This is a genomic window from Aeromonas sp. s5 (assembly GCF_040907865.1).
GTDB lineage: Bacteria > Pseudomonadota > Gammaproteobacteria > Enterobacterales > Aeromonadaceae > Aeromonas > Aeromonas dhakensis.
Map to the genome: position 1 here is coordinate 1 of NZ_JBFOCO010000004.1, position 55200 is coordinate 55200.

Consider the following 55200-nt stretch of genomic DNA (forward strand, 5'->3'; position numbering starts at 1 on the left):
ACGATGGTGGCATCGGTCAGCACGGTAGAGAAGAAGTGCTCCTGCTTGCCCTCGACGGAGGTGCGGTACCACTTCAGGGTCACTTTCGGCAGCATTTCGCCGGAGGCCAGGGAGTTGTACATCAGCGGTACGGCCTTGTTCAGGGCCACGGTGAACTTGAACGGCTTGTGGACACGCTGACCAGCAGGCTGACCGGATTGCGGATCGGTCGGTACTGTCACGACGTGTTGGAACTCTTGTACCAGCATCTCGTCTTCGTGGCCCTGCACGAAGATGTTGCCGACGGAATCGGAAGTGAAGGCACCGGCGGTGATATTGCCCTGGGTTTTACCTTCGATGCTGATATAACATGGAGTTGGCATGAGTTTGCTCCTGATTGGTTGAACGGTAATGACACTCGACCTAACCAGTTAGCAGCGACCATGCCACTCTTTTTTATCCATATTTTTCAAAGCATTAACTAACAATCAAGCAAGCCGGCCTGATGCGTGGCGCAAAAAGTTGCAACCAACAGGTTATTGCACCATAAATTCTTGCACATGCAGTGGAACATCTTGCCATCTACGCAACGAGTTGCTTGCCACAAACAGAATCACTGCTCCTCATCCACATTGGCCACCAGCGCCATCTCCACGTTCAGCCTGACCATCCCCTGTTTCAATGCCCATGAGATGGCCTGGCTCTTGCTGCTGGCCCCCAGCTTGTTGACCACATTGTTCAGATGAAACGTCACGGTACGGGGCGTGATCCCCAGGATCTGGGCAATATCGCTCACCTGCTTGCCCTCCGCCGCCCAGCGACACACCTCCAGCTCCCGCAAACTCAGCGCATCGTGCGGTGACTGCCCCGCCAGACAGACCCGGGCCACCGCCTCAAAGATATGCATGGAGAGCCAGCTGATAAAGGGCACCGCAGAGAGCCATTGCTGGCTGGTACGAGGCGTACTGGTAATAAAGGAGAGCAGGCCGACATGGCCGTTGGCACCGTGCCAGGGCAGGGTGATACCGTCGCGAATGCCGTACTCGCTGGCCAGCTGCATCACCTCCCGGCCCTGTTCATTACAACGCTCATCATCGTTCACCACATCGGCCCACAGAATGGGCGTGCTTCTGGTCATGGCGCACTTGACGATGGGGTCGATGGCAAAGAAGCCGCTGCCGGTGTAGGTATCCACCCAGGCCTGTGGGCAACCGTTGAAGATGATGACGTCCGGACGCTGGATGGTGCTGGGAAAGATCAGGGCCAAGCGAAAATAGTCGAATCCCATGCGGCCGCTCAGTTCGCGCAGCAGGGTCACGATGGCGCGCTCGTCAGCCGCCGTCTCGAACTGACCGATAAGCTCCAACGCGTGCAGGGTATTCATTTCCGGGGTATGAGGATCATGCACAAGATAAGGTGGCCAAACATGGAAACATACTGAATGTTAACAAGCGTCAATAGATGACACACCCCGGCACATAGGAAAATCAGAACTGCCCCACACTTTATGCTATCGAACCGTAATTTTTGTAATGAAATGCTACAGAAGAACAAGATCGTTCCACCAGCGACCAGTCATGACTCCTACGGATGTTAATCATTGCAACATTCGTCATGGCTGACCTCTCACCGGCGGACCAGCAGTCCTCCACGCTGCCTGCATTACGCAACAAAAGGAGTCTAAGTTGTGGCGGATGAGCCAGCGAGACGGGATCCCCACCGAACTGTGCGAATATCAGGGCCAACGGAGACGATCAAGACGCTGGTTGCCCGGTGATAGTCTCGCAATGAACGCGATCAAACAGGCAGGAAAATCGCAAGCGTCAGCCTTGGCCAACTGTCTGAAAAACGTGGATAAAGATGGCTTGCACAATCAGAGGCAGAATGACAGCGGGGATTTGAATAGCAAAAAGGCCATCCTTTCGGATGGCCTTTTTGGCTGAATAAATGGCGGAGGAGGTGGGATTTGAACCCACGGATGGTCGCCCATCGCCGGTTTTCAAGACCGGTGCATTCAGCCGCTCTGCCACCCCTCCGCGACAGTGCGGCGAATATTACCCATGGCGATCGCCCTTGTAAATCCCCTCACCGCTCGTTTGCCGATTTATTGGGCTAAATGACGTACAAAGCCGTCAATTTGAGCATAACCAGCGCTTTTTCAACCAGATAACTTGACTTGAAAACAGACTCACCCACTATAGTCAGCATCCCGAAATCCCCAGCAAGATGGACTTATGAAAATCAAACATGCCCTGCTTTGTGCCCTGACGGGTGCCACCCTGCTTGCGGCGCCGGTTCAGGCGAGCGAACTGACCAAGAGCGACGTGGAACAGATAGTGCGCGACTATCTGGTCAAGAACCCGGAGATCCTGGTCGAGATGTCCAACGCCCTGCGCGCCAAGCAGGAGAGCCAGCAGGCCGAGAGCGACAAGACCTTGATCAAGGCTCACGCCAAGCAGCTCTATAGCAACCAGGACCCGGAAACCGGCAATCCCAAGGGCAGCCTGACCGTGGTCGAATTCTTCGACTACAACTGCGGCTACTGCAAACGCGCCCACCCGCTGATCAAGCAGCTGCTGGCGGAAGACAAGGACATTCGCTACATCTACAAGCAGTTCCCGATCCTGAGCGAGACCTCCTACTTCGCCGCTCGCGCCGCCCTGGCGGTACAGCTGGGTCAGCCCGACAAGTACCAGGCCTTCCACGAGAAGCTCTACGCCCATCAGGACCCGCTGGCCGACGAGGCACAGGTGAAGCAGCTGGCAGAAGCAGTCGGCGTCAATTGGAGCAAGGTTGAAGCCAAGATCAAGGATGGCAGCATCGATCAGAATCTCGGTACCAACCGGGCGCTGGCCGAAGCCATGAGCATCTCGGGCACCCCGGCCTTCATCATCGGCGATCAGATCCTGCGCGGCGCACCGCGTGATCTCGCCAGCCTGAAAGGCTTCATCAAGGATGTGCGTGCCGGCAAGAGCATTCAGTAATCCCGCTCCGGCACATAAAAAACGCCCCGGCATGCCGGGGCGTTTTGCTATTCATGCTGCAAACTATCAGATCTGATGGGCCGTCGCGAGAAGCTGTCAGCAAGGTGAAGAGCAGCGCAGGGACCCGAGTTTATATGAATAAATGAGGTTCCCGAGCAGCGCATGACCCTTGATCACGGCTTCGCAGCAGGGCTATAACCGTTCGGGTTCTGGCTTTGCCAGCGCCAGGTATCCACCATCATCCGCTCCAGACCGCGCTCGGCCTGCCAGCCCAGCTCGGCACGGGCCTTGTGCGGCTCGGCCCAGCACTCGGCGATGTCGCCGGGACGACGGGGCTTGATCTGGTAGGGAATGGTGCGACCGCTGGCCGCCTCGAACGCCTTGATCATCTCCAGCACCGAATAACCCTGACCGGTACCCAGGTTGTAGGTAAAGACGCCGGTATCCGACGCGATGCGCGCCAGCGCTTTCAGGTGACCGATGGCGAGATCCACCACGTGGATGTAATCGCGCACCCCGGTACCGTCCGGTGTCGGGTAGTCGTTGCCAAACACCCCCAGCTCCTTGAGCTTGCCCACCCCCACCTGACTGATATAGGGCAGCAGGTTGTTGGGAATACCGTTGGGATCTTCCCCGATAAGGCCGCTCTCGTGGGCGCCGACCGGGTTGAAGTAGCGCAACAGCACGATGGCCCAGCGGGGATCGGATTTGGCGAGATCCCGCAGGATCTCCTCCACCATCAGCTTGGAGCGGCCATAAGGGTTGGTGGCGCTGGTGGGAAAATCTTCCCGCAGCGGTACCGAGGCCGGATCGCCGTAGACGGTGGCCGAGGAGCTGAATACCAGCCGGAACACGCCGGCTTTTGCCATCTCTTCACACAGCACCAGGGTGCCGGTGATGTTGTTCTGGTAATAGGTGAGCGGGATCTCGCTCGACTCGCCAACCGCCTTGAGCCCGGCGAAATGGATCACCGACTCGATCTGGTGATCGGCAAACAGCTGTTGCAGGCAAGTCCGATCCAGCACATCCCCTTCGACGAAGATGACCGGCTTACCGGTGATCCGCTCGACCCGCTTGAGAGACTCGGGGGAGGAGTTGGAGAGGTTGTCCAGCACCACGACCTGTTGCCCGGCGTTCAATAACTCAACCAGGGTGTGGGAGCCGATATAGCCGGCGCCCCCTGTGACCAGAATTGTCATTTTTTATCCCGCGTTCGACTGAAACTGGGATTGAGTCTACCCGCCTTGCTTCGTAGCGAAAAGAGCAGGGTGCCCATTACCTTTCCTCAATAGTCGACGCAAACATCCCCCCTGGCGGTGCAGGAGCAGGCCAGTGCCACTCCACTCTCCAGATCCTGCGGGCTGAGAGTCATCACGCTCTGGCGCTCGATCTCGCCCTCCGTGGTGCAGCGACAGGCGCCGCACACCCCGGCGCGGCAGGCTGCCATCATGGTCTCCCCCGCCCCCTCCAGCGCCGCCAGCAGGGTCTGCCCCGGCAGTATCTTCACCTTCTTGCCGCTCTTTTTGAGGGTCAGCCAGAAGTGGTCGCTGCCGGCTGCAACTGGCGCCGTGCTCGATGTAGCTGCAGGCAGGCCGAACGACTCCTGGTGCAACTGCGCTGCCGGCAGGCCGAGCCCGGCCAGCATTTCGCTCACTGCCTCCATGTAAGGGGCTGGGCCGCACAGATAGACGTGGCGACTCAATAGATCCGGTGCCAATTCCTTCAACATCTCCGGCGTGAGCCGGCCGACCCAGGGATAAACCGCCGGCGCCTCTTCCCCAACTTTCTCCAGCACTAACGCGTGGCGCACACCGGCATGGGTTTCAGCCAGCGCAGCCAAGTCGTCTGCGAAGATCACATCCTCTGGCGAGCGGGCGCTGTGAATGAAGCGGATGTCGGCGTCCGGCCGTTTGGCCAGCTCGTCCCACAGCATGGCCCACATGGGGGTGATGCCGGAGCCGGCGCTCAAGAGCAGCGGCCGCTCGCAGGGCAAGGCCGTCAGATTGAAGTCGCCGAACGGGCCATCCACCCGGATCTCGTCCCCCACCTGCAGGGTCTGGTGCAGATGGTGGGAGACCAGTCCGACATCCTTGATGGTGACCTGCCAGAAAGGGTCCTGCGGGCTGGAGGAGAGGGTATAGGCACGGCAGTGGGGCTTGCCGTCAATCTCGGTGTGTAGGGTCACGCACTGGCCGGCCAGCACGGCGGGCAGGCTGCCCGTCTGCGGCACAAACTGCCAGCTCGCCACGTCGTGGGTATCCGCCCGGCGGCCGATGCACCTGAGGGTGAGGGAGGTGGAGGTCATCGCAAGGCTCCTCTTGTTGAAAAATGTTGGAAAGGGGTCGCTAAAAAAAGGCGAGCCATCAGGCTCGCCAAAGGCTTACAACATGCTGAGCGTGTAAGGCTGTCTCTTTGCTCAGGCCGCCAGGATCTCGGCGAGATCGGCTTCGGCCGTGGTGGTACCTTTCAGACCGAACTGCTCCTCCAGCACCTTGAGCAGGGCCGGGGTGAGGAAGGCCGGGGCGGTCGGGCCGGTGCGGATGTCCTTCACGCCCAGCGCCAGCAGGGTGAGCAGAATGACGATGGCTTTTTGCTCGAACCAGGAGAGCACCAGGGTCAGCGGCAGATCGTTGACGCCGCACTCGAACGCTTCGGAGAGCGCCAGCGCCAGCTGGATGGCGGAGTAGGCATCATTGCACTGACCCACGTCCAGCAGACGGGGAATGCCGCCGATGTCGCCGAAATCAAGCTTGTTGAACTTGTACTTGCCGCAGCCCAGGGTCAGCAGCAGGCTGTCCTGCGGGATCGCCTTGGCAAACTCGGTGTAGTAGGCGCGCTCGGCACGGTCACCGTCACAGCCACCGACCAGGAAGAAGTGGCTGATTTCGCCGGCCTTGACCTTGTCGATCACCGCAGGGGCAGCCTGCATCAGGGCGTTGCGGGCAAAACCGATGGTGATGAAGTGCTCCAGCTCAACGTGCTTGAAGCCTTCCAGCGCTTGCGCCTTGGCAACGACGGCGGAGAAATCTTCCCCTTCCAGGTGGGTCACGCCCGGCCAGCCGACGATGGAGCGAGTGAAGATGCGATCCGAGTAGTTGCCCACGCTCGGGTCGATGATGCAGTTGGAGGTCATAACCACGGCGCCCGGGAAGTTGGCAAACTCCTTCTGCTGGTTCTGCCAGGCGGAACCGTAGTTACCCACCAGATGCGGATACTGCTTGAAGAAGGGATAGGCCAGCGCCGGCAGCATCTCGCCATGGGTGTAGACCTTGATGTCGGTCCCCTTGGTCTGCTCCAGGATGAGCTTGAGATCCACCATGTCGTGACCGGAGACCAGGATGCACTTGCCCGGTACCGGAGTAACGCGTACCTGAGTCGGCTCGGGGTGGCCGAAAGCGGTGGTTTCACCGAGATCCAGCATCTCCATGATCTTGAAGTTGAGCAGGCCAATGTCCATGGCGCACTTGAACAGCGGATCCAGATCGCTCGGATCCGTACCGAGCCAGCTCATGATGCGGTGGAATTCGGCGGCTACCTCGCTGTCTTGCTGATCCAGCACCCGGGCGTGCTCCATGTAGGCGGCAGCGCCCTTGAGGCCGTAGAGGCAGAGCAGGCGCAGCCCCATGATGTCTTCGTTGACCTCGTTCTTGCCGCGGTTGACCGCGGTCTGCGGTGCCTGGGCCAGCTGTTCCAGCAGCTCGCTACCCGGCTCGAAACGGGCGGCAGCAGGCAGTGTGTCGGCCTGCACCGCCAGCAGTGCCAGCTTGGCAGCCAGCTGCTGGCGATAGGCCAGCGCCTGATTGACATAGGCCACGATACGGGCGGAATCGAAGTTGACGTTGGTGAGGGTGGCGAAGAAGGCCTTGGGCACGAAGGCGTCGATCTCGCTGTCGACGATGCCGTGCTCGCGGGCGGCCAGCGCCCAGGCGCTCAGCCCCTGCAGGGTATAGATCAGCACATCCTGCAGATCCGAGGTTTCTGCCGTCTTGCCACACATACCTTGTGCATAGGCGCAGCCGTTGCCTGCCGGGGTACGAATTGTCTGTTCACATTGCACACAAAACATCATGCCTCTCCTAATTGGACATTTCAGTTGTTTGTTTTGTGGCGATTCTATTCCCCTCATGGGAAACTTAATAGGCATTCAATTTGCCAATTCAATATTCATTGATGCAGATCAAAAACAAAAAAAGCCGCCCAAACAGGGCGGCAAGCGGGTGGATAAAAGGAGAGACAACTCAGGTTTGCAACAGAACACGGTAAGGGAACGGGTCGGGCTGGCGTCTGGTCAGGTAGCACCAGCCCTTGACTTCATCAAGCCGGCATACTTCGTATGCATCCGGCTTGGTTAACTATCAGGCTAAATAAGCGCGCAGCATCCAGACCAGTTTCTCCTGCTGCTGCACATAGTCGGAGAGAATGGACGCAGTCCCTTCATCACCGGCATCGGCGGCCTGCCCCAAGATGCGGCGCTGGGCCACCAGCAGTTCGCGGAAACTCTCCAGCAGGGATTCGACGCAGGCACGACCGTCGTGCAGCCCCTTCTGCTCGGCAATGGCGGAAACGTTCAGGTAGTCGCTGAAGCTGTGCAGCGGCACGCCATCCAGGGTCAGGATGCGCTCGGCCAGAGCATCGACCTTCAGCAACAGGTCGTTGTAAATCTCTTCAAACTTCAGGTGCAGCTCGAAGAACTGGTTGCCGCGAATGTTCCAGTGGAAGCCGCGGACGTTCATGTAAAGGATCTGGTAGCTGGCCAGCAACTTGTTCAGTTCGGCAGCCAGCGCTTGTGATTGAACGGTATCAAGACCAATCGGACTCTTCATGTTTCACCTCCAGATTTGACGACCTGGTCATCTTAGAACCCATCAGACTCGAAAGGTAATCGTTAAGACCTAACTGATTGATAGCGAGTGACTATCGTCCACGTTACCGACCGGGCGAGGCGAACTCATTCAGGCTGCCGCTCGATATAGAGGATCACCTCCCCCAGCTGGATGCCGAACTTGCTGATGGCGGCCCGGTTGATCAAACGATCCTGGTCGATCAGGTACATCCAGTCATCGAAACTCACCCGCACCACGCTGCCGTCGGGCAGCGCCAGATCGAGTTGATAGCGCCAGTTGAGGGCAAAGCCGGCCGTCTTGCCTACCGCCTCCCCCACCACGTCGGCGGCCGTGCCGCGCCAATGGCCATCCGCCCCCTTGCTCAAAAACCAGGTGCGGGTCTGCTGGCGCCCGTCGTCAAAGTAGAACTGCTCGAACAGCTCCCCCTTGTCTCCCTGCCAGTGCCCGCGCATCTCCACCCTAAAACGGCTGGTCACCTCGCCGCTGCGATCGGTCACCAGACCGTGCGCTGTCAGCTTGCCATCGAAGAAGCGGGCGAGATCCCACTCGGGACCCCGACCGCGATACTCCTCCAGACTGCTGCCACAGCCGGCCAGCAGCAGAAGAGGCAACAACAGCAGGTAGCGCCAGATGCAGATGTATTTCATGAATCCCTTTTGCATCAGAACTCTCCTCGCAGGCTGCGGGTAAGCGCCGGATCACGGCTCCCTTCTGTCAGCCAGATAGCGAGGAAGGCCGCCGAAAATTGCGGATCGGCGAGGGTGCCGAGCGGCTTGTCCCGCCACCAGAAATGGCCCGCGCCCCCCTTGTCGACATAGAAGGTGAGCCGATCACCCGCCTGGACATCGGGCCAGAATGTGGCGAGCCGGCCAAGCCACTCCTGGCGCTGCTGCTCGCTGCCAAGCCCCAGTCGCTGCCACTCGGCGGCGGTGGCGCTCAAGAGATCTTGCCGTTCGATGGCTCTGGCGTAGGTGAGGCTGAGCGCCTGAGGATAGTGACCCGGCCGATAGCGGCCGTTCTCGCTGTAGAGGGTGGCGTCATAGAGCTTGAACCAGAGCCAGCTCATCTCGCCGCGCCCGACCGGGTGCAGCTGCTGCCAGGGGGTGATCGGGGCTTGCCCGGTCTGGGCGAAAGGGGTCAGCGGTAGGCTCAAGCCTGCCAGCAGCAGGCTAATTCCACCCCATGTGCCAATGGGCGGGATCTTCGAGTTCATGCCAGTCCATCTCCTGTTCCAGCAGCGTGTTGATGTCCTGCATCACCACCTGCTGCAGCTGCCCCTGCGCATCGCGCTGACAGGCCACCACCAGATAGAAACGCTCGGTCAGCTCGTGCTGGCTCTCTTTGGTCCACTTGGAAAACAACAAGGTGTCGGTCGAAAAGGTGTTCATCTCGCTTCACCCTCCAGCTTGACCGTTACCCACAGGAGTACGGGTAACCACCACATCCAGATCACCGCCAGCAGTGCCGCACTGATCCCGATGCCCCAGGGTAAGTGTACTGCCCCCATGGCGGCGCCTGCCACATAGGAGGAGCTGCCGCCGACCATGCCGAACAGCCCCTGCTGCCAGCACGGCAAGGGCCGCAGCCAGCGCAGACCGTGAGAGAGAGTCAGGGCAAAGCCGCACCAGAGCAGCACCAGCCAGAGCGGAAAACCGGCGTTGAAATCAAACAGCCCGAGCTGCCAGAGCAGGGCATCGAGCAGGCTGCCGGCCAGGGCAACCGGGACGAGCCGCCAGTCGTGCCAGCGGCGCGGAGAGCAGAGAAAATGAAGCAGTAGCAGTGCCAGCAGCGGGCCCGGCTGCTGCCACTTCACTGCCAGCAGCCAGTAGAGGTTGAACCCCAGCAGATGGGCCCACTGCCACATGGTCAGCGACCGCCGACGGGCAGATCTCCACTCCAGCCGAGTAGGCCCGGTTTGGCCGCTTCCAGCTGCACCAGGCTGATGGTGCGCTCCCAGAATCCCCCTTCGCAGTAGGCAAAATAGAAGTGCCACAAGCGAATGAAGTCCTGGCTGTAACCCAGGGCTGGCAGCTCGGGGGCCAGCGCCAGGAAGCGCTCGCACCAATCAGCCAGCGTGCGAGCGTAGTGGTGGCCGTGATCGTGCAGCCGCACCAGCTGCATGTCGGTCTCGCGCGCCAGCAGCCCCGCCATCTGGGAGACGCTCGGCAGGCAGCCACCGGGGAAGATGTAACGCTGGATGAAATCAACCCCGCGCAGGTACTGGGCATGGCGCTGATCGGCGATGGTGATGGACTGAATGAGCAGGCGGCCACCGGGTTTGAGCAGCCGCGACAGCTGGCGGAAATAATCGGGCAGGAAGGCGTGCCCCACCGCCTCGATCATCTCGATGGAGACCAGCTTGTCGTAAGTACCCTCCAGCTTGCGGTAATCCTCCAGCAGCAAGGTGATGCGATCCCCCAGCCTCTCCCGCGCGATCCACTCCTTGGCATAGTCGTGCTGGGCCCGGGAGATGGTAGTGGTGGTCACCCGGCAGCCGTAGTGGCGGGCCGCATAGACGGCGAGGCCGCCCCAGCCGGTGCCGATCTCCAGCAGATGATCGTCTGGCCCCAGTGCCAGTCGCTCGCAGATAGTGCGCAGCTTGGCCTGCTGCCCCTCCTCCAGGCTGGCATCGGCATGGGGATAGATGGCGCTCGAGTACTGCATATGGCTATCGAGAAAGCCCTGATAGAGGCTGTTGCCAAGATCATAGTGGGCGGCGATGTTGGAGCGCGACCCGGTCAGGGTATTGCGGTTAAGCCAGTGACGCACCTTGTTGAACGGGAAGCTGAGCCAGCCGAGGCGCCGCTCAAGGGAGTCGAGCAGCGCCAAGTTGCGGGCCAGCAGCCGCACCAGTGCCACCGGATCCGGGCTGGTCCAGAGCCCCTCCACCCAGGTTTCCCCGGCGGCGATGCTGCCCCCCAGCAGCAGGCGGCGATAGAAGGCCGGATCCTGCACCACCAGCTCGGCGTGCAGGTCGGTGCCCGCCACGCCAAAACTGTGACGCTCGCCGCCATCCCACAGCAGCAGCTGGCCGTGTTCGAGGCGCCCCAGCAGATTGAGCAGCAGTTGCCTGGCCCCCTTGTCGATGAAAGAGGCAGAGAGGGTTGATTGCACAAGTTCCATTAGCGGCTCTCCGGATGGGTGAAAATGGGAGTTCGTTTGATAAAAAGACGCAGGGCCTGCCAGTAGATCCCGAGCAGCACCTTCATGGTCATCCAGGGCCAGCGGGCCAGCAGGGCCGCCAGCCCCTTGCGCGACAGCGGCGCCCGGCGCAGCGCCAGGGTGGCGTCAAACAGCTTGGCTTCACCGGATACGGGGTGGCTCTCGATGTGGATCAGTGTCTCCTGCGCGGGCGGGCGAATGCGCCAGTGGTAGCGCATCGCCAGCCCCATGAAGGGGGAAACGTGAAAATCCTTGTCGTGGGGGGCCAGCGCCGCCAGATCCAGCAGGTAGTAGTGACGTTCGTTCCAGGGGGTGTTCGACACCTCCGCCAACAGATAGCGCGCCTCTCCCTGCCGATAGCAGAAGTAGAAGTTGACCGGGCTGAAGTAGAAACCGAGGCAACGCACGTTGCCAAGCAGCAGCACCCGCCCCTCGGGTTCGGCATCGCCACCCAGTTCGCTCACCCTTTCCCACACCGCCTGCTTGAGAGGCCCATCGCTGCCGCGCAGGTAGTCGTCACGGCGAAACGAGAGCAACCCTGCTCGCTCCACCCCGAACCAGCGCCCGCGATCGAGTTGTGGCAGCTCGTCGAGATCCAGTCCCAGCATGAAGAGGTTGTAGGAGAAGGCATGGGCGCGCGGTGCGAAGCGACGATGGCGCACCGACCCCTGCCAGATGGCGCTGAGGGTGCCGGTCATGGCCTCGGCACTCGCCTCCTGGCCTGCCAGAACTGCACCCTTCATAGCTCGGCCCCGAACCGTCTGGCTACGTCCAGGGCGCTGCGCACCCCGTCTTCGTGAAAGCCGTTGTACCAGTAGGCGCCGCAGAAGTGGGTGTGTTGCTGGCCGCAGATCTCGGCCCGCCGCTGCTGGGCTGCGATGGAGGCCTGATTGAACACCGGATGGTGATAGACGAAGCGGCGCAGCACCTTGCTCTCGTCTACCTTGCCTTGCGGATTGAGGCTGACACAGAAGGGCTCTGGCGAGCTCACCCCCTGCAAGATGTTCATGTTGTAGCTCACCAGCGGCCGCGCCCCGTCATCCTCCCCCAGCTGATAGTTCCAGCTGGCCCATGCCTTGCGCCGCACCGGCAGGCAGGAGGCATCGGTGTGCAACCAGACATCGTTGGCCTGATAGGGCATGGCGCCGAGAATGGCCTGCTCCCGCTCGCCCGGGTCCGCCAGCAATGCCAGCGCCTGATCGCTGTGACAGGCGAGGATCACCTCGTCAAACCGCTCCTCGCCATGGCGGCTCTGGATCAGCACCCCGTCCGCCTGACGCCGGATCCCCTGCACCGGGCAGGCCAGGCGTATGTGTGCCTGCCAACCCGCCGTCAGCGGGCCTATGTATTCCCGCGAGCCACCCGGGATCACATACCACTGGGGGCGGTTGGCCACCTCAAGCAGGCCGTGGTTGGCAAAAAAGCGCAGAAAGAAGCTCAAGGGGAAGGCGCGCATATCGGCCAGGGTCGATGACCAGATGGCGGCCCCCATCGGCAAGATGTAGTGGCGGGCGAAGTAGTCGCTGAACTCCCCCACCTGCAGAAAATCCCCCAGGGTCAGCTCGAGGCCGGCCCCCTGCTGTTGCCCATCCGCCAGCCAGGCCCGCGCCTCCCGGTTGAAGCGCAGGATCTCGGCGACGAAGCCGTAAAAGCGCGGGCTCAACAGGTTGCTGCGCTGGGCAAACAGGGTATCCAGGTTGTGGCCGTTATACTCCAGCCCCTGTGGGCTTTTCACCGAGAAGCTCATCTCGGCCGGCTGGCGCGCTACCCCGATCCGTTCAAGCAGTCTCAGGAAGTTGGGGTAGGTGCGATCGTTGAAGACGATGAAGCCGGTATCGATGGCATAGCGGCGCCCCGCCTGCTCCACATCGACCGTGGCGGTGTGGCCACCCAGGGTCGGCGCCGCCTCGAACAGGGTAATGTCGTGCAGCTTGTGGAGCAGGAAACCGGCGGTCAGGCCTGAAATGCCGGAGCCGACGATGGCGATCTTTTTCTTCATGAAGGGCGTCCTTTCGATACGAGTGCGCGGCCAAGGCGCAGCCAGAGCCCCGTCGGCAGCACGCCGAGCAGGCGCAGCAGCCAGATGAAGCGGCGGGGAAAGTGGATCTGGTGGCGACCGGCGGCGAGCCCGTCCATGATGGCGCGAGAAGCCTCTTCCACCAGCACCAGGCAGGGCATGGGAAAATCATTTTTGGCGGTGAGCGGGGTCTGGACAAAGCCGGGGCGGATCAGGGTCACCCCAACCCCTTTGCCGGCCAAATCGAGGCGCAGGGTATCCGCCAGATAGTCGAGGGCCGCCTTGGAGGCGCCATAGGCCTCGGCCCTGGGCAGCGGCAGCCAGCTTACCGAGGAGCTGACGATGGCAAGGCGTCCGCCCACCCCGAGCAGCGGCAAGAAAGCGGCCAGGGCATGACCGGTGGCAATGAGGTTGGTCTCGATGACCCGGGCAAACAGGGCGCCGTCAAACCCCTCGTCCACCGCCATGTACTCGCAGTTGCCGGCATTGAGGATCACCAGATCGACCCGTGGCAAGCCGGCCGCCGCCTCGCTCACGGCGTTTGCATCGCGCCCGTCAAACTGCAGCGGCGTGATACCGTGGCGCCCCAGAGCAAGCAGCCGCTCGCCATCGCGCCCACAACCCCACACCTGCCAGCCGGCGCGCCGATAATCAAGCGCCAGCTGATAGCCGATGCCGGAGGTGGCGCCGGTGATCAGCACCCGGCCGCTCATGCGCCCAGCCTCATCTTGATGGTGCGCACCACGGACCCAAGCAGCGGCAACTGCTCGTAGAGCATGGCGCCCATATCGAAGTAGTCGCGATGCAGGCACACCTTGCCCGTCTCGTCGAACTCGAGGCGAGTGGCCCCCTCCACCGTCACCGGGGCGCCGCCGCGCAGCCTGGGATGGGAGAAGGTCATGGTCCAGCCGAGCCAGGCCTGGCGCCCCTGTTGCAGCTGGCTGGTGATGACGAAACGGCAGTAGGCCAGGCGCTGATAGAGGGCGGCAAAATAGTCGGTGAGCGCCGCCAACCCCTCGATGCGGTGAGCAGGGTCGGTAAAGACCACCTCGTTTGCGTAGACCTCGGGCAAACGGTGCAACTCATCTCGGTTTAGCTGCTGATAGAGGGCCACAAAGCGGGCCAGCGACTCATCCATGCTATTTCTCCAGGGCGCGAAACATCTCGATGGCTCTCACCCGGGCAACGGCGTGGTCCACCATGGGGGCCGGATAATCGCGCCGCCCCTTGAGCCGCAACCAGTCGTGGGGCTGGTGCAGATAGGCGGCAGGCAGATCAGCCAGCTCAGAGACCCAAATACGAATGAACTCTCCTTGCGGATCAAACCGTTGCCCTTGGGTGGTGGGGTTGAACACCCGGAAATAGGGCGCCGCATCGGCGCCGGTGCCCGCCGCCCACTGCCAGCCGCCGTTGTTGGCCGCCAGGTCGCCGTCGATGAGCCGGCTCATGAAGTAATCCTCCCCGAGCCGCCAGTGGATGTGCAGATCCTTGGTGAGAAAGCTCGCCACTATCATCCGCAGCCGGTTGTGCATCCAGCCGGTGGCGTTGAGGCAGCGCATCGCCGCATCGACGATGGGGTAGCCGGTTCGTCCCTCACACCAGGCGGCGAAGGCATCCGGATCCCAGCTCCACGGCAGGGCCGATGTCTCCGGTTTGAAGGGCCGATTCATGGAAAGGGTCGGGATCAGCACCAGCAGGTGGCGATAGAACTCGCGCCAGATGAGCTCATTGAGCCAGACAAAGCCGGGCTGGGCCTTGGACTGGGGCCGGTAGCCAAGCCGCTGCTGGAGCGCCGCCACGCACTGGCGCGGGCTGATGATGCCGGCCGCCAGATAGGGGGAGAGCACGGAGGTACCCGCGATGGCAGGGAAATCGCGGGTCTCGCCATAGTCGAGCACCGCCTGCTCCAGAAAGTCATTCAGACGGCGGCTGGCCTCGGCCTCCCCCACCGGCCAACGGGGATCTGCCGCCAGCTCGCCAAGGACGGCATCGACGAAGTCCCGCTCGGCCAACGCCTGCCACGGCAGCGGCTCGCCGCGCGGCGCCGGCGCGCGATGAATGACGAAGCCATCCTCGTCGAGCGCCTTGAGCCAGGCGCGGCTAAAGGGGGTGAAAACCTTGAACATCTCGCCAGAGCCGGTCAGCACCCGCCCCGGCGGCAGCACGCAGCAGCCGTTGAACCAGTGACAACCAATCCCCTGTTCTGCCAGCGCGGTTGTGACGGCCTGATCCCGGCGCAGCTCGTCGATCTCGATGGCCTGATTGGCGTAGAGCTGGGTTACCCCCAGCTCGCGGCAAAGATCTGCCAGCGCCGCCGGCACCTCGGCAAAAGTCTCCACTCGCAGTAGATGCAGCGGGATGCCGAGCGCCGCCAGCTCGCGGCCCAGCGCATCGACCTGGGCCAGCAGAAAGCGCTGACGGACGGGGGCCAGCTTGTGCTGCCGCCACTGGGTGGGAGAGATGATAAAGAGCGCGGCCACCGGTTCATCATTGGCGCAACCGTGACGCAAGGCCGGGTTGTCGGCCAGGCGCAGATCATTGCGAAACCAGACCAGCTTCATGATTTTTTCCTCCCACGTCCGTTGGCGCCAGCCGCCGCAGGCCTGCCCGCCATCACCTCGGCAAGGCCCGCCTGCCAGCCATGGGCTTGCAGCCACTCGCCATCGTAGAGGCGCCCCAGCTCGCCAAAGAAGCGGGTACCGGCGGGCCAGCCGGCAGCCAGATCCGGCTTGCCAAGGCCAGCCCCCAGCAGCACCAACCAGGGGGTAACGGCACGCCCCTCCAGCAGGCTGGCATGGCGCGGCTCTACCGCCCCCAGCAGTTGCACCTCATAACCTTGACCGATCAGCTCGTAGGCGGCCCAGACCAGATCGAGCGGGCCCACCTGTCCCCAGCTCGCCAGGGTGACCGGCACGCCCTTCTCCTGCTCGATCAGGTGGCGGGCAAAGCGGGTATGCAGCCAGCCCAGCCACACCTGTTGCAGCAGTTCGCCATCGGGCCGCTCGCGCCACAGCCCGAGCAGCCGCTCCACCAAGGGTTGCAGTACCCGGCTGCGTACCAGCTCGAACGGGTAGCTCGCCAGCAGGTCGTTGAGCTCTGCCTCCGCCTTGCGCTGGTTGAAGGCGAGCAGCGCCTGACTGAACTGCTCCAGGGTCTGCTGCCAGTGATCGCTCACCGGCTGGGCCTGGGGTTCACTCAGGAGTCCCTTCACCTGCCCGATACTCACCCCCCGCTCCAGCCAGCTCAGGATCTCGCCGATCTGGCGAATGTCCTGCTCGCTGTAGAGACGGTGGCCCTTGTCGGTGCGGGCCGGCTGCACCAGGCCGTAGCGGCGCTGCCAGGCGCGCAGGGTCACGGCATTGACGCCGGTGAGGCGAGAGACCTCGCGAATGGGGTAGATCCCCTCCTCCGGCGAAGGAGAAGCGGCGTGTGGCAAATCAGACATAACGGCATCCAGCAAAGGTTGAGGAAGAGGCCCCGGCCATCAGCCGGGACCTGCACAGGTTATTCAGAGCCCGTAGCGCAGCTTCAGCGTGTCGGGATGGGGATTGAGGTACACCTGCTCGGCGAGATAGGGGTTGGGGTACTCGCGCAGGTAGTGGCGGATCAGGGTGAGCGGCACCAGCAGCGGAAAGACGCCGGTACGGTACTTGTCGATGGTGTCGCACAGCTCCTGCTTCTGGGCCGGGGTCAGCACCCGCTTGAAGTAGCCCTGCAGGTGCATCAGCACATTGGTGTGGCTGCGCCGGTTGGCCCGCAGGGTCAGCGCCGCCATCAGCCCCTTGATGTAGCTGTCGGCCACCTGCTGCAGGTCGGCCCTGGCCAGGTTGCCGAGCAGCTTGCCGAGCGCACGGTAGTAGGTGGTGGCGTGGGAGAGCACCAGGTACTTGTAGCGGGAGTGGAAGCGGATCAGCGCAGAGGCGGTGATGCCGCGCGCGCAGAGCTGCTGCCAGTCGTGGTAAGCGAAGACCCGCAGCACGAAGTTTTCCCGCAGGATGGGATCGCACAGGCGGCCATCCTCTTCGACCGGCAGCAGGGGATTGGCCTCCATCAGCGCCTTGGCAAACAGGCCGACCCCCTCCTTGGCACTCCCCTCGTTGTTGGCGCCATAGATCCGCACCCGCTCCATGCCACAGCTGGGGGATTTGGCGCAGAGGATATAGCCGGAGATGAAGTCGAGCTGGCGCGCCTTCTGCTCGCTGAAGGCGATGAGCTGGTCGGTGACATCGAAGCTGCCGTTGCTCGCCTCGGCGCGGATCTCGCCGTGGCGCTTCACCAACCGGATGGCGGCGCGGGGCGCGCCGAGGCCAATGGCCATCTCGGGACAGACGGGGTGATAGTCAAAGTGGGCACCGAGATCCCGCTCGCAGAAGCTGGAACGCTTGTGGCCCCCGTCGAACCGTACCTCATGCCCCAGCAGGCAGGCGCTGATACCAACCTTGATCTTGTACATGCCATCACTCCTTGTATAAGTCTGAATCAGTTATAGCAGTTATACAAAAAAATGGAAGTTGTATAACTATTGCGGACTGATACGGCGCAAGGGTGAAGGGTGGATCAACCGGAAATGAAAAAACCCATGACCGAAGTCATGGGTAAAAATGAAGACACTACAGGAAGGATGATTAGAAGCTGTACTTCACACCCAGGCTGGTGATGGAACCCTGTTGCAGATCCCACTTGCGATAGGTGTAGTCGGCGGTGAGGGCCAGGTTCTGGCTCACCTTGTAGGCAGCGCCCACTTTGAAATCGTGCATGTCGTCGGTCATGTTGGCGTAGCGGTAGGCGGTGGAGAGTTCGACGGCGCCGATGTCGTAGCGCAGGCCGGCCTCACCGTACATGCTGCCGCTGTTCTTGCGGGTGATGACGTCCCAGCCGCTGTCTTTGACGTTGGCAGCCACCTGACGCTCCATGGTGTAGCCCATCAGGCCCGCTTCCCCATACAGGTTCAGACCGGTGCTGAGCGGGGTGTAGACACCCAGACCCAGGCTGGAGATGCCCATGCTGTCGTTGCCATCGTTACGGGAGGTGTACTCGCTGCCCAGACGACCGTAGAAGTTGGAACCGAAGCTCTTGGAGAGGTCCAGGTTCAGACCGCCGAAGTCGCGGTTGTTGCTATCTTTGCCGCCAATGTAGTCGGACTTGGTGTGCGCCCAGGTCAGACCGCCTTTGGCGTAGCTGAAGGCATCCTCAGCCAGAGCGGAAGTAGAAGCGAAACCGGCCAGAACCAGAACAGAAAGTGCAACTTTTTTCATTTTGATGACTCCATCGTTGAGCTAGTTGAGACCTAGCTGGAATGGGGTCATTGTGCAGAGGACGGGGAGAAATGCCGAGCGGCAAGCTGTTGCCAAACCATGTCAGATGTAAGCAACTGTTGCTGGCGGTTACCGGGTTAACAATCAAGACAGGCTCCACGAAGGAGCCTGTTGCATGAGGGATCAGCGGAACTCCACTTCCTCAATCTCGACCCGCACCAGGGGCTTGCCGGTGAGACCGGCCGGGCACGGCACCTCCAGCACCATGGAGGGGCGCTGCTGCCCCTTGCGCAGATAGGACTCCGGCAGACGGTTCTCGCCGACCCAGAAGCGGGCCTCCTGCTTGACCAGCTGGGCCCCCTGCTCGCTGAACAGGGTGATGCTGCCGCGCACCCGCACCACGTTGCGGGTGCCTGTGTTGCTCACCATGAATTGCAGTTGCAGGGGATCCGAGCCTTCCAGCTTGGCGAGCTTGACGCCGATCCCGTCCTTGACGGCCTGGGCCAGCAGCTCGGGGTTGTTCATCGCCTGCTCGGTCAGCACCGGCACGGCCACCGTGCCCTGCACCGCGCTGCCGTCGGCGGCGGGCTTGAGCAGCAGGTATTCCCAGGTGAAGTCATCGTTGAGCTGCACCTGGCGACCATCCGGCAGGGTCACCTGGGTGAGCGGGGCGGCCTGTGCCAGCAGGGGCGACAAGCAGAGGGCAACCAGCAGACGGGACAAGGGTTTCATAGGGTGGTGACTCGCGTCGATGGAAAAGGGCGTCAGTATAAAGAGTCCGCCGCACCTTGCCTATGACCGCTCTCACGTTCCTGCCCTCGGCTGCCTAGACCACCAGCTCCTGCCGCTCCTCCGCCGGCATCATGTCCAGGGTCACCAGATCGAACGCCGTGCTCTTGAGGGCGGTGAGGATATCCGGCTGCAGATCGAACGCCCGGGCCCGCAACCGGGCCGGCAGCCGTACCCGGGCCAGGGTGGTGGCCCGATCGCCCAGGGTATGGAAAAACACCTGCGCCTCCTCCAGCCCCATGTCGGCCAGCATCTGCTCCGCCATGTCCACCATCCGCAGATGACGGCGATCCACCAGCTCGGGATCGGAGAAGCGGTGGCTCAGGCAGCCGTGGGCGCTCTTGCCCCAGCGTCCCAGCTGACGTTTGTTGAAGCCGTAGCGAAAGTCCCTGTGGGTCATGCCCTGTTTGGCGAACAGCCAGAGGGTGTTGTCCGGCAGGCTGCCGAATCGGCGCAGATACTCCCGCAGCTCCTCGACCGGCGCGGGCAGCAGCATGGGCAGGTGGCTCCAGTCGGTTTCCAGCGCGGTGAGGTGACAGATGTAACGCACCGGATCGATCACCTCGTTGAGGTGGCGCAGGTGATCGCAGAAGATCATCTCATCGGTCTTGATGACCCGCTGCTCGATGCCGTAACGCTGACAGTAACGTTTGGCACGCGCCACTTCCTTGCGGCTGCGGGTCGGGCTGTCCAGAGTGATGGCGCGGATATGGATACCGCTGGCGCGGCACAGATCCATGCTGTAGCAGGACTCCAGTCGACCGGAGAAGGAGACCGCCAGTTCGCCGTAGCCAGCCAGGGTCTCGATAAGCGACTGCTCCCTGGTCTGAAAGGTCTGATCGTATCCTCGATTCAGCACAACGATATTGGCATCCATAACAACGGCACCGGATGATGAATTGGGCGCCATTGTGCAGCAATAATCCTGAATAAACCCTTAAAGAATGCGGATAAACTAGAATTTAATGATTATTTCATACCAATTATCATCATATTCATCCAGTTGCGTGTCATAAATCCGCAGTTTCGCCTGATGAACCTGATGCATGCGCAGAAAACCCTCGGCCTGCTCGAGGGAGGCGAACGTCAGCCTGCCCCCCTCGCTGTCGGTGAGGCACTGCATCTCCCCATCCACCTCGACACAGAGCTGATAACCGCTGCCATCCAGACAGGCGATCAGCAGCCCCGCATCCGGATAGTGACTGAGCCAATTGCGAAACCTGCCGTGTTCCATAACTTACCCCGCGTTCCCGCCCGCTTAGGCCGGCAGGTAACCCTGTGTCACCAGCTGCTGGCGACAACTGTATGCATCGGTAAACACCAGGCCGCCGATCCCCTGCGTCTGCGCAGCGGCCACGTTGGCCGGGCTGTCATCGATGAACAGACACTGCTCGGCCCGCAAATCGAACGACACCAGCAGATAGCGGTAGATATCCGGCTCCGGCTTCATCATCCGTACCCTTGCCGACACCACCTTGCCGCTGAAGAAGCGCCAGAAATCCTGATGTTGCTCCAGCCAGTCGATGCTGGCGTGGCCCATGTTGGAGAGTGCGTAGAGGGTGTGCCCCTCCCCGTGCAGTGCCTCTATCAGGCTCAGCATAGCGGGATCCGGCACAAGGGATGGCGGCACCGCCTGCAAAATGGCCAGATTCTCCGCCGTCGACAGGCCGGTTCGCGCCTGCGCCTGACGGGCCATGGTGTGCAGCGACAGGGTCCCCCGGTCCACTTCCAGCCAGTCGCCATGGTTGAACAGTTGCTCCGCCAGCTGCTCCGCCCCGTGCGGCCCCCGTACCGAGCGCACGATACCGACCGGATCCCAGCTCACCACCACTCGTCCCAGATCGAAAATAATCGCCATTCTCACCTCCAGCTCTCTGCATCATTGCGACGGCAAGCGGGTTCATCCGACACGCATCTGCCCCCGCAGGCTCACGCCCCTACCCTGCCCCGTTCGCCACCCACGGGCAAGTTTTACTTGCATAGCACGGTCAAATCCCTTAATGCTTATGGCGTTACCTCAAGGACACACTCATGCACGCACCATTCTTTTTTGCTTTCTCGTTTATCCGGCCCTCATGAGGGAAGGCCAGTCGTCACGTGAAGCACTCGCGTAAACAGAAAGCAAAGACGAATCGAGCCTCCCCTAGCGGAGGTTTTTTTTTGCAGCCACCACAATCGATTACTTGGATAGGGAACCATCATGGCAACGCTCGACGAGATCAGACAAGACATCACCCAGTTGGATCAGGAGCTGCTCGCCCTGCTGGCCAAACGCAAGACCCTCAGCATCGAGGTCGCCCGCGCCAAGCAGGCCAACCCGCGCCCGATCCGCGATCCCCAGCGCGAGCAGGATCTGCTGGTCGCCCTGATCCAGAAAGGGCGCGGACTGGGACTGGATGCCCAGTACATCACCCGCATCTATCACACCATCATCGAAGACTCGGTGCTCTCCCAGCAGGCCTATCTGCAGAGCCTGCTCAACCCGGAGCAGCAGGAGCCGATGACCAGCGTCGCCTATCTGGGGCCGCGCGGTTCCTATTCCAGCCTCGCCGCCCGCAAGTACCTGGCCCGCTACAAGGATCAGGTGATCGAGGTGAACTGCCAGAATTTCCGCGAGGTGCTGGATGCTGTGGAGTCGGGCCGCGCCGCCTTTGGCGTGCTGCCCATCGAGAACACCAGCTCGGGCTCCATCAACGAGGTGTACGACGTGATGCAGCACACCAGCCTCTCCATCGTCGGTGAGCTCACCTACCCCATCGAGCACTGCATCCTCACCGCCGTGCCCACCGAGCTGTCCCGCATCAAGACCTTCTACGCCCACCCGCAGGTGTTCCAGCAGTGCTCCCATTACCTCAGCAAGCTGGAAGGGGCGCGCCACGAGATCTGCGACTCCTCCTCCAGCGCCATGATGAAGGTCAAAGAGCTGGCGAACCCCGAAGCGGCGGCCATCGGCAGCGCAGCCGGCGGCGAGCTGTATGGGCTGGACGTGCTGGCCGAGCAGCTGGCCAACCAGAAGGAGAACTACAGCCGCTTCATCGTGGTGGCGCGCAAGCCCATCGACGTGGCGCCGCAGATCCCGGCCAAGACCACCCTCATCATGTCCACCTCCCAGAAGCCGGGCTCCCTGGTGGAAGCGCTGCTGGTGCTGCGCAACAACGAGATCAACATGACCAAGCTGGAATCCCGGCCGGTGCAGGGCAACCCGTGGGAGGAGATGTTCTACCTGGATGTCTCCGCCAATCTGCAGACCCCGGCCATGCAGGCCGCATTGATGGAGCTGACCAAGATCACCCGCTACATCAAGGTGCTGGGCTGCTACCCGAGCGAAGACGTCAAGCCGACCGCCGTGCCGCCGGTGCTGCTGGGCAACTAGCCAACGCTGCAATCCGCCAGGCTTGGGCGGCCGACACCGCCAATGAAAAAGGCGACCCACCGGGGTCGCCTTTTTGTCGTCCATTCGCCTGAGATACGCCGTCAGAACTGGCCCGCCATCAACTGGTTGATGTTGTAGAGGGCGCGGGTATCGAGCTCCATCTCGGTGGCATAGGTGTTGCCACGGGGATAGGAAGCCACCACTCTGGCGCCGCGCACCATGCCCGCCACCGACACGTCCAGCGAGTTGGAGGTCTGGGTCAAGTCCTTGTAGCTGCTCTGGCCGCGTACCTGCTGGCCGTTGAGCTGCTCGGCCAGCTCGCGATAGGCATCCATCTTGGAGGCGCGGATGGCCTGCAGCATCTTCTCGGACTGGGACGGACCGGGCTGGATGTCGATCACCGCGTAACCGACCGCCTTGAGCACCGGGAAATCATCCGGCTTGTTGTTGCCACCGTAGTTGACCACCCGATTGCCGCCGCTGCACGCCGTCAGCAACAGGGCCAGCAGGCATCCGAACAGGATTTTCATTGCATCTACTCCTTGTCAGGGCGTCAGGTTGACCAGATGGCCGCCGGGACGCGCCTGGCTGTCACGCATCAGGTAACCGCGGTTGATCGAGGCCCGGCCAAACGAATTGTTGGCACCGAACAGGTATTTTTGCGGGATCAGGCTCTGGGCCGTGGTCTCCACCATCTTGGTACGCAGGTCGATGATGCGGGCATTGACCAGGATCCCCTGCTTGTTGCGGCTGAAGGTGCCGGTCAGGATGCGGGAGATGGGCAGTCGGGGGGAGAGATCCCGATAGTTGCGGCTCATCACGAAGTCCCCCTGCGGGGTGACCTTGATGCTGCCGGTCAGCTTGAAGTCCACCACCACTTCCCCGCGCCGGTTCAGCTCGTAAATAAAGCTCTCCTCGATCTGCTGCCCCATCCAGTTGGTGTCCTGCAGGGTATCGAGATCGACGAAAGAGGAGACCGCAATGGGTTCGGTCAGGGTGGAGAGCGACTTGCGCTCCATCAGCTGATCGGTCATGCGCGCCACCAACCAGTTGAGTTCCATCCCCTGCGCCGCCTGGCGCGGATCACCCTGCTCCCGGTTGATGGGGTCGGAGCCGCAGCCGGCCAATGCCAGGGCGAGCGCCAACGCCGTGATGAGTTTGTTCATGGATACCTTTCCTGTATCTGCACCTGATTTGTTATCGGTTCGACCGGCCAAAGCTTGAGCCGGGAATGAGGCATGGATCTTGCTAAATATTCGCGGTGTGCTGTGCAACCGGCACGGCTCTGTGATCTGTATCGGCCGGCGACCTCACTTCGACAGGGGTGAATCGCACCGACCCGCATATTCAAGGTGTTTGTCATGAAATTACCGCTGCTGTTAACCCTGCTGCTGGCCAGTCTGTCGGCGCGGGCCGAGATCATCGAGGCGCAGGGCAGTGCCGCCATCCTGGGCGGGGACGAGGTCTACGCCCGCGAGCAGGCAATCCGCGATGCCCTGCGGCAGGCGCTGCTGGCGAGCGGCGCCGCCGTCTCCAGCATCCAGCGCCTGGAAAACGGCAGCCTGCGCTCCGAGCAGATCCAGATCCGCTCCGGCGGCGACATTCGCCAGTACCGGCTCAAGCGGGAAGAGGTGCGCAACGGCCGCATGTACATCACAGTGATGGCCGACATCCAGGCCGAGCGCCAGATCTGCCAGACCCAGCACTACGCCAAGGATTTGACGCTGGTGCGGCTGCGGCTGCGCTACCCCGAGCAGGCGAGCTACGGCGCCCTCGACGACATGCCCGCCAACCTGTCACGCCGCATGTTCGAGGCGCTGGCCAGCGCGCCGCAAGGGGTGGCCGTGCGCCAGTGGCTGGACGAGAACCTGCGCATCGATCCACTCCACCTGCAACAGGGGGATCGCAGCGCCCTCGAGGAGATCAAGGCGCTCAGCCTGCGCACCGACAGCCAGTACCTGGTGCTCGGCAGCATCGATGATCTCTCCATCGAGCCGCAGGGCAACCAGCTGACCAGCTGGTATGAAGACCCCATTCGCAACTTTCGCATGCAGCTCTATCTGTTCGACGGCATCAACGGCAGCCTGCTCGGCCGCAAGGAGTACCAGGGCCGGGCCAACTGGACCTTCGCCAAGCGGGATCAGGTGGGCAGCAGCAGCGGCCAGTTCTGGCAGTCGAGCTATGGTCAGGAGGTCAACTACCAGATCCAGGAGGCGGTGCAGGATCTGGTGGCCCAGCTCAGCTGCGCCCCGGTCACCGCCCGGGTGGTCAGCCAGAACGAGCGCGGCCCCTACATCAATCTGGGCCGCCGCAATGGCGTCCGGCTCGGGGATCAGTTCCGCATCCAGCACGATGCCGATTTCATCGACCCCTACGGCAAGGCACGCATGCTGCGCAACCCAGCCGACGGCCTGTTCGAAGTGGTGCAGGTATTCGAGGATGGCGCCATCATCAGCAGCCAGAACAAATATTCGCCGTTTAACATCCAGATCGGCGATCTGGCAGTATTGGAATAAGAATCAAGGGTTTAAAAGGGAGCCGCTTCTTGTATAATGCCGGCCACAAGGTTCCCGTAGCTCAGCAGGATAGAGCGGTCCCCTCCTAAGGGACAGGCCACTGGTTCGACTCCAGTCGGGAACGCCATACAAAACAAGGGGTTGGCATCATCATGATGCCAACCCCTTGCTCGTTTTTGGTCAAGGCCGCCGTTCGGCCGATGGCGGTTGCGTCGGCAGCCCGCCGCAACCGAACCAGCCCGAACTAACCTGCCAGCTCAGTGGAATCGTGTGCAGCTCCTCCCAGCGGAACCAACGTGAGCCTGACACCGTGCTGAGCCAGCACCTCGCGCGCACTCTCGGGCAGTTGCCCGTCGCTGATGACCTGATCGATCGCCTCCCAGCCCACCACGTTGAAGGTACCCACCTTGCCGTATTTGGAGGAGTCGCAGATAAGTATTCGGGTCGCGGCAGCCTCCACCACGGCGCGCTTGACCGGCACCTTCTGCTCGCTGGGAGTGGAGATCCCCAGGGCATCCCAGGAGGAGGCCGACAAGAAGGCCACATCAAGGTGCAGATTGCGCAGGAAGTGGGCGGTCGCCTCGCCGGCGCAGGACTGGTTCTCCCGAATGACCTGCCCGCCGGTGTGGTAGAGGCGGCCACGGCCGTGCTCGATCAGGTAGGCGCACACCATGAAATCGTTGGTCACTATCATCAAGTCTTCCCGCGGCGCCAGCTCGCGGGCCAGCTCGAGGGAGGTGGTGCCCGCATCCAGATAGACGGAGCTGCCCGCAGCCACCTGCGCCGCGGCACTGTGTGCAATGGCGAGCTTCGCCTCCTGCATCAGGCTGCGCTTGGTGGCGTGGGAGGGCTCGCTCTTGATCCGCTCGGAGAGGCTCACGCCCCCCGACACCGAGAGGACTCGCCCCTGCTCTTCGAGCTTCTGGATATCGCGCCTGATGGTCATGTGGGATACCTGCAGCCGTTCGGTCAGTTCCGTGATGCTGACGGCACCGCGCTCGGCCAGCAGGTGCAGGATCTGTTGCTGTCTCTCTACGGGGATCATGGGCAATCCGTAACGCTAAAACGAGCACCCATGTTACCCCAGCGGGATGGGAAGTTTTGATAAAAAAGCAAATCAAGGCTCACAATTCACAACAAATCACATCTCAACCGCCACCAAAGTCACTCAATCGGCTCCGCTTCGCTTAAAATAACAAAAATTAACACCGCTGAAGTTAAATTTTGTGACACCTGCCTGATATTTCACCACCACAAGCCCCTACTATCGGTTCATTCGTTGTAATCGAGGAACTGACAGATGAGCAGACCCTATCACGTTGCCGTCATCGGCCTGGGCGCCATGGGCATGGGCGCCGCCCGCTCCTGCCTGCGGGCCGGGCTCACCACCTACGGCATCGATCTCAATGCAGAGGCGCGCAACCAGCTGCAACAGGCCGGCGCCGCCGCCGTCATGGCCGATGCCCGCCCCCTGGCGGAGACGCTCGATGCGGTGTTGCTGCTGGTGGTCAACGCCGTTCAGGTGCGCAAGATCCTGTTTGGCGAGCACGGCCTCGCCGCACATCTCAAACCGGGCACCGGCATCATGATCTCCTCCACCATAGCCGCAGAAGAGGCCGCAAGCTTGGCCCGCGAGCTGGCCGCTCTGGATCTGCCGATGCTGGACGCCCCGGTCTCCGGCGGCGCCATCAAGGCCGAGGCCGGCGAGATGACGGTGATGGCCGCCGGCGCCGATGCCGCCTTCGACAAGCTGGCTCCTGTGCTCGATGCGGTGGCCGGCAAGCTCTACCGGGTCGGCAGCGAACCGGGCCAGGGCAGCACGGTCAAGATCGTTCACCAGCTGCTGGCGGGGGTGCACATCGCCGTGGCCGCCGAAGCCATGGCGCTGGCCAGCCGGGCCGGCATCTCGCTCGATCTCATGTACGACGTGGTGACCCACGCCGCCGGCAACTCCTGGATGTTCGAAAACCGCATGGCTCGGGTGCTGACCGGCGACTATCAGGCCCGCTCGGCGGTGGACATCTTCGTCAAGGATCTCACCCTGGTGGCCGACACGGCGCGAGAGCTGCACTTCCCGCTGCCGCTGGCGAGCACCGCCCTCAACATGTTCCTCGCCGCCAGCAACGCCGGCCACGGCAAGGAGGATGACAGCGCCGTCATCAAGATCTTCGACGGCATCACCCTGCCAGGCGCGGAGGAGGCACGATGAAACTGGGCGTGATTGCAGATGACTTTACCGGGGCCACCGACATCGCCGGTTTTCTGGTGGAAAACGGCCTCGCCACCCTCCAGCTTGCCGGCATCCCGCCGGCGGTGGATCTCAGCGGGATCGATGCCGTGGTGATCAGCCTCAAGAGCCGCTCCTGCCCGGCGGGCGAAGCGGTACGCGACTCGCTGGCGGCCCTCGACTGGCTCAAGGCGCGCGGCTGCCCGCGCATCTATCAGAAGTACTGCTCCACCTTCGACAGCACGGCGGCCGGCAACATAGGTCCGGTCACCGATGCCCTGCTGGCAGCGCTGGAGAGCCGATTCACCCTGATCTGCCCGGCCCTGCCGGTGAACGGTCGCACCGTCTATCAGGGCAACCTGTTTGTCGGCGCCCAGCCGCTCGCCGAGTCGGGCATGCGCCACCACCCCATCACCCCCATGACCGACAGCAACCTGCTACAGTTGATGGAAGCTCAGGGGACGGGCCGCGCCGGACTGGTGCCCTTCGCCACCATAGCGCAGGGCCCCGCAGCCATTGCCGACGCCTTCGAGCAGCTAACACAAGCTGGTGTGCGCTACGCCGTGGTCGACACCCTCACCGAGCAGCACCTGCTGGATATCGCCGCGGCCGCCATCGAGATGCCGCTGGTGACCGGCGGTTCCGGGCTCGCCATCGGCCTGGCCAGGTTGCTAGGCAACGGCAATCCGGCCGCCGCCCGCGCCGCGGGAAGACCGCTCGGCACCCGCGCCGTGGTGCTGTCAGGCTCCTGTTCCGAGATGACCAATCGCCAGGTGGCCCGCTATCGGGAGGCGGCGCCGGCACTGGCCCTCGACGTGGTCGCTTGCCTGACGCAAGCCGACTACCCGGCCGAGCTGGCCCGCTGGGTGCTGGATCAGCCTTCGTCACCCGCCCCCATGATCCACGCCACCACCAGCCCGGATCGGCTGGCCGAGATCCAGGCCCGTCATGGCCGCGACGCGGCGAGCGAGGCGGTGGAGCAGTGCTTTGCCCGCCTCGCCGTGCTGCTGCGCGCCGCCGGCATAGACAGCTTCATCATCGCCGGCGGCGAGACCTCGAGCCGGGTCACCCAGGCCCTCGGCGTCGCCGCCTTCCACATAGGCCCGCAGATCGCCCCCGGCGTGCCCTGGGTGCGGGCCACCGACGCCCCCCTCTCGCTGGCCCTCAAATCGGGCAACTTCGGTGACGAGACCTTCTTCAGCCGGGCACAGGAGTCTTTCCATGACTGAACAGGCACTGCGCGACACCATGGTGATGCTGGGTGCATCCCTTTTCCAGCGAGGCTATGCCACCGGCGGCGCCGGCAACCTCTCCGCCAAACTGCCGGACGGCACCCTGCTCGCCACCCCAACCGGCTCCTGCCTCGGCCGGCTTGACCCTGCGCGTCTCGCCCGGGTGAGCATGAGTGGTGAGCACCTGGGGGGCGATCGCCCCTCCAAGGAGGTGGCCTTCCACCTCGCCATCTACCACAACAAGCCGGAGTGCCAGGCCGTGGTGCACCTGCACTGCACCCACCTGACCGCCCTCTCCTGCCTGGAGGGACTGGATCCGGCCAATGTGATCCGCCCCTTCACCCCCTACTACGTGATGCGGGTCGGCCAGCTGCCGCTCATTCCCTACTACAAACCGGGGGATGCTCGCATCGCCGAGGAGCTGGGGCGCCGCGCTCCCGAAGGCAACGCCTTCCTGCTGGCCAACCACGGCCCCGTGGTGACCGGCAAGGATCTGGTGGACGCGGTCAACAACATGGAGGAGCTGGAGGAGACGGCGCGCCTCGCCCTGCTGCTGCATGGCCAGCGGATCCGCTACCTGAGCGAACCCGAGATCAACGAATTGAGGAGTTTGAAGCCATGAGCCAACTCTGGTCCGTCCCTCTGACCCGATACAAAAACAACGCATTGAGGAGCATCACATCATGAGCAAGTTTGCCGCCAACCTCACCATGCTGTTTACCGAGCTGCCGTTTCTGGAGCGCTTCGCGGCGGCCCGCGAGGCCGGCTTCGCCGCGGTGGAGTTTCTGTTCCCTTACGAGTGGCCGGCCGCCGAGCTGGGGCGCCAGTTGCAACTGCACGGTCTGACCCAGGCGCTGTTCAACATGCCGCCGGGCAACTGGGCGGCAGGGGAGCGAGGCATGGCCGCCATCCCGGGGCGGGAGGCCGAATTTCGCGCCCACCTGCCAAGCGTGCGCGACTACGCTCTGGCGCTCGGTTGCAGCAAGGTGCACGCCATGAGCGGCATCGTGGACCCTGCTCATAGCCTCTCGGCCCACCGCCAGACCCTGATCGACAACATCCGCTTCGCCGCCAACTTTCTGGCCCAAGACGGTATCAAGGTACTGCTCGAGCCTCTCAACGATCGGGATGTACCCGGCTACTTCCTGGCCCACCAGCTCGACGCCCTGGCCCTGGTGCAGGAGATAGACAGGCCCAACGTAGGGGTGCAGCTCGATCTCTATCACGCCCAGATCATGGACGGAGATCTCACCCGTCTCATCGGCAAGCTGGGCCCGGCCATCGGCCACGTCCAGATCGCCTCGGTGCCGGATCGCCACGAACCGGACGAGGGGGAGATCGCCTATCCGCACCTGTTCAAGGTGCTGGAGCAGGCGGGCTACCACGACTGGATCGGCTGTGAATACAACCCCAGAGGCAACACCCGGCAAGGCCTGACCTGGCTGGCACAACAATAACGACCCTACACACGAACGAGTCTGAGGATAGCAAGATGCAGATCATCATCACCGGCGGAGGCGGCTTTCTGGGACAGAAGCTGGCCCGCGCCCTGTTGCACAGTTCCTTACCCTTCAGCGAGCTGCTGCTGGTGGACATTCAGGAGCCACCCCCCCTGGCCGACCCGCGAGTGCGCTGCTTGCAGGCGGATCTGACCGCCCCCGGGGTGGCCGAGTCCCTCATCAGCGAACGTACCGCCGTGGTCTATCACCTCGCCGCCATCGTCAGCAGCCACGCGGAGCAGGACTTCGATCTCGGCTGGCAGGTCAATCTGGACACCACCCGCAGCCTGCTGGAGGCGTGCCGCCATGCCCGGCCGGGCATCCGCTTCGTCTTCACCAGCTCGCTGGCCGTCTATGGCGGCCCGCTGCCAGAGCTGGTGAATGACGGCACGGCGCTGACCCCCACCTCCTCCTACGGTGCCCAGAAGGCGATGGGGGAGCTATTGGTCAACGACTACAGCCGCAAGGGTTACGTCAACGGCCTGGCGCTGCGCCTGCCCACCATCTGCGTGCGGCCGGGCAAGCCGAACCGCGCCGCCTCGTCGTTTGTCAGCAGCATCATCCGCGAACCGCTGCAAGGGGAACAGGCCCTCTGCCCGGTGAGCCCGGAGCTGCGCCTGTGGCTCTCGAGCCCCGCCACCGTGGTGGCCAACTTCCTGCTGGCCGCCACCCTGCCAAGGGGGGATGCCCGCAGCATCAACCTGCCCGGCATCAGCGTCACCGTCGGCGAGATGCTGACGACGTTGACCCAGGCGGGCGGCCAGGCGGCGCGGGATCGGGTGCAGTTTGCCGCCGATCCCGCCATCGAGCGCATCGTGGCCAGCTGGCCGGGACGCATCGACAACCAGCGCGCCCTGGCAACCGGCTTCGTAGCAGACAGGACGTTTGCCGACATCATCGACAGCTTCATCACCCATGACATGCAGGAGGCATCATGAGCGACATCCCAACCCCCATCATAGGTCTCATCATCGCCGTCTTCGTGCTGGTGTTTCTGGTCATCCGCACCCGGGTGCACGCACTGATCGCCATGCTGGCGGCGGCCTGCATCGCCGGGATCACCGGTGGCATGAGCATCGACAAGACCCTCACCGTCATCACCCAGGGCTTTGGCTCCACCCTCGGCAGCATCGGCATCGTCATCGGCCTGGGGGTCATGATGGGTCGCCTGCTGGAGGTGTCGGGGGCCGCCGAGCAGATCGCCTACAGCTTCATCAAGTGGCTTGGCAAGCGGCGTGAAGAGTGGGCGCTGGCCATCACAGGCTACATCGTCAGCATCCCCATCTTCGTGGACTCCGCCTTCGTCATTCTCTATCCGGTGGCCAAGGCGTTGGCGAAAAGCGGCAAGCGCTCCCTGCTCACCCTGGGGGTGGCGCTGGCGGGCGGTCTGGTGGTCACTCACCACACTGTGCCGCCGACCCCGGGCCCGCTCGGCGTGGCCGGCCTGTTTGGGGTGGACATAGGCGCCATGCTGCTGATGGGCATGGCCCTGGCCATCCCCTGCGTGGTGGGCATCGTCTTCTACGCCCAGTGGCTCGACAAGAAGTACCCCGAGTTTGCCCAGCAGGTGCAAAAGACCCCGGACGAGCTGCAGGTCACCTATGAGCAGTACCTCAAGGAGAAAGAGGGCAAGGCCCTACCGAGCCTGACCCTGTCGCTGCTGCCGATCCTGGTGCCCATCGTGCTCATCTTCGTCAAGGCCATCTTCACCACCCTCGCCACCCTGGAGGGGATGGACGGCCTGATGGCGAACCCGCTGGTGCAGGGAATCAACTTCATCGGTACCCCCATCATTGCGCTGGCCATCAGCGTGCTGCTGGCGGTCTACACGCTAGTGCCGCACATGGACAGGCACGCCACCGCCGCTCGCCTCGAGGAGGGGCTGCAATCCGCCGGCATCATACTGCTGGTGACCGGTGCCGGCGGGGCGCTGGGGGCCGTGCTGCGCGACAGCGGCGCGGGTCAGCAACTGGCCGAGCAGATCGCCCTGCTGCCCATCTCCCCCATCCTGATCCCCTTCATCGTGGCGACCCTGGTGCGCCTCATCCAAGGATCCGGCACCGTGGCCATGGTGACGGCGGCCTCCATCTCCGCCCCCATCCTGGCGCAGATCCCCGGGGTCAACATGCTGCTGGCCGCCCAGGCCGCCACCATGGGGTCGCTCTTCTTCGGCTACTTCAACGACAGCCTGTTCTGGGTGGTCAACCGCATGATGGGGATCTCGGACGTGAAACAGCAGATGATCGTCTGGTCCATCCCGACCACCATCGCCTGGGCCATCGGTGGTACCGGCGTCGCACTGCTCAACCTGCTGTTCGGCTCCGGCGGCACCTGGCTGGATCCCTTGCTGCCCCTGCTGGTACTGGCGCTCATCATCTGGGGCGTGCGTCGCCAGCAGTTGCCCGCCATCAGCAGCGCGGTGGCCGACAGCAAATAATCGCACTGCCATACCACCGAGGTATGGCCACCAGGGAGGGCCGGTCTGCTAGACTGGCCCTCTTTTTGTTCATTCATCTGCAAAGGAGTGTCGGATGTCTGCTGCTTCGTGGTGGGACAAGTCCACCGGGCTGGCGCTGCTGACCATAGTGCTGTGGGCCTCGCTGGCGGCGCTCACCTCCCGGGTCACCAGCGTGTCGCCGCTGGTGCTGGTGGGGCTGGTGCTGTTTTTCTGCGGGGCGGGCGCCCTGCCGTTCTGGCGTCAGTGGCGGGCTCGTCCGGTCAACTGGCTGGTGACCATCAGCGCCCTGCTGCTCTACCACCTGCTGCTGTTCATGAGCTTTCGCCACGCCCCCGTGCTGGAGGCGAACCTCATCAACTACCTCTGGCCGCTGTTTATCATTCTGTTCACCCCCTTGCTGCTGCCGGGTCACCCGCTGCACGGCCGTCACCTGCTGGCCGGCGCCCTGGGTCTGGCCGGCTCGGTACTGGTGATGGTGAACGGCGAGCTGCAACTGCAACAGGCCTATCTGCCGGGCTATCTGCTGGCACTGGGGGCCGCCATCGTCTGGGGCGCCTACTCGGTGCTCTCGCGCCGGCTGCCGCCGGCCCCGGCGGTGATGACGGCGGCGGCCTGCCTGCCCGCCGGGTTGCTGGCGCTGTTGCTGGCCTGGCTGCTGGAGGGACCGCTGCCGGTGGCTCAGATTCCGGCCGGTGACTGGGGCCTCATCATAGGGTTGGCACTCGGCCCCATGGGGGCGGCGTTCGTCACCTGGTATCTGGCGCTGCGGGACGGGGATCCGCGCCGCATCGGGGCACTGGCCTATCTGACGCCGCTGCTGAGCACCCTGCTGCTGGTGTTGCTCAACGGTGAGCAGCTGACCCCCCGTCACCTGCTGGCCGGCGCCCTTATCATGGGCGGCGCCCTGCTCGGCATGCAGGGCAAGCCCCCTGCCCGCCAGCAGCAGGCCCCAGCCCTGCGGCCGTAAGCCAGCCCTCTCGACAGTCAGTCCGGGCCGCCGGGTTGACTGTCATAAAAGCGCCATCTCTGCTGCTTAAGCTCACGCCGACGCCCATCGCCGTGGTTCAACAAGCAGGAATGCTGCCGTGAAAATTGCCCATTATGCCTCCCTCTCTTCTCTCGCTCTGCTGCTGGTCGCCGCCGTGCAGGTCGCTGCCCTCTGGCACGGCTGGCAACAACTCAACCAGGCCGAGCTGGCCCAGCATCAGCACGAACGGCTGCAGCAGCGGCTCACCGGTACCCTGCAGGGCACCCTGCGCGACTACCTCGCCAGCGGCGATCCGCTGCGGCTGACCGAGGCCGAAGGGGTACGCAAACAGGCGCTCGCCCAGCTCTCCCAACAGGATGGGGCGCTCACTGCCCCGCTGCGCACCCTGCTCGAGCAGATGGGAGCGCGCATCGACAGCGACTATCTGGCGGCGGGCAAGCTCTCCGGCAACAGCCAGTGGCTGCTGCAAAATGCCGAGAACGAGCTAACCGATCAGGCCAGGGCGCTGCTGCGATACGGTCAGCAAGGGGCGACGGGGAGCGACCCGGCCAGCGCCGAGCGCTATCGCCAGCTGGCTGGCGACCTGCTGGCGGCCCTGCCGGGGCTCGCTCACCTGCGCCAGAACTACATGGAGCAGGCCAGCCCCAAGCTGCTGGAAGGGTTGCGGTTCGAGCTGGCGGCCCTGCAAAAACAGGCCGAGCAGCTGGCGGCCCTGCCGAGTCTGGCGCTTTTCGAGGCGCCTCCCGCCGACGAGTTCACCCTGGGGGAGCCGGAGCGCAAGGAGCTGGGGGATCTCCCCAAGGCCGAACTGATCTCCCTGCTCAAGCGCTACCCGCAGGAGCTGGAGAACAGCCGCAAGGCGCTGCAACAACAGCAACAGGCGCGCCAGGCGGTGCAGCAGGACATTGACCAGATGCTGCAGGCCACCGGCCAGATGGGCAGCGAACTGGCCGTCGCCCGCCAAGCGGTGAACCAGCGGCTGGCCGCCATCCTCGGCAGCCTGGCGCTCTGTCTGGTGCTGGTGGCTCTGCTGTTTGCGCTGGTGCAGCGCCGCTGGCTGGTCAGGCCGCTGCTGCGCCTGCGCGCGGCCTTCCTGCAGCTCGACGAGACCGGGCAGGCCGAGACCCTGCCAGAGGGGCGCGAGCGCAACGAGCTGGCCGACATCGTCGCCAGCTACAACCGCCTCATCCTGCGCCTGCAACAGGATCAGCAGCAGAAAGAGGGCCAGCTGTCGGCGGTGTCGCAAAGCCTGCAGGGAATGGTCAACCAGGTGCAGGAGATCCATCACAGCACCCGCACCACGGAGCAGGCGGTGGACGAGAGCGATCTGATGATGAGCGAGCTGAACCAGCTGGCCGGCGAGGTACACCAGGTGGCCGCCGAGATAGCGCAGCACGCCCAGCACAATGAGCACTCCATGAGCCAGAGCGAGCAGCTGGTGGGGGGCATGTTGCAGGCCACCGCCCAGACCGGGCTTGCCATCGACGAGAGCGGTGGCGCCCTGGCCCAGCTCAAGCGCTCGGTGGAAGATGTGACCGCCATCGTCGACGTGATCGGTCACATCTCCCAGCAGACCAATCTGCTGGCGCTCAACGCGGCCATCGAGGCGGCGCGGGCCGGGGAACAGGGGCGCGGTTTTGCGGTGGTGGCCGACGAGGTGCGCCACCTCTCCGCCGATACCCAGCGCTCCCTTGGCCAGATCACCGAGATCCTGACCAGACTGACCCAGGCGGGGGATCAGCTCGGCACAGTACTGGCGCGGATCACCGCAGAGGCCGCCGCCCAGCGTCAACAGGCGGAGCAGCTGCGCCAAACCACCCAGGCGGTGCGGGAGATGGCGCGCAGCACGGCGGTCATCGCCCTGCAGGGGGCCGACAACGCCAAGAGCCAGGAGCACAAGCTCGCCAGTTTTGCCGATCTCATCGGCCGCATCAGCCAGCACGCCCGCCAGGGCAGCCGCCTCTCGGTGCAGGTGTCGGAGCACATCCACCACCAGGCCAGCCAGATCCCGCGCATCCTCGGCCACCAGGCCTGAGCCGCGCCGGTTCAGCCGGCGCCCCCAACCCGGCCCCTGCCATCGCGCAGGGGTTTATCTTTTTTTGTGGCACAAAATTATCTGTTATCCGCAGGTTAACGAGGAAAGATCCCTCTGCACAGTGCGATCCGTCCGGATCGGCCGGCAATATCATCTGAAAACGTTGTCATCGCCGTTATGAGTGGGCTGGGAGTGTCCACAACGAGCGTCATGATTATTTGCACTCGGTCATATTTTTGAAACTTGGTGGGAACTTTCCATTGATATTTCGCACCGCGAACGTACTCTTGAGCTGTCCGATAGCCAAGTATCGGAACACAAAAAAACAAAATATGTGATGAACAGAACTGCACCCACCGCAGATGTGCCAAGACGTCGCGGCCGCAGCCGACATACTCGAACTTTTTGCCCTTCGGGGTCTTGATTGCAATGCCAATACCGAGCGGCGGGCACCTGCCTGACTGCCGGACAAAAAAGCTAAGTCCATAAAATCAGGAGCAATACAAAATGGAAAAAGTGATCTTCAAACGTGCCGCATTGAGCGCAGCCGTCGTTGCTGCCATGCTCGCCCCCGGTATGGTGTTGGCTGCCGACGAAGCAGGTCCCACCTATGCAGCCGCCGCCAGCAAATTCTATGAAGAAGGCAAACTCAACGGTGGTCTCTTCTACTTCCAGCGTGATCGTCAGCGTATCGACGGTGACCCCACTGCCAAGAACAAAGAAGGCAAGTACCAGTCCAACCTGAGCCACGCCACCACCCAGGCCTCCCTGAACTTCAACTCCGGCTACGCCTGGGACGTGGTGGGTATCGATGTGGGCGGTTTCGGTGCCTATGACCTGGCCGTGACCGAGAACCACCCGGTCAACCAGGAGAACGAATTCTCCTTCGCCGGCAACAAATGGGGCGAAAACTACAAGGACGGTTCCCCGGAAGGCGGCTTCAGCCTGGCCAACGCCTCGCTGAAATTCAAGGCGCTGGACGGTGCCCTCACCGCCAAGGGCGGTCTGACCCAGCTCTACGTACCGGGCGTGATCGGCGTGAACTGGTCCTATCAGCCGGGTACCTACCGTGGTGGCCAGATTGAAGGCAACTTCGGCGGCCTCTACCTGACCTACGCCATCGCCGACGAGTACAAATCCCCCTGGTACAAGGAGACCCAGAAGTTCTCCCGCGCCAAGGCATGGATGGATCCGTTCGCCGATGAAAACGTCATCGACTACATCCAGGGCGTAGCGGCGCGTTACACCTTCGAAAACGGCACCTCCATTACCGGTTCTTACGGTAACTCCGAGAACTACATGGACAGCTACCACTTCAAGCTGGCCCACAAGTTTGACGTGCTGGGCGGCCTCTCCACCAGCTACCAGTTCTACGGCTCCGACACCGAGACCTATCAGAAGGGCGGTGCCGACATCGAGACTTACGATGGCCTGGCATGGCAGCAAGCGCTGACCGCCGCCTGGGGCATGGGCCCGTACGGCTTCCGTCTGGAAGGTCTGTGGACCAAGGCCGAGGGTAACGAAGGCAACTACCTGCCCCGTCTGACCCGTGGCTACGGCAACTCCCAGGGCGCGAACGAGATCTGGTGGGACTCCCGCTCCGACTGGAACGCCAACAACGAAAAAGCGCTGTTCTTCGGCGTGACCCGCTCCCTGGATGACCTGGTGGGTGCACCTGGCTGGTCCGTCGGTGTCTCCGGTGCCTACGGCTGGGATATCCAGAAAGGCGACGGCACCAAGGCCACCAACGGTGAAGATACCGAATGGGCAGCCAACTTCGACGTCATGTACACAGTGCAGGATGGCAAGCTGAAGGGCACCCTGTTCAAGCTGCACTACACCGATTACAACAACGACATCAGCCAGGGCGGCGGTTGGACCGAATACCCCAACATCTTCGCCTCCGAGAAAGACGTCAAGTTCCACATCATCATGCCGTTCACCATCCTGTAAGCAGGTGGTTGAAGTTAGCAAACCGGGCCGATTGGCCCGGTTTTCTTTTTTCTGATCAGCGGGTTAACATGCAAAGCCGCAGGCGCTTATGCCTGCACCGTCACCACAAGGATGCGCCCATGTCCCGCTTCGTTCTGATCACCGGCTGCTCCAGCGGCATCGGCCTGGCCGCCGCCAAGGCGCTCGGCCAGCACGGCTACACCGTCATCGCCTCCGCCCGCAAGGCCGAGGACGTGGAGCAGCTGCGCCAGCTGGGTTTGCTGGCCGTCGAGCTGGATCTGGCCAACGAGGCCAGCATAGAGAGGGGCGCGGCCGAGGCGCAGGCACTGGCCGGTGGCCGCCTGTATGGCCTGTTCAACAACGGCGCCTACGGCCAGCCCGGCGCGCTGGAGGATCTGCCCACCCAGGCGCTGCGCGAGCAGTTCGACACCAACCTGTTCGGCTGGCACCACCTCATTCGCCAGCTGCTGCCGGCCATGCTGGCGGCCGGCGAGGGGCGCATCGTGCAGAACAGCTCTGTGCTGGGGCTGGTGGCCATGAAGTATCGCGGCGCCTACAACGCCAGCAAGTTCGCGCTGGAAGGGTATACCGATACCCTGCGCCTGGAGCTGGCCGGCAGCGGCGTGCAGATCAGCCTGATCGAGCCAGGCCCCATCGACACCCGCTTTCGGGCCAATGCCCGCGCCGCCTTCCTGCGCCACATTGATCCCGTCGCCAGCCGCCATCAGGCAGCCTATCAGCAGACCCTGAGCCGGCTGGAGCGCGAAGGGGGTGCCCGCGGTTTTACCCTGCCAAGCGAAGCCTGCATCGCACCGCTGCTGCATGCACTCGGCAGCCCGCGCCCAAAACACCGCTACCCGGTCACCTTCCCGACCCGGCTGTTCGGAGTGCTGCGCCGCCTGTTGCCAAGCCGCCTGCTCGACCGGATCCTCGCCAAGTCGGCCTGACAGCAACCGCTTCGCCACCCGACACGCCCGCAAACCACCTGCAGCCAGGGGCGACGACGCGCATCGTCGCCTTTCGTCTCATCCCCACCAATCGGCACCAGAGTGGCTTGAATCAGCCAAGCCGCCATTCCTGGCAACGCCGCAGCCTCAGTAGTGCTGACCGTTGCTGTAGTAGCAGCTCTTGACGATGGGCAGCACCTGCACCACCACATAGGTCTGCTCCCCCAGCACCGCTTTCAGGTGGCGGGTGATCAGTGCCGCGGCCGCGTCCTGCAGCTCCTGCGGGCGTTCGAACCAAACCAGCTCGACAAACGGAAAGCCGGCCTCGCGCTCCCCCCCGCGCACCCAGTGGCTGTCGATGCACTCCAGGGTGACAAACTCAGGTTTGCCCCCGGTGAGGGCGCAGAGATCCGTCAGCAGGGGGGTGCTTATCTGCTTGAGGGTGTCGACGGTGACGGCCCGGAAACGAAGGTGGGGCATGGGAAAACCTCTTGGCTGTGACAAATGAGGACTTATCATAGGGGTTATTGTGACGAAGAGAAGCCATCCGCTGACATAAGGTGCCCCATGAGACTCCATCGCCTGCTGCTCCCCTTCCTGCTCTGCTTGCTGCTGCCGCTGAGCGCCTTTGCCGACCCCGCCTTCTATCGGGTCAGCAAGGGCGATCAGCAGCACTGGCTGCTGGGCTCCATCCACGCGGGCAAGCCCTCGCTCTATCCGCTGCCCGACCCCATAGAGCGGGCCTGGCTGCAGAGCCGCGCCCTGGTGCTGGAGGTCGATCTGACCCACATCAGCCAGCAGCAGTGGCAGGAGATGGGGGCCATCACCCGGCTGGTGGACGGCAAGACCCTCAAGGAGCACATACCGCTCGACCTCTACCGGCGCACCATCATCGCCGCCGGCCAGAACGGCCTGACCGAGAACATGCTGGCCCCGCTGCGCCCCTGGTTCGCCGCCATCACCCTCACCCAGGCGGCACTGGAGCGCACCGACTTTCGCAGCGCGCTCGGGGTGGATCAGCACTTCGCCAAACAGGCCACCGACGGCGGCAAGCCCATCATCGGCTTCGAGACCCTGCTCGAGCAGCTCGGCTACCTCGCCAGCGTCGGCGACAACCAGACCCTGATGCTGGAGAGCACCCTGGACGAGCTGCCCGAGCTCGAGCGCGGCTTTGGCGAGGTGATGAAGGCGTGGGAAGAGGGGGACGAGGCGACCCTCATCAACCTGCTCAAATCGGAGATGGCGCCGCCCAAACTGCAGGCCTGGCTGGAGCAGACCCTGCTCGCGGAGCGCAACCACAACTGGCTGAAGAAGTGGTCCACCCTGCCCAACGAGAGTTTCATCGTGGTAGGGGCGCTGCATCTTTACGGCGACCAGGGGCTGCTCGCCCTGCTGGAACAACAGGGCTGGCGCATCACCCCGCTCACCGAGCCGGGCCCGCGCAAGCCTGCCCGCCAATAGGCGCCGACAGGACCACGCTGGCCCCGTCAGGGTCTTGAACTGGGAGGAGGCTCACAGATCCGACTGCCGATTAAATAACCACAATAGGACTTGATCGAGATCATCTCTTTGCTCCCAAAGAGGTATCTATCATGCCTGTCATCAATGGGATGACAGGAGTGCACGAGATGGATTTTTGGATGAACCTGATGTTCGGCAACAGCGTGGGACTGATGTCCATGTTGGTGATTATCGGTACCTTCCTGCTGATCAGTTCCTACGCGGCTTATTTCATCTACAAGGTGATGAACGCCAAGCCGCCGAAAGAGGGCCAATAAGCCTGCGTCAGGCGATCCCCGATCGCCTGATCCCGCCCTCACCTCCCCCTTTGCTCAGGGTCTGAGCAGACCCGCACCACTGCCGCGCCCGCCACTTTCAGATCCGCCCCCGCCCGCTATAATGGCCGCTCATTCCACCTGCGGGGAGCCTGCCGTGTCTCAAAACGACGAACTCTCACTGTTTCGCAATGAAGTGGCCGATGTGCGCCCCATTCGCAACGACCATGTCCGCCTCCAGACGGCCAGCAGCCCGACCGACGCCCAGCTGGCGCGGCGCCAGGCCGCCACCGCCGAACAACTCGCCCTGGATCACCTCAGCATGGAAGCGGTCGAGATGCTCGACCCCCACGCCATCGTCGGCTTCAAGCGTGACGGGGTGCAGGAGGGGGTCTACAAGAAGCTGCGGCTCGGCAAGTACGAGCTGCAGGCGAGCCTGGACCTGCACCAGAAGACCCTGAACGAAGCGCGCCAGAGCCTGGTGCAGTTCATTGCGGATTGCGAACTGCGCGACATCCGCTGCCTGCTGATCCTGCACGGCAAGGGAGAGCGCAGCACACCGCGCGCCCTGCTCAAAAGCTATGTCAGCGCCTGGTTGCCGCAACTGCCGGCGGTGATGGCCATGCACAGCGCCGAGCGTCGCCACGGCGGCGGTGGTGCCCTCTACGTACTGCTGCGCAAGAGCGAGCGCAAGAAGGCGGAGAACCGCGAACGCCACCAGAAGCGGCTCGGCTAGCCAGCGCCCGTCATCTGGTCAGTCATCCTAGGCCAGGGTGGTAAAACGCACGAGGGCAGTGTTAGCATCGATCGGCCCCGAGCATGCCAGGTACGGGGTGTACGCCATCAGGGACGATAACAAGGATAATCCCATGTCATATCAGAAACTTGAACAACATCAGCAACAGCTGCACCGGCTCTCCCACCTCTCCGCCATCTGTGGCTGGGATCAGGCCGCCATGATGCCGGAGGGGGGCAACGAAGCCCGCGCCGAGGCCATGGCCGAACTGGGACTGCTGATCCACCACAAGCGCACCGCCCCCGAGCTGGGCGACTGGATTGCCAAGGCCGAGAGCGAGCCGCTGGACGAAACCCAGCGTGCCAACCTGCGCGAAATCAAGCGCCACTGGCAGGATGCAAGCCTGCTGCCCGGGGATCTCGTGGAGGCGCTGTCGCTCGCCGGCAGCAAGTGTGAGCACGCCTGGCGCCGCCAGCGCAAGGAGAATGACTGGGCCGGCTTTGCCCCGAACCTCGCAGAAGTGGTGAAACTGTCGCGGGAGGTCGCCTCCTTACGTGCCGAGGCGCTCGGGGTGCGCCCCTACGACGCCATGCTGGCGCTCTATGAGCCGGGCATGACCAGCGCCCGGCTCGACGAGATCTTCGGCGATCTGACCGGCTGGCTGCCGAACCTGATCCAGACCGTGAGCGAACAGCAAAAGAGCGAAACCATCCTGATCCCGCAAGGCCCCTTCCCCATCGCCGCCCAGCAGGCGCTCGGCCAGCAGGTGATGGGGCTGCTCGGCTTCGATTTTGCCCATGGCAGGCTCGATGTGAGCAGCCACCCGTTCTGCGGCGGGGTGCCGACCGACGTGCGCATCACCACCCGCTACAACGAGCAGGAGTTCGTCTCCAGCCTGATGGGTATCGTCCACGAAACCGGTCACGCCCGTTACGAGCAGGGCTTGCCGCGCCAGTTGCTGGGCCAGCCAGTGGCCGAGGCCCGCTCCATGGGCATTCACGAGAGCCAGAGCCTGTTCTGCGAGATGCAGCTCGGCCATGATCCCGCCTTCCTGGCGCTGCTGGCGCCGCACATTCGCGCCCACTTCGGCGAGCAGGCGGCGTTGGCGCCGGCAAACCTGGTCAAGCTCTACAACCGGGTCGAGCCCGGCTTTATCCGGGTCGATGCGGACGAGGTGACCTACCCGGCCCACGTCATCCTGCGCTACGAGCTGGAGCGCGATCTGATGGAAGGTCGCATCGAGGTGGCAGACATCCCTGCGCTGTGGGACACCAAGATGCAGCAGTGGCTGGGGCTCTCCACCCAGGGCAACTACCAGAATGGCTGCATGCAGGACATTCACTGGACCGACGGCTCGTTCGGCTACTTCCCGAGCTACACGCTCGGCGCCATGTACGCGGCTCAGCTGCGCTTCGCGCTCGAGCGGGAGCTCGGCAGCATGGGCGAGCTGATCGCGGCGGGCCGCCTGCCGGAGATCTTCGCCTGGCTGGGCCGCCACATCTGGTCCCAGGGCAGCCGCTACAGCACCGACGAGCTGGTCAGCCGCGCCACTGGCGAGGCGCTGAATCCGCACTGGCTGCGCAAACACCTCGAGCAGCGCTATCTGAAATAAGGGGCCGGCGCGCCCGCCAGCAGATAACAAACGGGGCCTCGCGGCCCCGTTTTTCATGGCGGCGTGGCGCCTCAGCGCCCGTCCGACACACCGACGAACTCGCGCAGCTGCAGGATGTTGCCCTCGGGGTCAAACGCATTGCGCACCACGAAACCTGGTCCTGACCACTGCTGCGGCAGCAGGCCTCCGCCGAGATCGGCCGCTTTCGCTTCCGCCCAGTCGAGGCTAGGCACGGTGAAAAACAGCTTGATGGCGCCCTGCTCGCGCAGCTGCGGCGGCGTGGTGATCACCACCAGCTCGGCATAGGGGGCTGGGATCGCGTGCAGCAACAGCTGGATGTCGGCATTTTCCTGCACGATCAGCTCGTCACTCTGGCTGCGGATCTCCATCTGCAGCAGGGTGCGATAAAAGTGGCTCAGCAGGCCGGGATCCCTGGCGTAGATCAGGGCGCCGGCACGTGCGGGTCCTGGCATGGCTCTCTCCTCCTTGGATGTTGTCAGCCCAGATTCGCACACTTGCCCCATCAAACCGATCTGTTTTTCATACCGTGCACGCGGCATCGGTTTTATTTCAATTGCTGTCCGTTTCTGGCTAGTCATCGCCTTCGTTCCTGCTTAGTCTCTCACTCATCCGGGCCGCCGTGCCCACCCCGTTTTCGGCGCAAGGAGCCACCGATGCCAACAGATCCCGCCATGACGATGCCGCCGGCCCCAGAGGATGAGTCAGGCCTGCCGCTCAGCGCCGAGCAGTGCCATGCCGCCCGCCTGGCCCGCGATGCGCGCTTCGACGGCCGCTTCTTTACCGGCGTGCTCTCTACCGGCATCTACTGCCGCCCTGTCTGTCCGGCGCGGCCACCGCACGAGCACAACGTGCGCTACTTCCAAAGCGCCGCCGCAGCGGAGCAGCACGGCCTGCGCCCCTGCCTGCGCTGCCGGCCTGAGCTCGCGCCCGCTGCGCCCGGCGATCTGCCACCGACGCTGGCGCGCCTGCTGGCCCGAATCGATCGCGGCGAACTGGCGGAAGGCTCGCTCACTACCTTGGCAGAACAGGCCGGCATCAGTGAGCGCACGCTGCGCCGCCAGTTCGAGCAGCACCTCGGCGCTTCGCCAAAACAGGTGGAGCAGACGCGCCGGCTGCTGCTCGCCAAGCGGCTGTTGACCGAAACCCGGCTACCCATCACCGACATCGCGTTTGCGGCGGGCTTTGCCAGCATTCGCCGCTTCAACGACGCCTGGCAGCAGGCATACGGGCTGGCGCCGCGGGCGCTGCGTCGTCAGAGCGAGCCAACCGGCGACGCCGCCGCCCTGACGCAGGCTGCGCCACAGAGCGAGGAGGGGGCGATGCTCACGCTGCAACTGCCCTACCGCCCCCCGTACGACGTGGCGGCCATGCTGGCGTTCTACCGGCTGCGCGCCATTCCGGGGCTGGAACGGGTAGATGGCGAGGTGTATGAACGCCTGCACCGGGTCGGCGATCGGCTCGCACGGGTGCGCATCAGCCAGGGCAAGGGGCACAGCCTGCAGCTCAGCGTCCATGATCTGCCGCCCGCCGCGCTGCCTGATCTGCTGTATCGGGTGCGCCGGATGTGGGATCTCGATGCCGACATGCAGCGCATCGGTGCGCGGCTCGGGCAGGATCCGCTGCTGGCACGCCTGCAGGCACGCTGGCCGGGGGTTCGGCTGCCCGCCGGCTGGGACGAGTACGAGGTGATGCTGCGCGCCATCGTCGGCCAGCAAGTGTCGGTCAAGGGGGCCATCACCATACTCGGGCGGCTGGTGGCACGCACCGAGGCGCAATTCGGGGTGGCGCAGTTGCCCACCCCCACCCAGCTGTGCGAGCTGAACCTGGACGGTATCGGCATGCCCGGCAGCCGGATCAGAACGCTGCAGGGGCTGGCACAGGCGCTGGCCAGCGGCGAGTTGAGCTTGACCTGCGCCAGCGATGAGCAACTACTGGCGCTGCCCGGCATCGGCCCCTGGACGGTCGCCTACTGGCGGCTGCGCTGCGGACTGGATCCGGATGCCTTCCCCGCCTCGGATCTGGTATTGCAAAAAGCGCTGGGGGGCGGCACCAAGTTGCCGGTGAAGGAGGTACTGGCCCACAGCGAAGGGTGGCGGCCTTGGCGCGGCTACGCGGCGAGCTGGCTGTGGCATGCCATGAGCGAGCAGCCAGCACTGTTGACCAAGTCGGCACCAGGCCGCACATCAAGCGACAACCAAGCAGAGGAGACAACCCCATGATCCGCTACGATATCTTGCCCAGCCGCTGCGGCGATCTGCTGGTGGCCATCGACGAGCGCGGCCTGTTGCACGTGGGCTTTGTAGCGGGGCTGCGCGCACTGCCCGAGATGCGCGACTGGCAACAGGACAAGACGGCGCTGGCCCCTTTTCTCGCGCAATTTGAGGCCTACTTTGCCGGCCGCCTGCAACACTTCACCCTGCCGCTCGCACCAAGAGGCACGGCGTTTCAGCAAGTGGTCTGGCAGGCGCTGTGCGACATCCCCTACGGCGAGACCCGCAGTTACGGCGACATCGCCCGCGCCATCGGCAAGCCCAATGCGGTGCGGGCAGTGGGGGCTGCCAACGGCCGCAACCCGCTCTCGATCATCATTCCGTGCCATCGGGTGATCGGCCAGAACGGCAGCCTGACCGGCTATGCGGGGGGACTGGAGATTAAAAAGGCGTTGCTGCAACTGGAGAATATCAGTGAAAGATAATGTAATGCCTATAAGCCATAGACACTATCTATCATAAAATAATATCCACCGCAGATTTACGATTTCATCGATTTTTCTAACCCGAGTATAGTGGCAGAACCATATTTATTAAGGAGAGATTAAATATGGAGCAGCTACTATCTGCCTTTAGACAAGGCAATGTCATTCTTTTTGTGGGGGCCGGGGTATCGATGAACCTTGGTCTTCCATCATGGTCAACCCTGCTCGACAAGATCGCCAAGGATCTGGGCTATGAGCCTGAAATATACAAGTCTTTTGGCGATCACTATGCGCTGGCAGAATATTATCGTTTACAAAAAGGCAGCATAGGCCCTTTAAGAAGCTGGATGGACAGAGTTTGGCATTCGCCTGACATTGATATTTCAACGTCCAAAGTCCATGAATACATTGCCAAAGCTAACTTTCCGATAATATACACCACCAACTATGACCGCTGGATAGAGCATGCCCTCGCATATTATGGCAAGCCATTTACCAAAATCGCATCGGTATCAGACTTTACCAGGATCAAAAGTGACAAGGTACAAGTTGTAAAATTTCATGGTGATTTTGATGATGACAAGTCCATTGTCATTGATGAGACCAGCTATTTTGAGCGGCTTGAATTCGAAACACCACTGGATATAAAACTGCGTTCGGATGTGCTGGGTAAATCAGTGCTGTTTATCGGGTATAGTTTGGCCGATATCAACCTGCGGCTTTTATTTTACAAACTTTCCAAATTATGGAAAGCCAACCGGGCGGGTGATGCCCAGCCGAAATCGTATATTTTCTCGGCCAGGTCGAATCCGGTACAAGAGGCCGTCCTTGAGCAATGGGGGATCAGCATGATCTCATCTGAAAAAGAGAACCCAGGAGAGGCATTAGAGGCGTTTCTGAATAAATTCCAATAATTGAAAATCTTGAAGGCACCTCCCCGCACCGGCAATCCAGCAGGGGCGCCATCCCTGTACATGCTGCTCGCACCAAGCTTGCTCTGTGCAGTATCGAAGGGGCTGTGCGGCCACCTCACCACCTCCGATAACACTCTCCATGGGTATCAACCCACAAGCCGATGCCTGTTCCTCTGCCCAGCCCTGTTTTAGCCGCAATGTGCGCCCAGAACGCCCGAGCCGTCTACCTCATACAACTTCCTCTGCGCCGGCACCACGGGCCCATCGACCACAGGACGCACGTTGGACAGCCGCCATGCAAAGTAACCCGGCTCCCAGCCCCCGGAGCAGGCGGCCAACACCTCATCGGGTTGCCACTCATGGGCCTCCTCGATATCAACCAGGGCGACCGCTCGACCGGCCGGATCCACAGGATGATCGGCGCTGAGGTATCGGCCATTTTCAACGATCAGCAGGTCGCGAATGGGCAGTGAGGGAGGCAACCACGAGCGAGCCTCGAGCGTCTTCTTGCCCGAAGCAATATTGGCGCCATGGGGCGCCACGATGGAGAGTGCGAGCATAGGTCCTTCCTTGCAGCTTGCTGGGGATCCCTGGCACAGGATGATAACTCAAGGCAAAACGGGTCACACAACCCCAGCCATGTGCATGGAACCTGGCGGCATCGTGCTCCTCAGCGTTTCAAACTCCCCATCACGTGCATTTCACAGCGGTGACAATCAAACCGCAGGCGGAAGGTGTCCTTGCCCATCTTGAGCTCCAGTGGCTCGGCCTTGAGGCCCGGCACCTCGTTCGGGCAGAGGTTCTGGCTGTAACGGATACAGTGTTTGGTGATCATCAGCACCACTTCCCGCTCCTCCTTGTTCGTCTCATAGGCGGGGGCGATGCGCTCCACCCCGTGCTCGCGGAAGAACTGCTCGGCCGCGCTGTTCAGCACGTTGCCAAGGTAGGAGAGACGGTGCTGGGGATAATGGATATCCCGCAGGGCGATGCGCCGCTCGGGGCGCTGGTAGCCGGCCAGACGGGCAGCCTCCAGCGCGGCGATGCCATCCCGGCGCAAACCGTTGAGCATGGATGCGGCAATGAATAGCGGGTGAGTAAACGCCAACTCAACCTTGCGCGCCACGAACAGGGTATTGCCGAGTTTGCCGAGCTGATCGCGCGCCTGTTGCAGTGCCCGTTCCGGGTTGTCGGCCGGCTGTTTGTCACAGGGGAGCGTGACGGCGGCGCTGATGCCCTGCTCATCGGTGAGCGTGAGGCGCAATCCCTCATCACACTCTGCCAGCACCATATCGACCCGGATGCGGCGATCGGCGCTCGCCTTCTCCAGCACCTTGCTGAACGCCTGATCGTGGTTGCGGTAGATTTCTGTGCCCACCTTCAAGCCAGGCATACGCTCTGACAGGAGTAACTGCTTACCTTCTACTTTGTTCAGGCGCATCCCCACCAGCTCGTTGTTCGGCTTGAAGAAGCCAAGGCCATCGCCGTTGTTGAGGGTGACCTGCTTGCCGTCGATCTCGATGCCATCCCTGGTGATACTGGTGACCCGGCCCAGCGGCTCGCCCACGTATTTCGGGCTCTGGGTGGAGTCGATCCCGGGCTTGCGACCATGGAGGAAGTAATCGGTGCTGCCGCGGTTGAAGCTCTTTTTCGGATCCGGCGTGAAGCTGTAGCTGCAGCGGCCGGCTGAGGAGGCCACCAGATCGCTGCGGCGCTCCAGAATGGCGTCGAGCTTCTGCCGATACCAGGCGGTGACGTTCTTGACGTAGTCGAGCCCCTTGAGGCGCCCCTCGATTTTGAACGAGCGGATCCCCGCTTCGATCAGCGCCTCCAGGTTGTCGGTCTGATCCATATCCTTGAGGGAGAGCAGGTGGCTGTCAGCCACCAGCACCTCGCCATCCGGCTTTTGCAGCGAGCAAGGCAGCCGACAGAGCTGGGCACATTCGCCGCGGTTGGCGCTGCGGCCGGTCCGGGCGTGGCTGATGTTGCACTGACCGCTGTAGGAGACGCAGAGCGCACCGTGGATAAAGAACTCCAGCTGCACATTGGTGGCCGCACTGATCTCGCGGATCTGCGCAAGGGACAGCTCGCGCGCCAGCACCACCTGGGAGAAGCCCACATCCTGCAGAAACTTCACCTTCTCCGGGGTGCGGTTATCGGTCTGGGTACTGGCGTGCAGCGCGATGGGGGGCAGGTCGAGCGCCAGCAGCCCCATGTCCTGCACGATCAGCGCATCGGCCCCCGCTTCGTAGATCTGGTAGGTCAGCCGCCGGGCCTGCTCCAGCTCGTGATCGTGCAGCAGGGTGTTGAAGGCGACGAAGACCTGGGCGCCGAAGCGGTGGGCATGGCGCGCCAGCGCTTCGATATCCTCTATGCTGTTGCCTGCCGCGCTGCGGGCACCAAAGGCGGGGCCGCCCATGTAGATGGCATCGGCACCGTGATTGATGGCTTCGATGCCGTAGGCGAGGTTCTTGGCCGGAGCCAGCAGCTCCAACCGGTTGTGGTGGCTTAACGGGTGCTTGTTCTGGTGCATGGTCTCGGGATCAGGGCGGACAGCAAATGGGCGCCACTCTAGGACATTGCCACCCTCCCCGCCTTGATCCCGCTTAAGATCACCGCAAAATACAGGATTGGATCAGAGCACCACCTTCAGGGCCAGCCCCAGCAGCACCAGACCGCTCACCTTGTCGATGACGAAGGACTTGGCCTTGAGCCAGGCCAGCACGGGACCACGAGAGAGCACCAGCGCCACCAGCACATACCAGATCGCATCTATGCCACCGGCGGTGAGCATCATGATGCCCCCCTCGCGCCAGCCGGTGTCGGCATGCACAAACTGACTGAACAGGGCGATGAAGAAGACCGCGAGCTGGGGGTTGAGAAAGGCCACCATAAAGCCTTCGAAAGCGCCTTGCCGACCGCGCAGCTGGTGCACCTCTTCGCTCACCTCCCCCTTGACGGGCTTGGCCAGCAACGCCTTGACCCCAAGCCAGGCGAGAAACGCGGCGCCACCGTAGCGAATTACGTCAAACAACAGCGGGGTCTGGGTGATCAGGATGGCGAGGCCCAAAGCCGTTATCAGCGCATAGATGCCCACCCCGAGGCCGTGGCCAAGGGCGGTGGCCACACCGTGCCCCTGCCCTCCCTGCACCGTGTTGCGGATGATCAGTGCCAGGCTCGGCCCCGGGCTGATGGCGCCCATCACGCAGATTGCGGCCAGAGCCAGCCAACTCGTCAATTCCATGGTGTTCCTTGTCTCAAGCGGAAGATGAATGTCTGCGCTCAGGGTAAAGGGCCCCTGGTTATGCCAGAAGTGAAAGTTGGGAATAGAACCCATAGCCAATGGCTATAGGCCAACACAAGCGTCTGTTGCTAGCGGGGCGGGTTCAACACCTTGCGGCTCGCCGCCACCGTGCGCTGCAGGTGCTCGCGCAGGAAGGGATAGGCCAGTTCGCGAAACCACTTGTGGGCCGGATCCTGATGGTGGCGCTGATGCCACAGCAGATGATACTGCTGGGTGCGGCTGACAAACGGCAGATCGCAAAAATGCAGGGCGTGCTCACAGGATAGCTGCCAGGCGATGTGAGCCGGGGTGGTCAGCAGGCAGTCGGTGCGCAGCAACACCTCCACCGCCGCCTGAAAGAAGGGCACCCGGGCAAACCAACGCCGACTCAGCCCCTGGGGTGCCAGCACCTGCTCCACCGGGCTGTCCTTGTCGCCCCCGCCGCTCACCTGCAAATGGGGCCAGGCGAGGTAGTCATCCAGACTCAGCGAGCGCCCCGCCAACGGATGGTGGCTACCCATCAACACCACCAGCCGATCTTCCCCCTGATGCAGGCCGCGGATCTGATCCGGCACCAGTTCGGTGATGGTGGAGACCATGTCCAGCTCGGATTGCCACAGTTGCGGCAGCAGGCGCTTGTCCCACAGGCTGTACTCCAGCGCCGCCAGCGGCGCCTCCCTGGCCAGCGCCGCGCAGATGTCCGGCAGGATATGCTGGGCCACGTAATCGGAAGAGGCGAGCCGGAACACCCGCTCGCAGCGACTCGGGTCAAAACCGGGAGCCTCGTAGAGTCGCTCCAGCGCACCGAGGGAGTCCGCCAGCTGGGCAGCCAGCGCCTCGGCCCGTGGCGTCAGCAGCCAGCGCTGCCCCTCCCGCACCAGCAGCTCGTCGCCAAACTCGCTGCGCAGCTGGCCAAGCTGCTTGCTGATGGAAGGCTGGCTCAGGTGCAGCAGCTCCGCCGCCCGGCTGATGTTGCGGGTCTCCAGCAACACCTTGAGGGTGGGTAGCAGGTTGAGATTGGCTTTGTGCAAGGGGTGGTTCCATCCAGTGGCGAAAGCCCTATCTTAGGGCAGCCAAGCCCTGTGGTTTAAGCGAAATTTCCCGCCGGCCCCCGCAACCTGGCGTGACCCTGCAGCCAGATAACCATGACCACAAGATGACAGTGGTTGCCCCGTGCGGCATAATTGCGCGATTTTCCGCCCGCGGGCGATCCACTTGAGAAGCGGTAACAAGATGAAATACGCCAATATCACAGGCTGGGGCAAATGCCTGCCTCCCTCCGTACTGACCAACGACGACCTCAGCACCATCATGGATACGTCGGATGAGTGGATCTACCCGCGCACCGGCATCAAGGCTCGCCGCATCTCCCATGTCAGCACCTCCGATCTGGCCACCCTGGCCGGCCGTCGTGCGCTGGCCTGCGCCGGGCTGGAAGCCAGCGACCTCGATGGCATCATCCTGGCCACCGCCACGCCGGACAACCTGCTGCCGAGCGCCGCCTCCGCGGTGCAGAAGAAGCTGGGCGCCACCAATGCCGCCGTGTTCGACCTCAACGCCGCCTGCACCGGTTTCGTCTACTCCCTCTCGGTCGCCACCTCGCTGGTACAGACCGGCATGATGAAGAAGGTGCTGGTGATCGGCGCCGAGCGACTCACCTATCTGCTGGACTGGGCCCGTCGCGATACCGCTGTGCTGTTTGGCGACGGCGCTGGCGCCGTGGTGATCGAAGCGAGCGAGCAGGAGAGCGGTCTCATCGCCAACAAGCTGGGTTGTGACAGCGAGGCACGCGAGATCCTGCACGTGCCGAACTTCGGTACCGACCGGGTGCGTTTTGCCGACATCGACGGCCTCTTCACCTTCAATTTCGAAGGCCAGGAGATCTTCAAGCGGGCCGTACGCGGCATGGGCGAAGCCACCAACACGGTACTGGCACAGGCCGGCATCGCACCGGAGCAGATCGATCTGATCGTGCCGCACCAGGCCAACATCCGCATCATCGAGACCCTAGCCAAGCGCATGAACGCGCCGATGGAGAAGGTGATGGTCAACATCGAGCACTACGGCAACACCTCCGCCGCCACCGTGCCCATCGCCCTGTGCGAGGCACTGGAACAGGGCCGCGTCCAGCCGAACAGCTATCTGCTGACCGCCGCCTTCGGTGCCGGCCTGACCTGGGGCGCCGCCATCATCAAGTGGGGCGATCGCGTGACACCCATCAAGGCGTGCGAGGCCGAACTGCCGCCGTGCGACAAGAGCGCGCTCGAACTCATCGCCCATGCAGTGGAAGGGTGCCAGAAGGCCCACGCCAACGAGGCATAAGCCGCCCGCACAACGCCGAGAGCCTGCCATATGCAGGCTCTTTTTCGTTCTCCCCTCCTTCCTTATTGTGCAGATACGCCATTCCCCGCCAGCAAGGGGCTGCAAGCTGCCAAGCGTCCCCTCCATATTCCATTTTTCTCAGTAACCCCAAGCAAGAAAGAGCAATTTGTAACCAGGCGATTTTTTTGCGCTAACCTTACTGAGTTATTGATAATTAGCGGGTTGCGCTTGGCTCATTCAGTCTGACTGAAATGACGGCTCACCCTCTTCACATTCAAGAGCAGGGGCGAGTTTGCGTATGACAGACAACACACGGGCACACACCTTAGCCTTCTGGGAGCCGGTCAGCTGGGCTTGCGGCCTTGGCCTGGGCCTGTTCAGCACCCTGCTGTTGCTGCTCGCGGGCAGCCCCCTCCCTTATCTGCTGGCCAATCTGGCGGCTGCACTGGCCGCCACCCTCTGGAGCGCCCGCCACTACCACGCCAAACCCGCCGACAAAGAGAGTGAGGCGAAGCAAACCCACCCATTTGCCGATAACGGACTCAACCACTCCATCATCGGGCTCGAGCAGGTATGTGAAAAAGCGGTGCCTATCTGGTCGCAACAGATTGAAAACTCTCGCCAGCAAACCGAAGGAGCCATGATCGACCTCACCCAGCGCTTCGCCGGCCTGACCACCAAACTGGAAGAGGCGGTCGCCGCCTCCCACCATGCCGCCGGCGATCTGGGTGGTGAAAAATCGGCCGGCATGGCCTCCGTGCTGGCCCAGAGTCAGGCCCAGCTCAATCAGGTCATCACCATCATGCACTCCACCCAGGCCAACCGCGATGCCATGCTGGCGGAGATCAAGACGCTCACCGCCTACACCATAGAGCTCAACACCATGGCGCTCGACGTGGCCAAGATAGCCTCCCAGACCAACCTGCTGGCCCTCAACGCCGCCATCGAAGCGGCTCGGGCCGGTGAGGCTGGTCGTGGCTTCGCCGTGGTGGCTGACGAGGTGCGCACCCTGTCGCGCCTCTCCAGCGAGACCGCCCAGAAGATGACCGACAAGGTTGACACCATCAATGCCGGCATCGGCCGCGCCTTCCAGATTGCCGAGAGCGCGGCCGGGCGCGACCAGGTTGCCGTCAGCGATGCCGAACACGCCATCGAGCAGGTACTGGAACGCTTTCGGATGGCCACCACTAGCCTGGCAGAATCCGCAGCCCTGTTGCAGAGCGAGAGCAGCGGGATCCATCGCGAGATCTCCGATGTCATCGTTTCGTTACAGTTCCAGGATAGGGTCAGTCAAATCCTCAGCCATGTGCGTCAAAACATGGACAGCCTCAACGACCACCTGGTCTCGTCACGCAACAGAACACACCAGTCAGGCCCCATCCGGATCGATGCGGAGAGCTGGTTGGCGGACATGGAGCTCTCATACGCCACCGATGAACAACGCAACATTCATCATGGTCGCCAGCACCAGGCGGCAACCCCATCCAGCAATGCTGATGTCACTTTTTTCTAGGAGAGATATATGCCCAAAACAGTCCTGATCGTGGATGACTCGGCCACCATACGCCAGGTCGTCGGCATGACACTCAAGGGAGCCGGTTACGAGGTGATGGAGGCCAGTGACGGCAAGGATGCCCTCAAAAAGCTCGACGGCAAGAAGATCAACCTCATCATCAGTGACGTCAACATGCCGAACATGGACGGCATCAGTTTCGTCAAGGAGGCCAAGAAGCTGGCCAGCTACAAGTTCACTCCGGTGATCATGCTGACGACAGAGTCCCAGGACAGCAAGAAGCAGGAGGGACAGACCGCTGGAGCCAAGGCCTGGGTGGTCAAGCCGTTCCAGCCGGATCAGATGCTGGCTGCCGTGGCCAAGCTCATCATGCCCTGAGCCGGGAGGCGTTCATGCCGCTGCAAATCGAAACGGGTGAGCACAAGTGTGTCGTGACCATCTCGGGCGAGATGACCATCTACACAGCAGCCGAGCTGAAACAGGCGCTAACACCCCTGCTCTATCGCCAGCAGGAGCTGGAACTGGATCTCTCCCAGGTCAGCGAAATGGACAGCGCCGGTTTGCAGCTGCTGCTGGCGGCCAAGAAGACGGCGCAGCAGGGAGGCTATCCGCTGCATCTGGTCATGCACAGCCATGCCGTGCTAGATGCCCTTGAGCTGTGCCAGCTGGCGGCCTTCTTCGGTGATCCCACCCTCATTCCCCACGCCGATCACGCCTAACCGGTTCTGCGGACAAGGAGTCATTCGTGAGCATCAATCTTGATCAGGCCCTGCAAACCTATATCGCCGAGGCGCGCGAGCTGCTGGAGGAGATGGAGTCCGCGCTGCTGACCCTGGAGAACGACCCGGACAATGGCGAGCTCATCGGCGCCATCTTCCGGGCGGCGCACACCATCAAGGGTTCCGCCGGCTTGTTCGGCCTGCAACCCATCGTCAGCTTCACCCACATCGTCGAGGACCTGCTCGATCAGGTGCGCAACCAGCAGCTGGCGATAAGTGCCCCCCTCATCAGGGATCTGCTGGAGAGTCGGGATCACATCGAACGCCTGGTCAGCCTGGTAGCTGAACAGGGGGAAGCCCTTGGTGCGGATGAACAGGCTCAGGATGAGTTGCTGCGGCGCAATCTGGCCCGTCACCAAAGCGGCAACCAGACCACGCTGCCGGAGCGGACCCAGCCTGCCGATGCCGATCCGGTCAGCAAGGAGGAGGGTCATGTCAGCGCTACCTCCCTGTGGCACATTTCCCTGCGCTTTGGTCCTGACGTGCTGCGCAACGGCATGGATCCCACCTCTTTCCTGCGCTACCTCGGTACCATGGGCACCCTCTGCGCCATCGAGACCATTCACCATGCCCTGCCGGAGTGGGAACAGTTCGATCCGGAGAGCTGTTACCTCGGCTACGAGATCGATCTGGACTCCCAGGCCGACAAGAGTGCCCTGAGCGACGTGTTCGAATTCGTGCGAGACGACTGTCTCATCAGCATCTTGCCGCCCCACAGCAAGATCGCCGAGTACATAGCGCTCATCAACGCCCTGCCGGAAGACAACGAGATGCTGGGGCAACTGCTGGTCAAAACAGGCGCACTGACGGCCGGCGAGCTTGCGCTCGGCCTGCAAGCCCAACATGAACAGCCGCAGGCCGACACCAACAAGCTGGGGGAGATCCTGATCGCCCAGGGTGCCGTCAACGAAGTGGTGGTGGACGCCGCGCTCAAGAAACAGAATCAGAGCAAGGAGAACAAGAACAAGGAAGGACGTTATGTCCGGGTCCACGCCGACAAGCTGGATGAGTTGATCAATCTGGTGGGAGAACTGGTCGTGGCCAGCTCCGGCGCCAACCTGCTGGCCCAGCGTTCACGGGACAGCCAGCTGCAGGAGGCCAATTCCACCATTGCCATGCTGGTCGAAGAGATCCGCGATGGTGCCCTGCGCCTGCGCATGGTGCCCATCGGCGATACCTTCAACCGCTTCCAGCGGGTGGTGCGGGATGTCAGCCACGAGCTGAACAAGGACATAGCGCTGGTGATCACCGGCGGCGACACCGAGCTGGACAAGTCTGTGGTGGAGAAGATCGGC

The 55200-nt window shown here is 62.8% G+C and carries 59 protein-coding genes, 2 tRNA genes and 1 other annotated feature (1 of these 62 only partly in view); of the genes, 28 read left to right on the forward strand and 33 right to left on the reverse strand.

From position 1 onward, the window contains the following. Positions 1-362, reverse strand: a 362-nt coding sequence (hcp1, locus tag AB5Y94_RS00665; RefSeq protein WP_368204467.1) for a type VI secretion system effector Hcp1, incomplete at its 3' end; no start/stop codon positions are given. Between the two features lie 230 nt (positions 363-592). Continuing rightward, positions 593-1363: a LuxR family transcriptional regulator gene (locus tag AB5Y94_RS00670; protein ID WP_042009218.1), complete on the reverse strand. Its 771-nt coding sequence runs from the start codon at positions 1361-1363 to the stop codon at positions 593-595. Between the two features lie 310 nt (positions 1364-1673). Between AB5Y94_RS00670 and AB5Y94_RS00675 the strand changes: the two genes are divergently transcribed. Beyond that, positions 1674-1922 carry a hypothetical protein gene (locus AB5Y94_RS00675; RefSeq protein ID WP_336291066.1) on the forward strand — a complete coding sequence of 83 codons (249 nt, stop codon included), beginning with the start codon at positions 1674-1676 and terminating at the stop codon, positions 1920-1922. Between the two features lie 5 nt (positions 1923-1927). Here the strand turns inward: AB5Y94_RS00675 and AB5Y94_RS00680 are convergent. After that, positions 1928-2015, reverse strand: a tRNA-Ser gene (locus AB5Y94_RS00680). 198 nt (positions 2016-2213) lie between these two features. Here AB5Y94_RS00680 and AB5Y94_RS00685 point away from each other — a divergent pair. After that, positions 2214-2963 carry a DsbA family protein gene (locus AB5Y94_RS00685; RefSeq protein ID WP_368204468.1) on the forward strand — a complete coding sequence of 250 codons (750 nt, stop codon included), beginning with the start codon at positions 2214-2216 and terminating at the stop codon, positions 2961-2963. Positions 2964-3136: 173 nt separating this feature from the next. Here the strand turns inward: AB5Y94_RS00685 and galE are convergent, their stop codons facing one another. The 3 genes from galE to hcp all read right to left on the reverse strand — a co-directional run bounded on the left by galE (position 3137) and on the right by hcp (position 7029). Then, positions 3137-4162: a UDP-glucose 4-epimerase GalE gene (gene galE / locus AB5Y94_RS00690; protein WP_336291057.1), complete on the reverse strand. Its 1026-nt coding sequence runs from the start codon at positions 4160-4162 to the stop codon at positions 3137-3139. A gap of 86 nt (positions 4163-4248) precedes the next feature. Continuing rightward, positions 4249-5268, reverse strand: a complete 1020-nt coding sequence (locus AB5Y94_RS00695) for an FAD-binding oxidoreductase (RefSeq protein WP_368204469.1) — start codon at positions 5266-5268, stop codon at positions 4249-4251. Between the two features lie 111 nt (positions 5269-5379). Next, on the reverse strand, positions 5380-7029 hold the full coding sequence (hcp, locus tag AB5Y94_RS00700) for a hydroxylamine reductase (RefSeq protein ID WP_336291065.1): 1650 nt from the start codon (positions 7027-7029) through the stop codon (positions 5380-5382). Between the two features lie 58 nt (positions 7030-7087). On the opposite strand from hcp, the gene AB5Y94_RS00705 reads away from it, so the two are divergent. Next, complete coding sequence (locus tag AB5Y94_RS00705; protein WP_368204470.1) at positions 7088-7315, forward strand: hypothetical protein; 228 nt, start codon at positions 7088-7090, stop codon at positions 7313-7315. Positions 7316-7318: 3 nt separating this feature from the next. On the opposite strand, the gene AB5Y94_RS00710 is transcribed toward AB5Y94_RS00705, so the two are convergent. The 18 genes from AB5Y94_RS00710 to AB5Y94_RS00795 form a co-directional block, all read right to left on the reverse strand. Then, positions 7319-7786 (reverse strand): Dps family protein, encoded by a 468-nt coding sequence (locus AB5Y94_RS00710; RefSeq protein ID WP_017779811.1) that lies wholly within the window; start codon positions 7784-7786, stop codon positions 7319-7321. Positions 7787-7911: 125 nt separating this feature from the next. After that, positions 7912-8469 (reverse strand): DUF3833 domain-containing protein, encoded by a 558-nt coding sequence (locus AB5Y94_RS00715; RefSeq protein ID WP_336291055.1) that lies wholly within the window; start codon positions 8467-8469, stop codon positions 7912-7914. After that, entirely contained in the window at positions 8469-9020 is a 552-nt protein-coding gene (locus AB5Y94_RS00720) for a chalcone isomerase family protein (protein WP_368204471.1), read from the reverse strand. Before AB5Y94_RS00720 ends, AB5Y94_RS00715 begins: the two co-directional genes overlap by 1 nt. Beyond that, positions 8977-9195, reverse strand: coding sequence for a TIGR02450 family Trp-rich protein (locus AB5Y94_RS00725; RefSeq protein WP_005303669.1), 219 nt, complete (start codon positions 9193-9195; stop codon positions 8977-8979). Before AB5Y94_RS00725 ends, AB5Y94_RS00720 begins: the two co-directional genes overlap by 44 nt. Further along, entirely contained in the window at positions 9192-9671 is a 480-nt protein-coding gene (locus AB5Y94_RS00730; protein WP_336291053.1) for a DUF2878 domain-containing protein, read from the reverse strand. Before AB5Y94_RS00730 ends, AB5Y94_RS00725 begins: the two co-directional genes overlap by 4 nt. 2 nt (positions 9672-9673) lie before the next feature. Then, positions 9674-10930 carry a class I SAM-dependent methyltransferase gene (locus AB5Y94_RS00735; protein WP_368204473.1) on the reverse strand — a complete coding sequence of 419 codons (1257 nt, stop codon included), beginning with the start codon at positions 10928-10930 and terminating at the stop codon, positions 9674-9676. Beyond that, positions 10930-11712 carry a DUF1365 domain-containing protein gene (locus AB5Y94_RS00740; protein ID WP_336291051.1) on the reverse strand — a complete coding sequence of 261 codons (783 nt, stop codon included), beginning with the start codon at positions 11710-11712 and terminating at the stop codon, positions 10930-10932. The genes AB5Y94_RS00735 and AB5Y94_RS00740 overlap by 1 nt, the downstream gene beginning before the upstream one ends. Next, positions 11709-12968, reverse strand: a complete 1260-nt coding sequence (locus tag AB5Y94_RS00745; protein ID WP_336291050.1) for an FAD-dependent oxidoreductase — start codon at positions 12966-12968, stop codon at positions 11709-11711. Before AB5Y94_RS00745 ends, AB5Y94_RS00740 begins: the two co-directional genes overlap by 4 nt. Beyond that, complete coding sequence (locus AB5Y94_RS00750; RefSeq protein ID WP_368204474.1) at positions 12965-13699, reverse strand: SDR family NAD(P)-dependent oxidoreductase; 735 nt, start codon at positions 13697-13699, stop codon at positions 12965-12967. Before AB5Y94_RS00750 ends, AB5Y94_RS00745 begins: the two co-directional genes overlap by 4 nt. Next, positions 13696-14124: a nuclear transport factor 2 family protein gene (locus AB5Y94_RS00755; RefSeq protein WP_054544256.1), complete on the reverse strand. Its 429-nt coding sequence runs from the start codon at positions 14122-14124 to the stop codon at positions 13696-13698. The genes AB5Y94_RS00750 and AB5Y94_RS00755 overlap by 4 nt, the downstream gene beginning before the upstream one ends. Position 14125: 1 nt before the next feature. After that, the gene (gene phrB, locus AB5Y94_RS00760) at positions 14126-15547 is read right to left on the reverse strand and encodes a deoxyribodipyrimidine photo-lyase (protein WP_201892828.1); all 1422 of its coding nucleotides are present in this window, start codon (positions 15545-15547) and stop codon (positions 14126-14128) included. Next, complete coding sequence (locus AB5Y94_RS00765; RefSeq protein WP_368204476.1) at positions 15544-16431, reverse strand: MerR family transcriptional regulator; 888 nt, start codon at positions 16429-16431, stop codon at positions 15544-15546. The genes phrB and AB5Y94_RS00765 overlap by 4 nt, the downstream gene beginning before the upstream one ends. A gap of 63 nt (positions 16432-16494) precedes the next feature. Beyond that, on the reverse strand, positions 16495-17439 hold the full coding sequence (locus AB5Y94_RS00770; RefSeq protein WP_368204477.1) for a YbgA family protein: 945 nt from the start codon (positions 17437-17439) through the stop codon (positions 16495-16497). A gap of 172 nt (positions 17440-17611) precedes the next feature. After that, positions 17612-18241: an outer membrane beta-barrel protein gene (locus AB5Y94_RS00775; RefSeq protein WP_005303698.1), complete on the reverse strand. Its 630-nt coding sequence runs from the start codon at positions 18239-18241 to the stop codon at positions 17612-17614. 183 nt (positions 18242-18424) lie between these two features. After that, positions 18425-18973, reverse strand: a complete 549-nt coding sequence (locus AB5Y94_RS00780; protein ID WP_368204478.1) for a DUF3157 family protein — start codon at positions 18971-18973, stop codon at positions 18425-18427. Positions 18974-19067: 94 nt separating this feature from the next. Then, on the reverse strand, positions 19068-19940 hold the full coding sequence (locus AB5Y94_RS00785) for a hypothetical protein (RefSeq protein ID WP_017783770.1): 873 nt from the start codon (positions 19938-19940) through the stop codon (positions 19068-19070). A gap of 45 nt (positions 19941-19985) precedes the next feature. Then, a complete protein-coding gene (locus tag AB5Y94_RS00790; protein ID WP_005303707.1) occupies positions 19986-20264 on the reverse strand; it encodes a DUF6482 family protein in 279 nt (92 codons plus the stop codon). 24 nt (positions 20265-20288) lie between these two features. Beyond that, complete coding sequence (locus AB5Y94_RS00795; RefSeq protein ID WP_017779208.1) at positions 20289-20888, reverse strand: HAD family phosphatase; 600 nt, start codon at positions 20886-20888, stop codon at positions 20289-20291. 169 nt (positions 20889-21057) lie between these two features. Continuing rightward, positions 21058-21192: a sequence feature (Phe leader region), on the forward strand. 38 nt (positions 21193-21230) lie between these two features. Here AB5Y94_RS00795 and pheA point away from each other — a divergent pair. Beyond that, positions 21231-22403: a prephenate dehydratase gene (pheA, locus tag AB5Y94_RS00800; protein ID WP_368204479.1), complete on the forward strand. Its 1173-nt coding sequence runs from the start codon at positions 21231-21233 to the stop codon at positions 22401-22403. A 101-nt stretch (positions 22404-22504) separates the two neighbouring features. Here the strand turns inward: pheA and AB5Y94_RS00805 are convergent, their stop codons facing one another. After that, on the reverse strand, positions 22505-22933 hold the full coding sequence (locus tag AB5Y94_RS00805; RefSeq protein ID WP_123245472.1) for an LPP20 family lipoprotein: 429 nt from the start codon (positions 22931-22933) through the stop codon (positions 22505-22507). Positions 22934-22948: 15 nt separating this feature from the next. Next, on the reverse strand, positions 22949-23569 hold the full coding sequence (locus AB5Y94_RS00810; RefSeq protein ID WP_016349807.1) for a FlgO family outer membrane protein: 621 nt from the start codon (positions 23567-23569) through the stop codon (positions 22949-22951). A gap of 195 nt (positions 23570-23764) precedes the next feature. Between AB5Y94_RS00810 and AB5Y94_RS00815 the strand changes: the two genes are divergently transcribed. Together AB5Y94_RS00815 and AB5Y94_RS00820 are read left to right on the forward strand one after the other, a co-directional pair. Then, complete coding sequence (locus AB5Y94_RS00815) at positions 23765-24919, forward strand: flagellar assembly protein FlgT (RefSeq protein ID WP_368204481.1); 1155 nt, start codon at positions 23765-23767, stop codon at positions 24917-24919. A gap of 50 nt (positions 24920-24969) precedes the next feature. Further along, positions 24970-25046 (forward strand) — tRNA-Arg (locus AB5Y94_RS00820). 117 nt (positions 25047-25163) lie between these two features. Here AB5Y94_RS00820 and AB5Y94_RS00825 read toward each other — a convergent pair. Further along, complete coding sequence (locus AB5Y94_RS00825; RefSeq protein WP_010634851.1) at positions 25164-25964, reverse strand: DeoR/GlpR family DNA-binding transcription regulator; 801 nt, start codon at positions 25962-25964, stop codon at positions 25164-25166. Between the two features lie 255 nt (positions 25965-26219). Between AB5Y94_RS00825 and ltnD the strand changes: the two genes are divergently transcribed. The 10 genes from ltnD to AB5Y94_RS00875 all read left to right on the forward strand — a co-directional run bounded on the left by ltnD (position 26220) and on the right by AB5Y94_RS00875 (position 38258). Next, the gene (gene ltnD, locus AB5Y94_RS00830) at positions 26220-27128 is read left to right on the forward strand and encodes an L-threonate dehydrogenase (protein WP_368204483.1); all 909 of its coding nucleotides are present in this window, start codon (positions 26220-26222) and stop codon (positions 27126-27128) included. Then, positions 27125-28375, forward strand: a complete 1251-nt coding sequence (gene otnK, locus AB5Y94_RS00835; protein WP_368204485.1) for a 3-oxo-tetronate kinase — start codon at positions 27125-27127, stop codon at positions 28373-28375. Before ltnD ends, otnK begins: the two co-directional genes overlap by 4 nt. Next, positions 28368-29000, forward strand: coding sequence for an aldolase (locus AB5Y94_RS00840; RefSeq protein WP_017779202.1), 633 nt, complete (start codon positions 28368-28370; stop codon positions 28998-29000). Before otnK ends, AB5Y94_RS00840 begins: the two co-directional genes overlap by 8 nt. A gap of 61 nt (positions 29001-29061) precedes the next feature. Continuing rightward, on the forward strand, positions 29062-29835 hold the full coding sequence (gene otnI / locus AB5Y94_RS00845; RefSeq protein ID WP_368204486.1) for a 2-oxo-tetronate isomerase: 774 nt from the start codon (positions 29062-29064) through the stop codon (positions 29833-29835). Positions 29836-29870: 35 nt separating this feature from the next. Further along, positions 29871-30815 carry a D-erythronate dehydrogenase gene (gene denD / locus AB5Y94_RS00850; RefSeq protein ID WP_368204487.1) on the forward strand — a complete coding sequence of 315 codons (945 nt, stop codon included), beginning with the start codon at positions 29871-29873 and terminating at the stop codon, positions 30813-30815. Next, on the forward strand, positions 30812-32314 hold the full coding sequence (locus AB5Y94_RS00855) for a GntP family permease (RefSeq protein WP_368204489.1): 1503 nt from the start codon (positions 30812-30814) through the stop codon (positions 32312-32314). Before denD ends, AB5Y94_RS00855 begins: the two co-directional genes overlap by 4 nt. Positions 32315-32408: 94 nt before the next feature. Then, entirely contained in the window at positions 32409-33302 is an 894-nt protein-coding gene (locus tag AB5Y94_RS00860; protein WP_368204490.1) for a DMT family transporter, read from the forward strand. 118 nt (positions 33303-33420) lie between these two features. Then, a complete protein-coding gene (locus tag AB5Y94_RS00865) occupies positions 33421-35358 on the forward strand; it encodes a methyl-accepting chemotaxis protein (protein WP_368204491.1) in 1938 nt (645 codons plus the stop codon). A 507-nt stretch (positions 35359-35865) separates the two neighbouring features. Further along, the gene (locus tag AB5Y94_RS00870; protein ID WP_005303739.1) at positions 35866-37311 is read left to right on the forward strand and encodes an OprD family outer membrane porin; all 1446 of its coding nucleotides are present in this window, start codon (positions 35866-35868) and stop codon (positions 37309-37311) included. A 119-nt stretch (positions 37312-37430) separates the two neighbouring features. Continuing rightward, a complete protein-coding gene (locus AB5Y94_RS00875) occupies positions 37431-38258 on the forward strand; it encodes an SDR family oxidoreductase (RefSeq protein WP_324038825.1) in 828 nt (275 codons plus the stop codon). Positions 38259-38405: 147 nt separating this feature from the next. On the opposite strand, the gene AB5Y94_RS00880 is transcribed toward AB5Y94_RS00875, so the two are convergent. Next, entirely contained in the window at positions 38406-38738 is a 333-nt protein-coding gene (locus AB5Y94_RS00880) for a DUF1904 family protein (protein ID WP_368204492.1), read from the reverse strand. 87 nt (positions 38739-38825) lie between these two features. Here AB5Y94_RS00880 and AB5Y94_RS00885 point away from each other — a divergent pair, with 87 nt between their 5' ends. The 4 genes from AB5Y94_RS00885 (at position 38826) to AB5Y94_RS00900 (ending at position 42381) form a co-directional block, all read left to right on the forward strand. Beyond that, positions 38826-39719: a TraB/GumN family protein gene (locus tag AB5Y94_RS00885; protein ID WP_139398224.1), complete on the forward strand. Its 894-nt coding sequence runs from the start codon at positions 38826-38828 to the stop codon at positions 39717-39719. Positions 39720-39886: 167 nt separating this feature from the next. Next, positions 39887-40036, forward strand: coding sequence for a DUF3149 domain-containing protein (locus tag AB5Y94_RS00890; RefSeq protein ID WP_010634864.1), 150 nt, complete (start codon positions 39887-39889; stop codon positions 40034-40036). A 154-nt stretch (positions 40037-40190) separates the two neighbouring features. After that, positions 40191-40769, forward strand: coding sequence for a DNA endonuclease SmrA (smrA, locus tag AB5Y94_RS00895; protein ID WP_010634865.1), 579 nt, complete (start codon positions 40191-40193; stop codon positions 40767-40769). Between the two features lie 133 nt (positions 40770-40902). After that, complete coding sequence (locus AB5Y94_RS00900) at positions 40903-42381, forward strand: carboxypeptidase M32 (protein ID WP_368204494.1); 1479 nt, start codon at positions 40903-40905, stop codon at positions 42379-42381. 71 nt (positions 42382-42452) lie between these two features. Here the strand turns inward: AB5Y94_RS00900 and AB5Y94_RS00905 are convergent, their stop codons facing one another. After that, a complete protein-coding gene (locus AB5Y94_RS00905; protein ID WP_368204495.1) occupies positions 42453-42854 on the reverse strand; it encodes a VOC family protein in 402 nt (133 codons plus the stop codon). 201 nt (positions 42855-43055) lie between these two features. On the opposite strand from AB5Y94_RS00905, the gene AB5Y94_RS00910 reads away from it, so the two are divergent. From AB5Y94_RS00910 to AB5Y94_RS00920, 3 genes are all read left to right on the forward strand, one after another. Beyond that, positions 43056-44621: an AlkA N-terminal domain-containing protein gene (locus AB5Y94_RS00910; RefSeq protein ID WP_368204497.1), complete on the forward strand. Its 1566-nt coding sequence runs from the start codon at positions 43056-43058 to the stop codon at positions 44619-44621. Further along, positions 44618-45097, forward strand: coding sequence for a methylated-DNA--[protein]-cysteine S-methyltransferase (locus tag AB5Y94_RS00915; RefSeq protein WP_368204498.1), 480 nt, complete (start codon positions 44618-44620; stop codon positions 45095-45097). The genes AB5Y94_RS00910 and AB5Y94_RS00915 overlap by 4 nt, the downstream gene beginning before the upstream one ends. Before the next feature lie 125 nt (positions 45098-45222). Next, a complete protein-coding gene (locus tag AB5Y94_RS00920) occupies positions 45223-46011 on the forward strand; it encodes an SIR2 family protein (RefSeq protein WP_017779188.1) in 789 nt (262 codons plus the stop codon). A gap of 188 nt (positions 46012-46199) precedes the next feature. On the opposite strand, the gene AB5Y94_RS00925 is transcribed toward AB5Y94_RS00920, so the two are convergent. The 4 genes from AB5Y94_RS00925 to AB5Y94_RS00940 all read right to left on the reverse strand — a co-directional run bounded on the left by AB5Y94_RS00925 (position 46200) and on the right by AB5Y94_RS00940 (position 50322). Further along, positions 46200-46571 carry an ASCH domain-containing protein gene (locus tag AB5Y94_RS00925; RefSeq protein ID WP_368204499.1) on the reverse strand — a complete coding sequence of 124 codons (372 nt, stop codon included), beginning with the start codon at positions 46569-46571 and terminating at the stop codon, positions 46200-46202. 110 nt (positions 46572-46681) lie between these two features. Continuing rightward, complete coding sequence (locus AB5Y94_RS00930; protein WP_368204500.1) at positions 46682-48541, reverse strand: U32 family peptidase; 1860 nt, start codon at positions 48539-48541, stop codon at positions 46682-46684. Between the two features lie 102 nt (positions 48542-48643). After that, a complete protein-coding gene (locus AB5Y94_RS00935; RefSeq protein ID WP_368204501.1) occupies positions 48644-49252 on the reverse strand; it encodes a LysE family translocator in 609 nt (202 codons plus the stop codon). 128 nt (positions 49253-49380) lie between these two features. Further along, positions 49381-50322, reverse strand: coding sequence for a LysR family transcriptional regulator (locus tag AB5Y94_RS00940; RefSeq protein ID WP_017782062.1), 942 nt, complete (start codon positions 50320-50322; stop codon positions 49381-49383). A 202-nt stretch (positions 50323-50524) separates the two neighbouring features. Between AB5Y94_RS00940 and AB5Y94_RS00945 the strand changes: the two genes are divergently transcribed. The 5 genes from AB5Y94_RS00945 to AB5Y94_RS00965 all read left to right on the forward strand — a co-directional run. Beyond that, on the forward strand, positions 50525-51613 hold the full coding sequence (locus tag AB5Y94_RS00945; protein ID WP_017763914.1) for a ketoacyl-ACP synthase III: 1089 nt from the start codon (positions 50525-50527) through the stop codon (positions 51611-51613). Between the two features lie 298 nt (positions 51614-51911). Then, a complete protein-coding gene (locus AB5Y94_RS00950) occupies positions 51912-53126 on the forward strand; it encodes a methyl-accepting chemotaxis protein (RefSeq protein ID WP_024943069.1) in 1215 nt (404 codons plus the stop codon). 9 nt (positions 53127-53135) lie between these two features. Next, on the forward strand, positions 53136-53504 hold the full coding sequence (locus tag AB5Y94_RS00955; protein ID WP_368204502.1) for a response regulator: 369 nt from the start codon (positions 53136-53138) through the stop codon (positions 53502-53504). Between the two features lie 14 nt (positions 53505-53518). Beyond that, a complete protein-coding gene (locus tag AB5Y94_RS00960) occupies positions 53519-53845 on the forward strand; it encodes an STAS domain-containing protein (RefSeq protein ID WP_010634876.1) in 327 nt (108 codons plus the stop codon). A gap of 26 nt (positions 53846-53871) precedes the next feature. After that, positions 53872-55200 carry the 5' portion of a chemotaxis protein CheW gene (locus AB5Y94_RS00965; protein WP_368204503.1) on the forward strand. 885 nt of this gene lie beyond the right edge of the window, so only the first 1329 of its 2214 coding nucleotides appear in the window; the start codon lies at positions 53872-53874; its stop codon lies off the right edge, out of view.

Excerpts from the sequence above, each read along its gene's own strand:
- AB5Y94_RS00840 (WP_017779202.1), top strand. The coding sequence starts at position 28,368 with ATGACTGAACAGGCACTGCGCGACACCATGGTGATGCTGGGTGCATCC.
- AB5Y94_RS00715 (WP_336291055.1), bottom strand. The coding sequence starts at position 8,469 with ATGCAAAAGGGATTCATGAAATACATCTGCATCTGGCGCTACCTGCTG.
- AB5Y94_RS00735 (WP_368204473.1), bottom strand. The coding sequence starts at position 10,930 with ATGGAACTTGTGCAATCAACCCTCTCTGCCTCTTTCATCGACAAGGGG.
- AB5Y94_RS00925 (WP_368204499.1), bottom strand. The coding sequence starts at position 46,571 with ATGCTCGCACTCTCCATCGTGGCGCCCCATGGCGCCAATATTGCTTCG.
- AB5Y94_RS00705 (WP_368204470.1), top strand. The coding sequence starts at position 7,088 with ATGGGAAACTTAATAGGCATTCAATTTGCCAATTCAATATTCATTGAT.
- AB5Y94_RS00675 (WP_336291066.1), top strand. The coding sequence starts at position 1,674 with ATGAGCCAGCGAGACGGGATCCCCACCGAACTGTGCGAATATCAGGGC.
- phrB (WP_201892828.1), bottom strand. The coding sequence starts at position 15,547 with ATGAAGCTGGTCTGGTTTCGCAATGATCTGCGCCTGGCCGACAACCCG.
- AB5Y94_RS00910 (WP_368204497.1), top strand. The coding sequence starts at position 43,056 with ATGCCAACAGATCCCGCCATGACGATGCCGCCGGCCCCAGAGGATGAG.
- AB5Y94_RS00720 (WP_368204471.1), bottom strand. The coding sequence starts at position 9,020 with ATGAACTCGAAGATCCCGCCCATTGGCACATGGGGTGGAATTAGCCTG.
- AB5Y94_RS00765 (WP_368204476.1), bottom strand. The coding sequence starts at position 16,431 with ATGTCTGATTTGCCACACGCCGCTTCTCCTTCGCCGGAGGAGGGGATC.
- AB5Y94_RS00780 (WP_368204478.1), bottom strand. The coding sequence starts at position 18,973 with ATGAAACCCTTGTCCCGTCTGCTGGTTGCCCTCTGCTTGTCGCCCCTG.
- AB5Y94_RS00825 (WP_010634851.1), bottom strand. The coding sequence starts at position 25,964 with ATGATCCCCGTAGAGAGACAGCAACAGATCCTGCACCTGCTGGCCGAG.
- AB5Y94_RS00860 (WP_368204490.1), top strand. The coding sequence starts at position 32,409 with ATGTCTGCTGCTTCGTGGTGGGACAAGTCCACCGGGCTGGCGCTGCTG.
- AB5Y94_RS00750 (WP_368204474.1), bottom strand. The coding sequence starts at position 13,699 with ATGAGCGGCCGGGTGCTGATCACCGGCGCCACCTCCGGCATCGGCTAT.
- AB5Y94_RS00755 (WP_054544256.1), bottom strand. The coding sequence starts at position 14,124 with ATGGATGAGTCGCTGGCCCGCTTTGTGGCCCTCTATCAGCAGCTAAAC.
- AB5Y94_RS00960 (WP_010634876.1), top strand. The coding sequence starts at position 53,519 with ATGCCGCTGCAAATCGAAACGGGTGAGCACAAGTGTGTCGTGACCATC.
- otnI (WP_368204486.1), top strand. The coding sequence starts at position 29,062 with ATGAGCAAGTTTGCCGCCAACCTCACCATGCTGTTTACCGAGCTGCCG.
- AB5Y94_RS00815 (WP_368204481.1), top strand. The coding sequence starts at position 23,765 with ATGAAATTACCGCTGCTGTTAACCCTGCTGCTGGCCAGTCTGTCGGCG.
- ltnD (WP_368204483.1), top strand. The coding sequence starts at position 26,220 with ATGAGCAGACCCTATCACGTTGCCGTCATCGGCCTGGGCGCCATGGGC.
- AB5Y94_RS00685 (WP_368204468.1), top strand. The coding sequence starts at position 2,214 with ATGAAAATCAAACATGCCCTGCTTTGTGCCCTGACGGGTGCCACCCTG.
- AB5Y94_RS00935 (WP_368204501.1), bottom strand. The coding sequence starts at position 49,252 with ATGGAATTGACGAGTTGGCTGGCTCTGGCCGCAATCTGCGTGATGGGC.
- AB5Y94_RS00905 (WP_368204495.1), bottom strand. The coding sequence starts at position 42,854 with ATGCCAGGACCCGCACGTGCCGGCGCCCTGATCTACGCCAGGGATCCC.
- AB5Y94_RS00710 (WP_017779811.1), bottom strand. The coding sequence starts at position 7,786 with ATGAAGAGTCCGATTGGTCTTGATACCGTTCAATCACAAGCGCTGGCT.
- hcp (WP_336291065.1), bottom strand. The coding sequence starts at position 7,029 with ATGTTTTGTGTGCAATGTGAACAGACAATTCGTACCCCGGCAGGCAAC.
- AB5Y94_RS00875 (WP_324038825.1), top strand. The coding sequence starts at position 37,431 with ATGTCCCGCTTCGTTCTGATCACCGGCTGCTCCAGCGGCATCGGCCTG.
- AB5Y94_RS00810 (WP_016349807.1), bottom strand. The coding sequence starts at position 23,569 with ATGAACAAACTCATCACGGCGTTGGCGCTCGCCCTGGCATTGGCCGGC.
- AB5Y94_RS00915 (WP_368204498.1), top strand. The coding sequence starts at position 44,618 with ATGATCCGCTACGATATCTTGCCCAGCCGCTGCGGCGATCTGCTGGTG.
- AB5Y94_RS00855 (WP_368204489.1), top strand. The coding sequence starts at position 30,812 with ATGAGCGACATCCCAACCCCCATCATAGGTCTCATCATCGCCGTCTTC.
- AB5Y94_RS00695 (WP_368204469.1), bottom strand. The coding sequence starts at position 5,268 with ATGACCTCCACCTCCCTCACCCTCAGGTGCATCGGCCGCCGGGCGGAT.
- pheA (WP_368204479.1), top strand. The coding sequence starts at position 21,231 with ATGGCAACGCTCGACGAGATCAGACAAGACATCACCCAGTTGGATCAG.
- AB5Y94_RS00770 (WP_368204477.1), bottom strand. The coding sequence starts at position 17,439 with ATGTACAAGATCAAGGTTGGTATCAGCGCCTGCCTGCTGGGGCATGAG.
- AB5Y94_RS00805 (WP_123245472.1), bottom strand. The coding sequence starts at position 22,933 with ATGAAAATCCTGTTCGGATGCCTGCTGGCCCTGTTGCTGACGGCGTGC.
- galE (WP_336291057.1), bottom strand. The coding sequence starts at position 4,162 with ATGACAATTCTGGTCACAGGGGGCGCCGGCTATATCGGCTCCCACACC.
- AB5Y94_RS00880 (WP_368204492.1), bottom strand. The coding sequence starts at position 38,738 with ATGCCCCACCTTCGTTTCCGGGCCGTCACCGTCGACACCCTCAAGCAG.
- AB5Y94_RS00955 (WP_368204502.1), top strand. The coding sequence starts at position 53,136 with ATGCCCAAAACAGTCCTGATCGTGGATGACTCGGCCACCATACGCCAG.
- AB5Y94_RS00745 (WP_336291050.1), bottom strand. The coding sequence starts at position 12,968 with ATGAAGAAAAAGATCGCCATCGTCGGCTCCGGCATTTCAGGCCTGACC.
- otnK (WP_368204485.1), top strand. The coding sequence starts at position 27,125 with ATGAAACTGGGCGTGATTGCAGATGACTTTACCGGGGCCACCGACATC.
- AB5Y94_RS00890 (WP_010634864.1), top strand. The coding sequence starts at position 39,887 with ATGGATTTTTGGATGAACCTGATGTTCGGCAACAGCGTGGGACTGATG.
- AB5Y94_RS00730 (WP_336291053.1), bottom strand. The coding sequence starts at position 9,671 with ATGTGGCAGTGGGCCCATCTGCTGGGGTTCAACCTCTACTGGCTGCTG.
- AB5Y94_RS00785 (WP_017783770.1), bottom strand. The coding sequence starts at position 19,940 with ATGGCGCCCAATTCATCATCCGGTGCCGTTGTTATGGATGCCAATATC.
- AB5Y94_RS00885 (WP_139398224.1), top strand. The coding sequence starts at position 38,826 with ATGAGACTCCATCGCCTGCTGCTCCCCTTCCTGCTCTGCTTGCTGCTG.
- AB5Y94_RS00900 (WP_368204494.1), top strand. The coding sequence starts at position 40,903 with ATGTCATATCAGAAACTTGAACAACATCAGCAACAGCTGCACCGGCTC.
- AB5Y94_RS00870 (WP_005303739.1), top strand. The coding sequence starts at position 35,866 with ATGGAAAAAGTGATCTTCAAACGTGCCGCATTGAGCGCAGCCGTCGTT.
- AB5Y94_RS00670 (WP_042009218.1), bottom strand. The coding sequence starts at position 1,363 with ATGAATACCCTGCACGCGTTGGAGCTTATCGGTCAGTTCGAGACGGCG.
- AB5Y94_RS00790 (WP_005303707.1), bottom strand. The coding sequence starts at position 20,264 with ATGGAACACGGCAGGTTTCGCAATTGGCTCAGTCACTATCCGGATGCG.
- denD (WP_368204487.1), top strand. The coding sequence starts at position 29,871 with ATGCAGATCATCATCACCGGCGGAGGCGGCTTTCTGGGACAGAAGCTG.
- AB5Y94_RS00920 (WP_017779188.1), top strand. The coding sequence starts at position 45,223 with ATGGAGCAGCTACTATCTGCCTTTAGACAAGGCAATGTCATTCTTTTT.
- AB5Y94_RS00775 (WP_005303698.1), bottom strand. The coding sequence starts at position 18,241 with ATGAAAAAAGTTGCACTTTCTGTTCTGGTTCTGGCCGGTTTCGCTTCT.
- AB5Y94_RS00740 (WP_336291051.1), bottom strand. The coding sequence starts at position 11,712 with ATGAAGGGTGCAGTTCTGGCAGGCCAGGAGGCGAGTGCCGAGGCCATG.
- AB5Y94_RS00930 (WP_368204500.1), bottom strand. The coding sequence starts at position 48,541 with ATGCACCAGAACAAGCACCCGTTAAGCCACCACAACCGGTTGGAGCTG.
- AB5Y94_RS00725 (WP_005303669.1), bottom strand. The coding sequence starts at position 9,195 with ATGAACACCTTTTCGACCGACACCTTGTTGTTTTCCAAGTGGACCAAA.
- AB5Y94_RS00945 (WP_017763914.1), top strand. The coding sequence starts at position 50,525 with ATGAAATACGCCAATATCACAGGCTGGGGCAAATGCCTGCCTCCCTCC.
- AB5Y94_RS00950 (WP_024943069.1), top strand. The coding sequence starts at position 51,912 with ATGACAGACAACACACGGGCACACACCTTAGCCTTCTGGGAGCCGGTC.
- AB5Y94_RS00795 (WP_017779208.1), bottom strand. The coding sequence starts at position 20,888 with ATGGCGATTATTTTCGATCTGGGACGAGTGGTGGTGAGCTGGGATCCG.